53 protein-coding genes (2 of these 53 running past the window's edge) are annotated in these 57,671 nt (G+C 59.6%); 29 read left to right on the top strand and 24 right to left on the bottom strand.

Annotated features, from left to right (window positions below; genetic code table 11):
• The 5 genes from rocF to LAO20_12145 all read left to right on the top strand — a co-directional run.
• Nucleotides 1-270, top strand: the end of a protein-coding gene (gene rocF / locus LAO20_12125; protein MBZ5532170.1) for an arginase. It extends 702 nt beyond the left edge of the window; the window shows 270 of its 972 coding nt (coding positions 703-972); its start codon lies off the left edge, out of view; its stop codon occupies nucleotides 268-270.
• A 155-nt stretch (nucleotides 271-425) separates the two neighbouring features.
• Nucleotides 426-980 (top strand): hypothetical protein, encoded by a 555-nt coding sequence (locus LAO20_12130; protein MBZ5532171.1) that lies wholly within the window; start codon nucleotides 426-428, stop codon nucleotides 978-980.
• 91 nt (nucleotides 981-1,071) lie between these two features.
• Nucleotides 1,072-1,689 carry a hypothetical protein gene (locus tag LAO20_12135; GenBank protein MBZ5532172.1) on the top strand — a complete coding sequence of 206 codons (618 nt, stop codon included), beginning with the start codon at nucleotides 1,072-1,074 and terminating at the stop codon, nucleotides 1,687-1,689.
• Between the two features lie 15 nt (nucleotides 1,690-1,704).
• Nucleotides 1,705-2,286, top strand: a complete 582-nt coding sequence (locus LAO20_12140) for a DUF2569 family protein (protein MBZ5532173.1) — start codon at nucleotides 1,705-1,707, stop codon at nucleotides 2,284-2,286.
• A gap of 67 nt (nucleotides 2,287-2,353) precedes the next feature.
• Entirely contained in the window at nucleotides 2,354-3,586 is a 1,233-nt protein-coding gene (locus LAO20_12145) for a D-alanine--D-alanine ligase (protein ID MBZ5532174.1), read from the top strand.
• A gap of 24 nt (nucleotides 3,587-3,610) precedes the next feature.
• Here LAO20_12145 and LAO20_12150 read toward each other — a convergent pair whose 3' ends face one another.
• Nucleotides 3,611-4,105 (bottom strand): hypothetical protein, encoded by a 495-nt coding sequence (locus LAO20_12150; GenBank protein ID MBZ5532175.1) that lies wholly within the window; start codon nucleotides 4,103-4,105, stop codon nucleotides 3,611-3,613.
• A gap of 199 nt (nucleotides 4,106-4,304) precedes the next feature.
• On the opposite strand from LAO20_12150, the gene LAO20_12155 reads away from it, so the two are divergent.
• From LAO20_12155 to LAO20_12185, 7 genes are all read left to right on the top strand, one after another.
• Nucleotides 4,305-4,718 carry a hypothetical protein gene (locus LAO20_12155; protein ID MBZ5532176.1) on the top strand — a complete coding sequence of 138 codons (414 nt, stop codon included), beginning with the start codon at nucleotides 4,305-4,307 and terminating at the stop codon, nucleotides 4,716-4,718.
• Between the two features lie 30 nt (nucleotides 4,719-4,748).
• Nucleotides 4,749-4,985, top strand: coding sequence for a VOC family protein (locus LAO20_12160; protein MBZ5532177.1), 237 nt, complete (start codon nucleotides 4,749-4,751; stop codon nucleotides 4,983-4,985).
• A 331-nt stretch (nucleotides 4,986-5,316) separates the two neighbouring features.
• Nucleotides 5,317-5,877, top strand: a complete 561-nt coding sequence (efp, locus tag LAO20_12165) for an elongation factor P (GenBank protein MBZ5532178.1) — start codon at nucleotides 5,317-5,319, stop codon at nucleotides 5,875-5,877.
• A 6-nt stretch (nucleotides 5,878-5,883) separates the two neighbouring features.
• Nucleotides 5,884-6,162 (top strand): acylphosphatase, encoded by a 279-nt coding sequence (locus LAO20_12170; protein MBZ5532179.1) that lies wholly within the window; start codon nucleotides 5,884-5,886, stop codon nucleotides 6,160-6,162.
• Between the two features lie 2 nt (nucleotides 6,163-6,164).
• A complete protein-coding gene (locus LAO20_12175; GenBank protein MBZ5532180.1) occupies nucleotides 6,165-6,698 on the top strand; it encodes an adenine phosphoribosyltransferase in 534 nt (177 codons plus the stop codon).
• A 68-nt stretch (nucleotides 6,699-6,766) separates the two neighbouring features.
• Entirely contained in the window at nucleotides 6,767-7,720 is a 954-nt protein-coding gene (locus LAO20_12180; protein ID MBZ5532181.1) for an energy transducer TonB, read from the top strand.
• A 91-nt stretch (nucleotides 7,721-7,811) separates the two neighbouring features.
• On the top strand, nucleotides 7,812-8,831 hold the full coding sequence (locus LAO20_12185) for an energy transducer TonB (protein MBZ5532182.1): 1,020 nt from the start codon (nucleotides 7,812-7,814) through the stop codon (nucleotides 8,829-8,831).
• Nucleotides 8,832-8,892: 61 nt separating this feature from the next.
• Here the strand turns inward: LAO20_12185 and LAO20_12190 are convergent, their stop codons facing one another.
• The 6 genes from LAO20_12190 to LAO20_12215 form a co-directional block, all read right to left on the bottom strand.
• Entirely contained in the window at nucleotides 8,893-10,911 is a 2,019-nt protein-coding gene (locus tag LAO20_12190; protein ID MBZ5532183.1) for an amidohydrolase family protein, read from the bottom strand.
• Nucleotides 10,912-11,008: 97 nt separating this feature from the next.
• Nucleotides 11,009-12,319 carry an NCS2 family permease gene (locus LAO20_12195; GenBank protein MBZ5532184.1) on the bottom strand — a complete coding sequence of 437 codons (1,311 nt, stop codon included), beginning with the start codon at nucleotides 12,317-12,319 and terminating at the stop codon, nucleotides 11,009-11,011.
• On the bottom strand, nucleotides 12,316-13,134 hold the full coding sequence (locus LAO20_12200; protein MBZ5532185.1) for a M28 family peptidase: 819 nt from the start codon (nucleotides 13,132-13,134) through the stop codon (nucleotides 12,316-12,318). Before LAO20_12200 ends, LAO20_12195 begins: the two co-directional genes overlap by 4 nt.
• 12 nt (nucleotides 13,135-13,146) lie before the next feature.
• Nucleotides 13,147-13,887, bottom strand: coding sequence for an MBL fold metallo-hydrolase (locus LAO20_12205; GenBank protein MBZ5532186.1), 741 nt, complete (start codon nucleotides 13,885-13,887; stop codon nucleotides 13,147-13,149).
• Nucleotides 13,888-13,991: 104 nt separating this feature from the next.
• A complete protein-coding gene (locus tag LAO20_12210; GenBank protein MBZ5532187.1) occupies nucleotides 13,992-16,217 on the bottom strand; it encodes an alpha/beta fold hydrolase in 2,226 nt (741 codons plus the stop codon).
• A 150-nt stretch (nucleotides 16,218-16,367) separates the two neighbouring features.
• Nucleotides 16,368-17,486 carry a CBS domain-containing protein gene (locus tag LAO20_12215; GenBank protein ID MBZ5532188.1) on the bottom strand — a complete coding sequence of 373 codons (1,119 nt, stop codon included), beginning with the start codon at nucleotides 17,484-17,486 and terminating at the stop codon, nucleotides 16,368-16,370.
• 65 nt (nucleotides 17,487-17,551) lie between these two features.
• On the opposite strand from LAO20_12215, the gene rsmD reads away from it, so the two are divergent.
• A complete protein-coding gene (gene rsmD / locus LAO20_12220; protein MBZ5532189.1) occupies nucleotides 17,552-18,124 on the top strand; it encodes a 16S rRNA (guanine(966)-N(2))-methyltransferase RsmD in 573 nt (190 codons plus the stop codon).
• Nucleotides 18,125-18,306: 182 nt separating this feature from the next.
• Complete coding sequence (locus LAO20_12225; GenBank protein ID MBZ5532190.1) at nucleotides 18,307-18,600, top strand: HU family DNA-binding protein; 294 nt, start codon at nucleotides 18,307-18,309, stop codon at nucleotides 18,598-18,600.
• Nucleotides 18,601-18,651: 51 nt separating this feature from the next.
• On the opposite strand, the gene LAO20_12230 is transcribed toward LAO20_12225, so the two are convergent.
• The 8 genes from LAO20_12230 to LAO20_12265 all read right to left on the bottom strand — a co-directional run bounded on the left by LAO20_12230 (nucleotide 18,652) and on the right by LAO20_12265 (nucleotide 28,489).
• Entirely contained in the window at nucleotides 18,652-19,101 is a 450-nt protein-coding gene (locus tag LAO20_12230) for a ribonuclease HI family protein (GenBank protein ID MBZ5532191.1), read from the bottom strand.
• Between the two features lie 4 nt (nucleotides 19,102-19,105).
• Nucleotides 19,106-19,861 (bottom strand): metallophosphatase family protein, encoded by a 756-nt coding sequence (locus LAO20_12235; protein MBZ5532192.1) that lies wholly within the window; start codon nucleotides 19,859-19,861, stop codon nucleotides 19,106-19,108.
• 38 nt (nucleotides 19,862-19,899) lie between these two features.
• Nucleotides 19,900-20,832 (bottom strand): ABC transporter ATP-binding protein, encoded by a 933-nt coding sequence (locus LAO20_12240; GenBank protein MBZ5532193.1) that lies wholly within the window; start codon nucleotides 20,830-20,832, stop codon nucleotides 19,900-19,902.
• 47 nt (nucleotides 20,833-20,879) lie between these two features.
• Nucleotides 20,880-23,057 carry a M48 family metalloprotease gene (locus tag LAO20_12245; GenBank protein MBZ5532194.1) on the bottom strand — a complete coding sequence of 726 codons (2,178 nt, stop codon included), beginning with the start codon at nucleotides 23,055-23,057 and terminating at the stop codon, nucleotides 20,880-20,882.
• Nucleotides 23,054-26,113, bottom strand: coding sequence for a DUF2339 domain-containing protein (locus LAO20_12250; GenBank protein MBZ5532195.1), 3,060 nt, complete (start codon nucleotides 26,111-26,113; stop codon nucleotides 23,054-23,056). The genes LAO20_12245 and LAO20_12250 overlap by 4 nt, the downstream gene beginning before the upstream one ends.
• 221 nt (nucleotides 26,114-26,334) lie before the next feature.
• Nucleotides 26,335-26,991: a hypothetical protein gene (locus LAO20_12255; GenBank protein ID MBZ5532196.1), complete on the bottom strand. Its 657-nt coding sequence runs from the start codon at nucleotides 26,989-26,991 to the stop codon at nucleotides 26,335-26,337.
• Nucleotides 26,992-27,221: 230 nt separating this feature from the next.
• Nucleotides 27,222-27,770, bottom strand: coding sequence for a hypothetical protein (locus tag LAO20_12260; protein MBZ5532197.1), 549 nt, complete (start codon nucleotides 27,768-27,770; stop codon nucleotides 27,222-27,224).
• 263 nt (nucleotides 27,771-28,033) lie between these two features.
• Nucleotides 28,034-28,489, bottom strand: coding sequence for a GatB/YqeY domain-containing protein (locus tag LAO20_12265; GenBank protein ID MBZ5532198.1), 456 nt, complete (start codon nucleotides 28,487-28,489; stop codon nucleotides 28,034-28,036).
• 213 nt (nucleotides 28,490-28,702) lie between these two features.
• Here LAO20_12265 and LAO20_12270 point away from each other — a divergent pair, with 213 nt between their 5' ends.
• From LAO20_12270 to serA, 3 genes are all read left to right on the top strand, one after another.
• Nucleotides 28,703-29,917, top strand: coding sequence for a hypothetical protein (locus LAO20_12270; GenBank protein ID MBZ5532199.1), 1,215 nt, complete (start codon nucleotides 28,703-28,705; stop codon nucleotides 29,915-29,917).
• A 47-nt stretch (nucleotides 29,918-29,964) separates the two neighbouring features.
• Entirely contained in the window at nucleotides 29,965-31,146 is a 1,182-nt protein-coding gene (locus tag LAO20_12275; GenBank protein ID MBZ5532200.1) for an alanine--glyoxylate aminotransferase family protein, read from the top strand.
• 117 nt (nucleotides 31,147-31,263) lie between these two features.
• A complete protein-coding gene (gene serA / locus LAO20_12280) occupies nucleotides 31,264-32,844 on the top strand; it encodes a phosphoglycerate dehydrogenase (protein ID MBZ5532201.1) in 1,581 nt (526 codons plus the stop codon).
• A 119-nt stretch (nucleotides 32,845-32,963) separates the two neighbouring features.
• On the opposite strand, the gene LAO20_12285 is transcribed toward serA, so the two are convergent.
• From LAO20_12285 to LAO20_12300, 4 genes are all read right to left on the bottom strand, one after another.
• Nucleotides 32,964-33,524, bottom strand: a complete 561-nt coding sequence (locus tag LAO20_12285; GenBank protein MBZ5532202.1) for a disulfide bond formation protein DsbC — start codon at nucleotides 33,522-33,524, stop codon at nucleotides 32,964-32,966.
• A gap of 39 nt (nucleotides 33,525-33,563) precedes the next feature.
• Nucleotides 33,564-34,127 (bottom strand): TlpA family protein disulfide reductase, encoded by a 564-nt coding sequence (locus tag LAO20_12290; GenBank protein MBZ5532203.1) that lies wholly within the window; start codon nucleotides 34,125-34,127, stop codon nucleotides 33,564-33,566.
• A 10-nt stretch (nucleotides 34,128-34,137) separates the two neighbouring features.
• A complete protein-coding gene (locus LAO20_12295) occupies nucleotides 34,138-34,860 on the bottom strand; it encodes a cytochrome c biogenesis protein CcdA (protein ID MBZ5532204.1) in 723 nt (240 codons plus the stop codon).
• Between the two features lie 136 nt (nucleotides 34,861-34,996).
• On the bottom strand, nucleotides 34,997-36,004 hold the full coding sequence (locus tag LAO20_12300; protein ID MBZ5532205.1) for an NADP-dependent oxidoreductase: 1,008 nt from the start codon (nucleotides 36,002-36,004) through the stop codon (nucleotides 34,997-34,999).
• Nucleotides 36,005-36,176: 172 nt separating this feature from the next.
• On the opposite strand from LAO20_12300, the gene LAO20_12305 reads away from it, so the two are divergent.
• From LAO20_12305 to mnmG, 5 genes are all read left to right on the top strand, one after another.
• Nucleotides 36,177-36,701, top strand: coding sequence for a hypothetical protein (locus LAO20_12305; protein MBZ5532206.1), 525 nt, complete (start codon nucleotides 36,177-36,179; stop codon nucleotides 36,699-36,701).
• Between the two features lie 27 nt (nucleotides 36,702-36,728).
• Nucleotides 36,729-37,046, top strand: coding sequence for a peroxiredoxin family protein (locus LAO20_12310; GenBank protein MBZ5532207.1), 318 nt, complete (start codon nucleotides 36,729-36,731; stop codon nucleotides 37,044-37,046).
• A 393-nt stretch (nucleotides 37,047-37,439) separates the two neighbouring features.
• The gene (locus LAO20_12315) at nucleotides 37,440-38,759 is read left to right on the top strand and encodes an amidohydrolase family protein (GenBank protein ID MBZ5532208.1); all 1,320 of its coding nucleotides are present in this window, start codon (nucleotides 37,440-37,442) and stop codon (nucleotides 38,757-38,759) included.
• Nucleotides 38,760-38,802: 43 nt separating this feature from the next.
• Nucleotides 38,803-39,270, top strand: coding sequence for a DoxX family protein (locus LAO20_12320; protein MBZ5532209.1), 468 nt, complete (start codon nucleotides 38,803-38,805; stop codon nucleotides 39,268-39,270).
• Between the two features lie 370 nt (nucleotides 39,271-39,640).
• Nucleotides 39,641-41,914 (top strand): tRNA uridine-5-carboxymethylaminomethyl(34) synthesis enzyme MnmG, encoded by a 2,274-nt coding sequence (gene mnmG / locus LAO20_12325; protein MBZ5532210.1) that lies wholly within the window; start codon nucleotides 39,641-39,643, stop codon nucleotides 41,912-41,914.
• Nucleotides 41,915-42,085: 171 nt separating this feature from the next.
• On the opposite strand, the gene LAO20_12330 is transcribed toward mnmG, so the two are convergent.
• Together LAO20_12330 and LAO20_12335 are read right to left on the bottom strand one after the other, a co-directional pair.
• A complete protein-coding gene (locus LAO20_12330; GenBank protein ID MBZ5532211.1) occupies nucleotides 42,086-43,171 on the bottom strand; it encodes a hypothetical protein in 1,086 nt (361 codons plus the stop codon).
• Between the two features lie 403 nt (nucleotides 43,172-43,574).
• The gene (locus LAO20_12335; protein MBZ5532212.1) at nucleotides 43,575-45,164 is read right to left on the bottom strand and encodes an acyl-CoA carboxylase subunit beta; all 1,590 of its coding nucleotides are present in this window, start codon (nucleotides 45,162-45,164) and stop codon (nucleotides 43,575-43,577) included.
• Between the two features lie 108 nt (nucleotides 45,165-45,272).
• Between LAO20_12335 and LAO20_12340 the strand changes: the two genes are divergently transcribed.
• From LAO20_12340 to LAO20_12350, 3 genes are all read left to right on the top strand, one after another.
• Nucleotides 45,273-46,025 (top strand): hypothetical protein, encoded by a 753-nt coding sequence (locus LAO20_12340; GenBank protein ID MBZ5532213.1) that lies wholly within the window; start codon nucleotides 45,273-45,275, stop codon nucleotides 46,023-46,025.
• 579 nt (nucleotides 46,026-46,604) lie between these two features.
• Nucleotides 46,605-49,769, top strand: coding sequence for a hypothetical protein (locus LAO20_12345; protein ID MBZ5532214.1), 3,165 nt, complete (start codon nucleotides 46,605-46,607; stop codon nucleotides 49,767-49,769).
• A gap of 182 nt (nucleotides 49,770-49,951) precedes the next feature.
• The gene (locus LAO20_12350) at nucleotides 49,952-50,428 is read left to right on the top strand and encodes a hypothetical protein (protein MBZ5532215.1); all 477 of its coding nucleotides are present in this window, start codon (nucleotides 49,952-49,954) and stop codon (nucleotides 50,426-50,428) included.
• 9 nt (nucleotides 50,429-50,437) lie between these two features.
• Here LAO20_12350 and LAO20_12355 read toward each other — a convergent pair whose 3' ends face one another.
• The gene (locus LAO20_12355) at nucleotides 50,438-51,049 is read right to left on the bottom strand and encodes a hypothetical protein (protein ID MBZ5532216.1); all 612 of its coding nucleotides are present in this window, start codon (nucleotides 51,047-51,049) and stop codon (nucleotides 50,438-50,440) included.
• 178 nt (nucleotides 51,050-51,227) lie between these two features.
• On the opposite strand from LAO20_12355, the gene LAO20_12360 reads away from it, so the two are divergent.
• The gene (locus LAO20_12360) at nucleotides 51,228-52,175 is read left to right on the top strand and encodes an alkaline phosphatase family protein (GenBank protein MBZ5532217.1); all 948 of its coding nucleotides are present in this window, start codon (nucleotides 51,228-51,230) and stop codon (nucleotides 52,173-52,175) included.
• A 20-nt stretch (nucleotides 52,176-52,195) separates the two neighbouring features.
• Here the strand turns inward: LAO20_12360 and LAO20_12365 are convergent, their stop codons facing one another.
• Together LAO20_12365 and thrS are read right to left on the bottom strand one after the other, a co-directional pair.
• Nucleotides 52,196-52,909 (bottom strand): DUF2461 domain-containing protein, encoded by a 714-nt coding sequence (locus LAO20_12365; protein MBZ5532218.1) that lies wholly within the window; start codon nucleotides 52,907-52,909, stop codon nucleotides 52,196-52,198.
• 362 nt (nucleotides 52,910-53,271) lie between these two features.
• The gene (thrS, locus tag LAO20_12370) at nucleotides 53,272-55,344 is read right to left on the bottom strand and encodes a threonine--tRNA ligase (GenBank protein ID MBZ5532219.1); all 2,073 of its coding nucleotides are present in this window, start codon (nucleotides 55,342-55,344) and stop codon (nucleotides 53,272-53,274) included.
• Nucleotides 55,345-55,683: 339 nt separating this feature from the next.
• Here thrS and LAO20_12375 point away from each other — a divergent pair, with 339 nt between their 5' ends.
• From LAO20_12375 to LAO20_12385, 3 genes are all read left to right on the top strand, one after another.
• Nucleotides 55,684-56,136: a hypothetical protein gene (locus LAO20_12375; protein ID MBZ5532220.1), complete on the top strand. Its 453-nt coding sequence runs from the start codon at nucleotides 55,684-55,686 to the stop codon at nucleotides 56,134-56,136.
• Between the two features lie 86 nt (nucleotides 56,137-56,222).
• The gene (locus LAO20_12380; GenBank protein MBZ5532221.1) at nucleotides 56,223-56,627 is read left to right on the top strand and encodes a BlaI/MecI/CopY family transcriptional regulator; all 405 of its coding nucleotides are present in this window, start codon (nucleotides 56,223-56,225) and stop codon (nucleotides 56,625-56,627) included.
• 36 nt (nucleotides 56,628-56,663) lie between these two features.
• On the top strand, nucleotides 56,664-57,671 hold the 5' portion of the coding sequence (locus tag LAO20_12385; GenBank protein MBZ5532222.1) for a M56 family metallopeptidase. 525 nt of this gene lie beyond the right edge of the window; only the first 1,008 of its 1,533 coding nucleotides appear in the window; the start codon lies at nucleotides 56,664-56,666; the stop codon falls past the right edge of the window.

A 57,671-nucleotide genomic window follows, 5' to 3' on the forward strand; every position in this document is an offset into this window, starting at 1 on the left:
CTGCGCGTGGCCGGACGCGGCACCGCCGGATATCACGTGTCGCTGGACATGGACTGGATTGATCCGGAAGACGCGCCGGGCGTGGGCACTCCGGTGCGCGGCGGCGCCAGTTATCGCGAGGCCCACCTGGCCATGGAGATCATCGCCGACCACGGCCGCATGGTCAGCTTTGAAATCGTGGAGGTCAACCCGGTGATTGACGAACACAACCGTACCGCTGACCTGGCTGTGGAACTGGCGCTGTCAGCGTTTGGGAAGAAGATCCTGTAGCGGAAGTTTTTACCGCGGATTTACGCGGATGAACGCGGATAGCACGACAAAAACCTGGACGTAGAGACGTAGCACCGCTACGTCTCCCAGCGCCGCAAGAGGCTTGCGCGCCGCCTATGTTAAAGTCTTGATAGTTGAGCCTGGGGAGCAACACGATGCGCAAAACTTTGACCGCCGGTCTCTTGCTTCTGGTCGCGACCCTGGCTGGCTTTGCCCAAACGCAGGCCCCGCCCACGCGCGGTCCCTCCACCGCGGAAGAGCGCAAACGTTTCGTGGCCATCGCCCACAAGATGGAAGAGTCGCCATTGGATCCCGCACTGCGCAAAGAGCGCGACTGGGCGTTACGCTGGCTCATCGCCATCCCGGACATCACCGTGGACGCCTGCTACACCACTGAAATCCTCAAGGGCTTCGCCAACTCCCAGTACCGCTACATTGCGGAAGTCAACGGGCAGTATTCCTTCTCCATGGCGGTGTTCATGATCGAGCATCCCGACAAGGCGAAGGACGCAGCAGCCACCAACACCGCCGGGGCCGAAGGCGCGGTCAAGGCGTACCGGGCCATTCTGCGCAGCGACCCGGAGGCCCAGTCGCGGGTCCTTGAAGACCTCTCCGCCCGGCAGCGCGAAGGCAAGCTGGCCGACTTCGTGAAAGAAGCCACTAAACAACCCTGCAAGAACCCTGATTCCGGGGACGACAGCTCGTCGTAACGGCTCTTCCGTTTCACAAATTGAGCTGAAATCACTGCGCCTGCGCTGGTAGAATGCGGCGGTCTTGCACCATACGTCACTGAGGTAATCCATGTTCTGCGGGCGATGCGGACAACAGATTCCTGACGCTTCTGAACTTTGCCCGCTTTGCGGTCAGCCCGCGAGCATAAACCTCCCGCCTCCCAATCCGGACCAGCATGAGGCGATCGCGCCGGTCACGGCTCCGGTGAGCGCGCTGGTGGAGCAGCGGCCCATTGATCCTAAACTGAAGGGCGTTGGTGGATGGCTCTTGTTCTTCTGCGTAGTCATCACTATTCTGACCCCGCTGGGAGCGGTAAGAGAACTGGCCTTAGACGATTTGTTCTCCACGGAAAATCTTGTGGTGGTGGTGGTTGCGGTGTTTGGACTCGTCGTGGGACTCATTGTATGGAGCGCACAACGCCTGGCCATACCCCTGCTGAGGGCCTACTTTATCTTCATGGCGATCATTGCGGTCCTGGGCGTGGTTGGAGCGGTTGTTGAGATGCAAGGTGTGAAAGCCGAACCCGGCTCAACGGTGGATGGGAATTCTATGGTCGCGTTCGTCGCAAGTTTTCGGTCGTTGATATTCGTGCTGATCTGGGGCACTTACTTTCACAAGTCGGAGCGCGTGCGCGCCACCTTTGGGCGCAATTTGTGGGGCCGCACTGTGCCGCGCTTGGATCCATAGCTCCACGAGTTAATCATGTTCTGCGCGCGCTGCGGACAACAGATTCCGGACGCTTCTGAACTTTGCCCGCTTTGCGGACGTGAGGCGGTCCTGCATCTCCCGCCTTCCTCCCCCAGCGATCCGCTCGCAGCTCCGCACGCAAGCCCCCAGGTCCAACCCCGCGCCAGGGTTGCATTCGGCGGAGGCCCCATCGGCGTTGGCGGCTGGCTGCTGTTCTTCTGCATAACCATCACTATTCTCAGTCCCGTCGCAATCTTTAGCCAATCAGCCGCATTGATCCGGCGGCGCGGCCTGCAAACCAGCACAGGTACCCTAATTTACGTGGCCCGCGCGGCCTACGGCATCGTGGTGGGAATCTTTCTCTGGATGGGCCATCCTGTTGCGATGTTCCTGCTCCGCATCTACTTTGCCATTCTGAGCTTCTCAATCCTCATTGCGATTCTGTTTGTTGTGCTAGCGGGTTTACGTGGAGCAAACCCTGTAGCTATTTCTGAGTCCGCGGCGCCTGTTATGCAGCTGACGGCTTACGTGTTGATATGGGCTTCTTATTTCCTCAAATCCGTACGCGTGCGGAACACCTACGGCCGAAATCTCTAGCGCATATCGGGACAGGTTCCTTCGCCCTCTTTGCGTCCTTGGCGGTGAATATTTACATTAGTTCCTGATGAGCAAAACCAGGGTTGGTGTCCTTTTTGGCGGCCGCAGCGGCGAACATGAGGTTTCGTTGCTGTCTGCGGCCTCCGTTCTCAACGCAATCAATAAAGATAAATATGACGTGGTGCCGATCGGCATCACCAAGGAAGGCCGCTGGCTGGCTCCGGCACACGCGGAGCTGCTGTTGCGCGGAGAAACGTTGCGCGGAGAAGCGCCGCGTGGCGAGAAGCCCGGCGAGCATCCGGAAGCCTACTCACGCCACCTCCGCGCCGGCGACCCGGAAGCCACAACGTCCGCCGCTCTGCTGGCCAGAGGCGAAGCCGTGATCGTGCCGCCCTCGCCGCAAGCCCACGGGCTGTTTCCCTTCGAAAGCGCAGCCAAGGGCGGTGTCACAAGAGAAGAACAGGGCATCCAGGTGGATGTGATCTTCCCCGTGATGCACGGCACCTTCGGCGAAGACGGCACCATCCAGGGCCTGCTCGAACTGGCTGACATTCCCTACGTCGGCGCAGGGGTGCTCGGCTCTGCCGCCGGCATGGACAAGGACGTGATGAAGAAACTCTTCGCCGCCGCCGGACTGGCGATCGTCAAGCACGTCACGGTGCTGCGCGCGCAGTGGGAGAAAGAGCCGAAGAAAGTCATTAAAGAAATCGAAAAGAAGCTGAAGTATCCCGTGTTCGTCAAACCCGCTAACCTGGGGTCATCGGTGGGCATTTCCAAAGTACACGACCGCAAGGAGCTTGCGCCGGCCATGGACGAAGCGGCGCGCTACGATCGCAAGATCGTTATTGAAGAAGGCGTGGGCGGCAAGAAGCATAAAGCGCGCGAGCTGGAATGCTCAGTCCTGGGCAACGATGAGCCGCAGGCCTCCATCGTCGGTGAGATTGTGCCCGGAGCCGAGTTTTACAGCTATGACGCCAAGTATGTAGATGAAGGCTCCAAGCCGCTGATCCCGGCGCCCATCAGCAAGAAGCTCATGAAGCAGACGCAGGAGATGGCCATCCGTGCTTTTCAGGCAGTGGACTGCTCCGGCCTGGCCCGTGTGGACTTTCTGATGGACCCCAAATCAGGCCGAGTCTATTTGAATGAGATCAACACAATGCCCGGGTTTACCTCCATCAGCATGTATCCCAAGCTGTGGGCGGCGTCCGGCCTGGAGTACCCGGACCTGATTGACCGCCTGATCCAGCTGGCATTTGAGCGGTTTGAGGAAAAGAAGAAGAACCGGTACAGCAAGGCTTGACGTGAATTTCATTCTTATCCGTGGCTAGTCCCCAAGCACGGCTGACCAATGCCACTTCCCTGCGGAGTCCTTCTCAAACATCATCTCCAGCGGAAAAGGAGATTTCGCCGACGCGTGAAACCCAGGACGCCCCATGCAATAGGGTTTCTTGCACGGAGCTGCGTTAGCGACTGTAGCGTTTACCGCCGACTGCCAGAAATTCGGCCAGCCGATGATGGTGCTGATGTTTTTTAATGCCGTATCGCGGTCAATCAATCCGTCGAGCGCCCATTGAAATTTCGGGGACATCGTCTGCTTGAGCGCCGCCGGGTCGCGCTGTTTTACGACAGCGCGGAAGTGGGCGTAAAAGGCATCAAAATCGCTCTGGCCCGAGGGCTTGGTTTGCGGGATTGCTGAAACGGTTGCGATGCAGAGAATAGCCGCCAGACAAGCCGCCCGAGACATGATCCAGAGAGGGACCCTGGTTGTATTCAAGGGAGTTCTCCTGTTGTTGATAAGATGCAGACTTGCCTCATCCATTCCCTTGTCTCTCGGTGGACCCTCATGACTGGGGCATGGTTCAGGGCCAGTTGCGCTCTTAGCTTTTTACATGAAACTCACCTTTCTTCCTAGCTGTTTTGCCGCTGAGCTTCTGTCAAGCGCATTCTTAGACTGACTTTTTTCCAAGGTCCAAAACTCCATCTTCAGTCGAAGCCCCACATCTGCTATCCTCCTGCCCATGGCAAACCTTTCGTTGAATGGCCCAGGGAATGGCGCCGGCGGAACGTCCGGGGGGACCGGCGAATTTATCATCGGCTTCGTCATGGCATGCGTCGGCGGCTACCTGCTGTCCAACCAGGTGAGCATCGTGGGATCCTACTGGAACTTCTGGGGCACGAACTCTTTCGGCGTCACCCTGATCCCCATGCTGCTGGGCGTGGCCATTCTGTTTTTCAACGGCAAGAGCACCATTGGCTGGATTCTCACCGTGGGCGGAGCGCTGTTTATCCTGGCCGGCGTGATCGCCAACATGCATATCTACTTTCAGCAGACCAGCCTGTTCAATGTGATGGTGATGCTGATCCTGCTGGTCGGCGGGCTTGCGCTGATCGCCAAAGGCATCCGCCCGCACGAGAAGGCGCAGAGCGAGTAGCCGCCGTCGCAGATGAGCACGTCATGTTCAGTGAAGCGAATCAGCCCCATGCTGGCCGTGGCCAACATGGAGGAAACAATCGCCTTTTACCAGATGGTGCTTGGATTCACCATCACCCTGCAGTCGCCGAAGTATTCGATCGTGGAACGTGATGGCCAGACCATCCATTTCATGCAAGCCGCGTCAGAAGAAGTCATGCAGTGTGTCCGGGGACACGCGGAGATATACATTGAGTGCGTGGCATCCATTCTCTCTGGGAGCATGTGAAGACATTCCATGATCGCTACCGCATCAGGGACTTGTTTGACCGGGACTACGGGATGACGGAGTTCCACATTGACGATCCCAACCAGTGTCTGGTGTTTGTGGGTGAGAGAACCAGATAACGTGCCGGCCCGCTACCACCCCCCGTTTTCACTGGATTCGCAAGATTAGGGTAAAATCTAAGGTTCGCGTCAAAGAGGGCTCGCAGCAGCGGATTACCTTTGCTCAACGGGCCAATGTGAACGTTTTCTGGGCAGCGGGCGCGCTTGCGGCGCAGGCTTTGCCCGCAACGCTTCACCCTTCACAAAGATAACTTTCAGGAGAAGACTGACTCATGGCGATTCCAGCAACCCAGATGCGCCCGGGGATGATCATCAAGCACAACAATGACCTGCATTCGGTCTTCACCGTGGAGCATCGTACGCCGGGCAACTTGCGCGCGTTCATCCAGGCCAAGCTGCGCAACATCCGCACCGGCGCCATGTTTGAGCACCGCTTCCGCTCCGGCGACCCCATTGAAAAGGTCACGGTGGATGAAATCCCCATGGAGTACCTCTACCAGGACAACGACACCTACTGCTTCATGAACACCGAAAACTACGAGCAGACCCATTTGAATCGCGACGTTCTGGGCGACGCCGTGGATTACCTCACGCCCAACCTGCAGATCCGCGTGGAGTTCTATGACGGCAAAGCCGTGGGGATTGAGCTTCCGCAGACCGTGGTCCTCACCGTGGTGGAGACCGAGCCTGGACTCAAGGCGGCCACCGCGTCCAGCGTGACCAAGCCCGCCAAGACGGAAACCGGACTGATCGTCTATGTGCCGCCGTTCATCAATGAAGGCGAAAAGATCAAAGTGGACACCGCTGAAGGCGCGTATCTGTCGCGCGCATAGCCTGTGATGATTGCCCGCAGCTACATTGTTCGCGGCCGCGTACAGGGCGTAGGGTTCCGCTGGTTCGTGGACCATGAAGCCCGCCAGCTCGGCCTGGCCGGGTGGGTCCGCAACAATATTGACGGCACGGTGGAAGTGCTGGCGATGGGCAGCGCGGAGCAGCACGCGGCATTGCTTAGCAAATTGCAGCGCGGACCGCGGGCTGCGCGCGTGGACGAAGTCCAGCAGCTCCCGGCCGAACCCGTGGCCGGGCTCACAACTTTCCGCATTGAAGGAGCGTGGTAACCATGGCCCACAACTGTGAGCATCTCAAGAAACTTATTCGCGAGGTGCCGGACTTCCCCAAAAAGGGAATCCTTTTTTACGACATCACCACCCTGCTCAAAGACCGGGTCGGCTTTGCCACGCTCATTGACGCGCTCTCAGAGCACTACCTCAACGCCAAGATCGATACCGTCCTGGCCATCGAGGCCCGTGGATTTATTTTTGGCCCGGCGCTGGCTTATCGCCTGAACGCCGGCTTTGTGCCCATCCGCAAACCGGGCAAGCTGCCGGCGGAAACCGTGAAGTGGAGTTACGCCCTGGAATACGGCCAGGACACGCTGGAAATCCACAAAGACGCCATCCGGCCCGGACAGAAAGTCATTATCGTGGACGACTTGCTGGCTACCGGCGGCACCGCCAACGCCTGCGCGCAACTGGCCCGCTCCCTGGGCGCGGAGATCGCCGGCATGGGCTTTGTGGTGGAGCTGGACTTCCTCAACGGCCGCAGAAAGTTCGAAGGCACGGAAATTTTCTCGTTGCTGCATTATGACAAGTAACTGGGTGTTGGCCCCTCAACACTGATATGAACAGACGAACCCTTCTCGCTCACCGACATTGGTTTCTCTTGGCAACGCTCTTTTCCGTGGCCGCCTTCGGGGCTACGCAAGAATTGCCCAGCCCTCAGCAATTGGTCCAGGCGTCGAACAGCGCCACCGATCTCGCCGAGACTGGGCCCTATCGCCTGCAAGCCACGGTAGTGGTCTTTGAGTCGGGAAGAAAAGTAGGAACCGGCCACCTTACCCTTGACCGCGACGGCGACAACGTTCGCGAGGAAATGAGCTTTACCGATTACCAGGAAACCACGGTCATCACGGGCGGCAGGCTTTCTCTGGTGCGCAAGCCGGTGGTGCCTTTGCGCTTCGTGGAGCGGATACGCAAGCTTGACCGCCTTTGGATCATCACGCTGCCGGCTGCGGCCGTTGCCGGAGCAGCCAAGCAACAAACGGTGCACGACTCGCCCGCAATTTGCTTTGATCTGAAGCTGGACAAGCAATCGAGCATGCGCTCTTGCTTTGATCCAGCCAGCAAGTTGCTCATCAGCCATGAAACTAAAACCTTGGCAGACAGCCCTACGGTCCTGTTTTCCGACTACCAGCCGTTCGCCGGCAAGAAATATCCTGCAACAGTTCGCTCTCTCACTCATGCCGGGAAGCCGGTAGTTGAAGCACACGACATTACTTTGACGGCCATGCAGTTTGAGCCCGATCATTTCAAGCCCTTGCCCGGCGGCCTTGAGTACCGCACATGCCGTGATATGCAGCCACCCCGGGTGACCAGCACAGTGGAGCCACATTATCCTCCGTTGGCCCGCCAAGCTCACATCCAGGGTGTTGTCAGCATTCTGGCCATCATCGGGACTGACGGCAAACTAACGCCAACTGAGGTGCTGCGTGGGCATCCCATCCTGGCAAAGGCAAGTCTCGAAGCATTGCGGGAATGGAAATACGTCCCTGCCATGTGCCCTGACGGTCCGGTAGCAACGGAAACCGAGCTCCGGATCGAATTTCACATGATGTGACCGCCTGTGCAAAATCTGCTGGCTTGCGTCGCTCTAAAGATTTACACTCGTGCGCTGCTCCTGCGTATAGGGAAATCAGGGGCCACTGCCTATGAAAACCAAAATCTTCTTGTTCGCGATGGTGAGCGTCATCGTGTGCCTTTTCTTCGCGTCCATGAGCGCCGCCCAGGACGCCGACGCCCGCCAGTTGCTCCAGTCCGCCCATGATGTCTCCGGACTCGCCCCGCTGCTGCCCTATGAACTTCATGCCGTGGTGGTGATCAATCCTGGCGCGCCAAATCAGAAGAAAGGCCAGATCGTCATTTATCGCGACCAGGGCCGCTCGCGCACCGACCTGCAGGTGGAAGACTATCGCGAACTCAAGATCACCCTCGGCGGCAAGCTTTACGTCGCGCGCTCCACTCCCATGCCCATTCCCGGCCTGGGACACCTGGCGGAAACCGACCGCGCCTGGGACCGCATGGCCGAAGACGGCGACGCCAAGCTCAGCGACGTCTCCCACAAGAAGGTCCAGAACATCGCGGCCAATTGTTTTGAAGTGAAAGCCCTGGACAAGCACCGGTTATGTTTTGATCCGGCCCGAAAAGTCCTGCTGCAAAAGCTTGACCAGCACTTTGCCTGGGAGTTCTCTGACTACTCTGCGGTGAGCGGCAGCCAAAATTTGTTCCCGCACAAGATCACCGTACTGGTGGAGCTGGAGAAGTCTGAAAAACCGGTCGTGATCGTGCAGGAAATTGAAGTCCGTCATGTGCGATATCCCGACAACGCCTTTGCCGTGCCCGAGCACTCCCTGGAATTTGAGACCTGCGAAAACCTGCAACCCGCCAAGCCGCTGCAATCGCCGCACCCGGATTTTGGTCAGAGCGTGATCCGCAGAAATTTTGCCGCCGGTCAGGTGAATGTGTACGGCATTGTTGACAAGGAAGGAAAAGTCCAGAAGGTACAAGTGCTCTCTTCCGATGCGGACGTGCAGCAGGCCGTGCGCGAGGCCCTGAAGCAATGGCGCTACTCGCCCGCCATGTGCGGTCCAACTCCGGTGGCTACGGAACGCGAGATTCAGATTCCGTTCTTCGAGTTCGAAGGCCAGGCCAGCGGCCGACGTTCGCGATAAAGACCCGCCCATCGGCGGACAGAGTTCTTTCGGCGCATTGAAATCTGAGACGGCCCTCGGCCTAGAGCGGCTTCACTCCCAGAGCCCGGTCCAGATCGGCCACCTGGTACACTACGCCGTCTTTCACCACGGTTTTCACTTTGTAAATATCGCTGACGTGGGCTGCCGGATCGCCGTCCACCAGAATCACGTCGGCCAGTTTGCCGGGCGCGATGCTGCCCAGCTCTTTGTCGAGCTTCATGACCCGCGCCGCGCCCAGCGTGGCCAGTTGCAGGACTTTGGGAGCGGGAATGCCCGCCGCTTCGTACAGCACCAGTTCGCGATGCAACGAAAACCCGGCGAGCGAATCCGTGCCGGCGACAATGGGAATTCCGGCATCGTAAAACGCCTTGGCCATCTTCAGCATCTGCTGGAAGGAATCTTTGTAGCGCTGGTCCTGGCCCTCAGGAGCAGCTAGGCCGCCGTACAGGAATCCGCGGCGAATCTGCGCCGGCATGCGGTCCGCCACCGTGGCATAACTTGCGGATATAACACCCGGCCGGCTCGTGAGCATGTTTTCGAAAACCATCAGCGTGGGATCCACCACCGTCTTGTGTTCCTGCAGCAGGCGAATGAAAGCCTTGACCTGCGCGGACGCCGGATCAATCTCCGCGCCGTGCGCCGCCACCTCCGTAAAGCGCGCGGGCGTGCGCGTATCTTTCACCTGCGGCATAAAGTTGAGGAAGACAAAATTCATGTGCTGCATTTCGTCAGCGCCGGCGCGGACGAACTGCTCCGCAATCATGCCCGAAGGAACATGGCCGCTGAGCTGCATCCCATGGTCGTGCGCCATCTGGGCGATCTTCGGCACCAACTCCGGCTTGAGCGAGCTATAGACCTTGATCTGCACGTAGCCCAGGCGCGCGTAGTTGTCCACGGCCTTTTTGGCTTCTTCTTCGTTGTCGGCAAAAACTTTGGTGGGGCCCTGGTACGGGCCGCGGCCGTCAATAAAACCGGCCATCACCACGCGCGGACCAATCTCCGTGCCCTGGCTGAAGCGTTCGCGCAGCTTGAGCGGCGCATCAGTGTCATTGGCCAGATCGCGGACGGAGGTGACTCCGGCGGCCATGTGCAGCAGCCCGTCATTGGGCTGGATGTGCACGTGCATGTCCCACAGCCCCGGCATCAGGGTCTTGCCGGCGGCGTCAATCACTTCAGCATTTTTCGGGATGGCCACTTTGCCGTCAGCGCCCGCGGCGGCGATCCTGTTGCCGGTAATCACCACCGTGCTGTTGAGGCGTGACTGCGCGGTTTCCGAGTCAAAGAGCCTGGCGTGCGTGAAGACCAGCGCTCCCTCAGGTTTGTGCGACAGAGTGCGGGCCAGCTCTCCGGAGCGGTCTTCCTGCAGCTTGTCCTGGGCTTTGAGCAGCGGCTCCACCACAGACTCAAAACCTTCCGGAACAAGTGACGACCAGGAGGCGATGCTGGCGTAGAGCTTGCCGTCATCAATCAGCCAGAAGGGATAGGGCGTAAAATCCAGGCCGCTGATTTCGTACAGCGTGAAGGTGTGCGGCTTGCCGCCGGCTTCCAGCTTCATCTCGCTGCGCTTCTGCAGTGTTGCCTGGCCCGAAGGCAGCAGTGGCAGCGACTGTCCCGGAGCGCGCAGCAGGGCACGCACCATCTGCGCGCCGTCCTCCGGCGTGCCGGAGAGCGAAACATAGTAGGCCCCGCCGGCGGCCTGCTTCTCACCCTGCTCTGAGCGGTTCTTCCACGCGGCTTTGCCCTGGGCCACAGAAAAATGCTCTTCCACCTGGGCCTTCATGTAGTCGTTGCCGGTATTGTCCATGGCCGCCAACACGCCGCTCTTGTCCAGGACGATATGCGAGTTGATGCTGGGGCCGCGGCCGCGATCGTTGAACTCAAAGTGGACCTGCAGGCTGCCGTCGGCGTTGACGGTGGTGGTCTGGAACCCGGCGTTGGTGCCCTGCAGTATCAGCACGTAGCGATAGGTCTTCGCGGCATCATCAGCATGCATTGCACCACATTGCGCGTGGGTATGGCAGAAAGGCATCAGCAAGAACAGAATGGCAAGCTTTTTCATGAGGGACATCAACTCCTGGGCCTTCATTTCCAAGGCGCTCAATTTCAAGTATTTTAGACCGCCGCTTCCGGCGAAGGTCATCGCCCAAACACGCGGGTCATCCGTAGGGGTACATGATGAAGAACATCAGTGACAAGGCGGTCAGTATCCACATCCCCGGTTTGATCTGGCGGACCTCGCCTTTCACCAGCTTGAGCAGCGGATAGAGCACAAACCCCGCGGTGATGCCCACGCCAATGTTGAAGGTGAAGCACATCAGCGTGACCACGGCAAACGCCGGGATGGACTCCGAATAATCTTTGAAATCAATGCGGGTGATGGGCTCCAGCATGAACAGGCCGACGATGATCATGGCCGGCCCGTAGGCCTGCGCCGGGATCGCGCTGACAAACGGCGCAAAGAACAACGTCAAGGCAAAGCACAGCGCCGTGACCAGCGAAGTCAGGCCGGTGCGTCCGCCGGCCTCAATCCCCGTGGCTGACTCCACATACGCGCCGGAGGTGGTGGTCCCAATGAGCGGGGCCAGGGTGGTGGTCACGGCATCCACCAGCATGGGACGCTCGATCTGCGGCAGCCGGCCTTCCTTATCGAGAAACCCGGCGCGTGCGGAAAGCCCAATCAACGTTCCCATGGTGTCCACAAAGGCCATGATAAAGACTGTAAGCACCACGGGAAACGCCGCCCAAGTCAGCGCGCCGCGCAGGTCCACCTGGAACAAGATCGGCTTCAAGCTGGGCGGAAGGCTGAGCAGATGCACGGGCGTGGGCGCAGTTTTTGCAACGAAGGCAACAATGGCCGTGACCACAATCCCCAGTAGGATCGCGCCCGGAACCTTTCTCACCACCAGCGCGGCCACCAGCAGAAACCCGAAGATGGCCACCAGCACCGGCGCCGAAGTAAGATGCCCGGACCGCACGGGAGCTCCGGCAACGCCCAACGCCACAATGCCCGTCTGGTTCAGCCCGATGAAAGTCAGGAACAGTCCAATCCCCACGGCAAAGCTGTAGCGCAGAGATAAGGGCACCGCATCCACGATCCACTGGCGCAGGCCCAGCAGAGTGAGCACAACAAAGAGCACACCTGCGATCAGGATTGCGCCCAGCGCGGTCTGCCACTTGAAGCCCAGTTGCAGGCACACGGTGAAGGCGATGAACGCGTTCTCGCCCATGTACGGGGCAATCGCGAACGGACGGTTAGCGTACAGAGCCATGAACGTGCATCCGAACACTGCGGCGGCGATGGTCGCCACAAAGCTCGCGTCCACGGGGATTCCCGCATTGCCCAGAATCTTGGGGTTGACCACCACGATGTAAGACATCGTGGTAAACGTGGTCAGCCCAGCTATCACTTCACACGGAATGCTGGTGCCGTACTTCTCCAGTTGGAAGAACGACTTCACGGCGTTCATTCTCGGTGGGCCCTCGGTTTCAAAGTTCCATCCAGAAAAGCGACATAGCCGCAGATCAGGCGATAGGTGTCATAAAAATTGTCGGGTCGGAACTGCCTGGCGATTTCGCCTTCCAGATGGGCGTGGGTCATGGAATGGATGGTAATCTGCGGCACGTTGCGCGCAGCGAACGGCTGGGAGTCGGTGGCGCCTGCAGCTTCGATATCAATCTGGCTGCCCGCCAGCTTGAGCGCGTACATGGTGACCACCAGCGCGTGGACCAGGTCTTTGTCAGAATGCGACGTCCAGACCTTGGTGGGCGAAAAGCCGAGCGCGTCCAGGTTGACCATGGCGTCCACGCGGTCCAGTTCAGCGCGGTCCAGGTGCGCGGCAAAAAACTCGGCTCCGGCCGGTTCGTTTCCATGATCGGCAAACGCCACAAACACGATGGTGTGATGGCGCGGCCTGGCGCGCAAAGATTCAAACAGGCTGGGAAGCAACGTGGCAGCTCTCCAGTTGTCCGCGGGCCGTTGGACTGATGACGCGCTTTCATAGTGAGCGCCCACAATAATGGTCCGGCCGGTCTCGCCCGGCAGCCGGCAGATGATGTTGGGGGCGTCCGCGTCCGCTAATTTCTGCTCGCTGAGCCAGTCGTTTCTGCATCCGGAAGCAGCAAACATGGCTTTAAGCCGGGCGGTGCGCTGCTGGTTGCCGGAGGGCGCTCCGTCCGCCTGCCGCAGCACTTCCGCCTTGGGTGCTGGAGTAAAAGCAATCTTCTGCGCCAGGCACCGCGCACCCGCAGCGAAAATGAATATTGAGAGGACCACCCCGCGCATGGTCTGGCTATCTTACACGGGTTCGACGGCAATCTTGCCGTCCTGCCGCGTCAGATGGGCCCAGGGAACTTCCGGGTCATGTGTGAACATGGTGAGCCACTGTTCGGGGATGGCCCGCGCGTAGTATTTCTTGCGATTTTCAATGGCCTCAAGCGGATAAAGGTCATAGGCCATCACCCACGTGGGCTCCAGGTGCCAGGTGGTGGGAATCAAGTCCGAGATGTAACAAGCCGTCTTGCCGCCGCTGCGCAGGAAGACCGCCCACATGTTGCGCGTGTGTCCGGGCCAGATCTCCACGGAAATCCCGGGGACAATCTCCTGCTCTTTCTCCGCGCTGAGCAGCGTCATCTGGCCGCTGCGAATCAGGGGATCGTAATTGTCACTGATGTAGCTAATGCGGTCGCGCTCCAATTGCAGCGATCCGTGCTCCCACTCGCCTTTGGGCGCGTAGTATTTGGCGTTAGGAAAGTTGGCGACGGCCACGCCGTCTTTGTACACCGTGTTCCATCCGCAATGATCAAAGTGCAGATGCGAGTTGATGACCACGTCAATTTCTTCCGGCCTGGCGCCTGAAGCCTGCAAGCTCTCCATCAGCTTCAGCTCCGGCAGGAAGATGCCTTTCAACTTGTCCGATAGTTTGCTGCCGATGCCGGTTTCAATAAGAACCGTCTGCTTGCCGGTGCGCACTAGGACGGAATTGCAGTTCACCTTGATGCGGTTGAGGTCGTCAGGCTTTACCTTGCGCTGCCACATGGTCTTGGGGACCACGCCGAAGAAAGCGCCGCCATCGCCAACGTACGTTCCGTCAGACAGCGCGGTCAGCTCAAACTCACCCAGCTTGAAAGTCGCGGGCTTCACTACTGCGTTGCCCCCAGCAGCTCACGGCGGAAATGATCACGAATCCGGGTGAACAGGTGCACGCGCGCCTCGCGCCCGCCAATGCCGTGGGTCTTGCGCGGGTAGAGTTGCAGATCAAACTGTTTTCCGGCGTTGATGAACGCGTTGATCATCTGCATGGTGTTCTGCATGTGTACGTTGTCGTCACTGGTGCCGTGCACCTCCAGCAGATGGCCATGGAGTTTGGCGGCGTGGTTGATGGGCGAACTTTTCTTGTAGGCGTCAGCGTTCGCCGGAACCAGGCCGCCGTAACGCTCCGTGTAGATGGAATCGTAGTCGGTCCAGTCGGTCACCGGGGCCACGGAGACGCCGGCTTTGAAGCGGTCAGAGTGGGTCATGGCATTGAGCGTCATGTAGCCGCCGTAACTCCATCCCCACCAGCCCAGGCGGGAGCCGTCAAGCTGCGGAAACTTGGCCAGCGCCTGGTCAATGGCCGCGAGCTGGTCTTTCAATTCAATTTCGCCGAAGTTGTGCCGCAGCACGGTGGCGAACTTGCGTCCGCGCGAGCCCATGCCGCGATTGTCCACCACCAGCACGGCAATGCCGTCGCGCATGAGGATTTCATTGAAAAACATACCGGGCCCGCCCCAGGCATTGCGCACGCTTTGGCCGTGCGGACCGCCGTAAGGATTGTTGAGCAGCGGAATTTTCTTGCCCGCGCTATTGGCGGGCAGATAGATCATCCCGCGCAGCACGGTGCCGTCGTCGGCCTTGAAGTCCACAAACTGCGGCGACGTCAAATGGAGCCCGTCAATGCTCTTGGATTTCCAGATGGAGTCGCAGGCGCCGCCCATCTTGCAATAAGAAAGCTGCGGCGGGGTCATGACTGCCGAGAACGAATCCACGTAATTCTTCGCGTCCGGCGACACGTTGACGCCGTGCGTCCCGGGCTGCGCTTTGGTGATAATCGCAAACCCGGAGCCATCCATCTTGACGCTGCACAGGTGGCGCTCGCGATCGTCACCCGCGTTGGTGTTCAGGTAGAGCGTGCCAGTGCTTTCCTCCATGCCGTCAATGCCAAAGACTTCAAAGTCGCCCTTGGTGATCTGGTTGACCAGTTTGGCGTCCGCCCCCAGGGGATTGGCCTTGTCGAAGGAGTAAAGATAAAGATGCGTGTGGCCATCACGCCAGCTCGACCAGATGAAGCGTCCGCTAGGGCCCAGCATCTTGAAGTTTGCGTCAATTTCAATCCAGGCGTCGTCTTTCTCGCTCAGCACCAGGCGCGACTTGCCGCTGGCCGCGTCAATGAAGTACAGCTCAAGCTGGTCCTGCGCGCGATTGAGCAGCATGGCCCAGATCACGCCGTCACGCACCCAGCCAAAACGCGGAATGTAGCTGTCTTGGTTGTCGGTGAGATGGATCCACTTTACATCACCACCCGCGGCGCTCACCACGCCCAATTGGACTTCAGGATTGGGATCGCCGACTTTCGGATATTTTTCCTGATAGACCGAAGGGTGTTGCGGGATGAAATCGGTAATCGGATACGTTGGCACCTTGGTTTCATTCATCTGCAGAAAAACGATCTTACTGGAGTCAGGCGACCAGAAGTAATTGCTACGGACTTCAAGCTCTTCCTTGTATACCCAGTCCACTTCGCCGTTGAGGACGTTTTCGTCGGAATCGTTGGTGAGAACCTTTTCTGCCGCTCCATCCACCGGCCGGACGACCAGATTGTGCTTGCGGATGTAGGCCAGCTGCTTGCCGTCTGACGAGAACTTGGGATCGCCCACGGAATCACCCTGCGCGCTCAGCGCCGTGGCCGTACCCGCAGCCAGGTTGTAATACCAGAGTTGGCCGTTGGAATCGAAGAGGATGTGCTGCGAATCCGGCGCCCAGTGATATCCAGCGACGCCATAGCGGGCGCGGTTGTCACGCGCGCGATCGTCTTTCGTGGTGCTGGCAGCAGGAGTGAGCGACGCAATTTTCTCCGCCGGCACCAACACTGCGGCTTTGCCCGTGGCCGCGTCAATCGCGAAGAGGTCGGCCTTGTCCACACCGCCTTCACCGCCCTGCTGGTGGACCATGTAGGAGACGCGCCTGCTGTCCGGGCTCCAGCGGACGGTGTCCGGACTGCGGCCGGTAAAGCCGTTGGAGGAATAAATGGATTCAATGGTCAGCTCTTGCGCGCGCCCCGCCGTCAGGGCGAAGGTCAACAGGAACGCGGAAAAGACAAGCCTCTTCACAGGGAATCTCCGGGTGTGGGATGAACCGAAAAGTGTACAACAAGCAGGATTGCGTAATTTAGTAATTTGGTAATTGAGGAATTGGAGATTGTTGACTGGGCTTTTTGACTATTCAATTACCCGATTACCAAATTACTCAATTACCAATCTTCACATCTGTTCTTCCATCTGCCTTCGCAACCGTCGCGATTCGGCCAGCAGGCCCATGCTGTGCATCAGGTTTTGCAAGGTGACAATGCCCACAAGGCGTTCTTCGTCCACCACCGGGATCAGCGTCAGCCCGCGCGAGGTCAGCTTGCGGAAGGCAGAGCCCAGCGACTCGCCGCGCGAAGCAATCTCAAAGGCCTTGCTCATGGCGCCCTGCACGTAACCGTTGCCTTCGCGCCGCAGACGCTCCACGATGGTCTGGCGGGTGATCACGCCCACCAAGCCGCTGCCGCCAACCACCGGAAAATCGTCCTGCAGGCAATGGACGGCCAAGTTCAGCGCGTCTTCCAGCGTGTCCGCGGGGGACAAGGTGGAAAACTGCGTGAGCATGATGTCTTCCATGTGCACGGCTTCCACCACCGACTGGAACATCACCGTGCGTTCTTCCAGTTGTCCGGCCATGAACATCACCAGCCCCACCAACATCAGCCATTGCGAGAACACCAGTCCAGCCATCATCAAAGCGGCGGCAAACAGATTGCCCAGGTTTACGGCTTGCCGCGTGGCCTGGCGAAGCTCGAGTTTTTGCGCGCGCCAAGCGCGGAAGACCCGGCCGGCGTCGAGGGGAAAAGCGGGCAGCAGATTGAAGGCGCACAGAGCCGCGTTGATCCAGAAGAAGCTGCGGACCAGATCGTCAATGGTGACCAGCGGCAGCGTCCACATTCGCGACACAGGCCCTACCGCAAGCCCAACACCGCCGGCGATGATTGCAATCAACGCGCTCACCAGCGGCCCGGCTGCGGCGATCTTGGCCTCCCGCGCGATGTTACGGGCGTTCTCGTCCAGGGCATGCGGGTCGGCCATGGCGATGCCGCCGGTGGGCAGCAGCATGGTTCCGCGAATCGTCCGGCCGTTGCGCGATTCGATCCAGATGTGTCCCAGTTCATGCGCCATCACTGACGCCAGGACGATCGCCGCGAGCGCCAGCCCGCGGACCACTCCCCAGACTCCACTCCGGCTGGATTCATACAACAGAACAAAAGCCAGCAGAAACAGGAAAGACATGTGGATGCGGAACTCCACACCGAAAAACTTGCCCGCGAATAGGCTCCAGGATTTCATGAATGCATCGTCCTACTTGCGATTCTATACGTTAGATTAGATGCCGGACAGCAAGGTTGGGTGCCATGCGCGTGATCGCGGGAAAATACCGCAGCCGAAAGCTCATCGCTCCTGAAGGCGTGGCCACCCGTCCGACCACCGACCGCCTGCGCGAAACGCTCTTCAACGTGGTGGCGGCGCAGGTGGAAGGGTCGGTGTGGCTGGACCTGTTTGCCGGAAGCGGGGCCATTGGCATTGAGGCGCTGAGCCGCGGCGCCGCCCGTGTTTACTTTGTGGAGCAGGCCAGCCGCGCCGCGCGCGTCATCGCAAGAAATCTGGAGTCCCTGGGGCTTGGCGGCCAAGCTCCGGGCGAGAGCTTCGAAATACTGGAGCGCGACTGCCTGGCCGCCCTGCGCCTGCTTGAGGCCCGCGGCGTCACCTGCGATTTCTGCTTCCTCGATCCGCCGTACCGCAAGTCGGGTGATTACGAGCAAGTGCTTAGTCTGCTTGCGCGATCATCACTGCTGCAAGCCACGAGCGTGGTAATCGCCGAGCATGACAAGCATTTTGATCCCGGGGAAGCCTTCGGCGGGCTGCGCCGCGACCGCACGCTCAAGCAGGGCGACGCGGTCCTGAGTTTTTACCGGCTAGGCCAGTGATTTCACCCGCTCCGGCTGCGGGGCCGCACGGGGGGTGTGACGAATCGCCACATTCCATGCCTGTTTTCCACAGACACCTTAAAAAAACCCGCATAAAATGCGGCGAAAACGCTTGCGCGAAGGCCTCTGTCATGTAATATACGAAATGAGTGCCTGAAGAGCACCAATTTCAAGGAGGAAAGATGGCATCTGGCATGACCAAGACCCAGCTCGTCCGCCACATGGCTGAGCACGCTGAAATGAACAACAAGGCAGCCGCAGCATTCCTGGAACACCTGGCGGATACGGCAATCAAGGAAACCAAAAAGAACGGTATCTTCGTTATTCCTGGCCTGGGCCGCTTGGTGAAATCCAACCGGAAGGCCCGCATGGGACGCAACCCGCAAACCGGCGAACCGATCAAAATTGCGGCCAAGACCGTGGTGAAATTCCGCGTCGCCAAAGCCGCCAAAGACGCAATCGCTCCGAAGAAATAACTCCGGAACATCATCAACGCAAGATCAGAAGGCCGGCTGCCAAGCCGGCCTTTAACGCATCCGGCTGTCCAGTACTTTGTTCACCAGCCGGTCGGCTTCTTTGTTCTTTTCGCGCAGGACGTGTTCGATGGAAAACACATGGAATTTCTGGGCCAGCAGTTGCGCCTTATCGAACAGAGGTTTCAAACCTGGACTGTTGACCTTGTAGCGGCCTTGCATCTGGCGCACCAGCAATTCGGAATCGCTGTAAATCTTGATGGATTGATACATGGCGCGAGCGGCATAGTCCAAAGCGGCGATCAGGCCGGAATATTCGGCGACGTTGTTGGTCTGCAGGCCCAGGTAGTCGCTGAGTTCGGCCACCACGTTGCCCTGCGCATCGCGGACTACTACGCCGTAAGCCGCCGGGCCGGGATTGCCGCGCGCACCGCCGTCAATGTTGGCGACGATGTCAAAGTTCGTTCGGGTTGCGCTGCCGGAAAACAGAGACGTCTGCTTCATGATCTCACCGGCCTTCTTCCAGCCGAATCGCCAGCCGTTCGGGGAGTCCGGCGGCGAAGATTTTTTCCTGTGCCTGCGTAATGTCATACGGAACGCGATGGAAGGTAACCGAGCCGTCGCTAGTGTCATACAGCGCAAACGCGGCGCGCGGGTCGCCGTCACGCGGCTGGCCGATGGAGCCGGGGTTGATCAGGTACTTTGCCGCAGGCGAAAGTTGCAGCCGAAAAGTCTGAGCGGAGTTGGCCGTGGGATATTGCGGCTGGATCACGGCTTCTGCATCGCGCTCGTCGTCAATCCAATAGCCGCCTTGCACGTGTGTGTGGCCGAAAAAAGTAAGCGGGACAGCAGCGTGGGCCAGAATGGAGTAAGCATCGCGCGGAAACAGAACATACTCGTCTTCGTCGCGGGGAGAACCGTGCACGCATTGCAACCCTTCCAAGGGAGCGAGCGGGCCTTGCGGCATGGCCCGCAGAAATTCCAGATGTTCCGGTTTCAGCCGTTCGCGCGTCCACAGCGCCGCCAGCCCGGCAATGGGATTGAAATCATCCAGGCTACTCACGCCGGAACAGGCTTTGTCATGGTTGCCGCGCACAAAAACCTCGCCCAGCGCGCGCGCGCGCTCAGTCACCTCATTGGGATTGGCGCCGTAGCCAACAATATCGCCCAGATTGAAGACGCGGTCGTGCGCCGGCGCGGCGTCCAGGCAGGCTTCCAGGGCCTCAAGGTTGGCGTGAATGTCAGAGATAATAAGAATTCGCACGGCTGTTTTATCTTGCCAGTGTAAATCACAGGCCGCGATTATGGCGCTACGCGCGCCCAGTGTCCGGGTTCAATTTCCCGCAACGGGACTAGCCCGGCTGGCCGGGCGCTCTGCTCCACGGTCTCCAGGGGACGTGTGCGGTCGGTCTTGAGAGTTGGGATCGCAGCGATCAAGCCGCGCGTGTAGGGATGCGTGGCAGCCGAGAAAATCCTGGCCACCGGGCCCATTTCCACGATTTCTCCTCCGTACATGACTGCCACACGGTCGGCGACGCGGGAGATTACTCCAAGGTCGTGGGAGATGAACAACACCGCCAGGCGGTGCTTTTCGCGCAGGGCGCTGAGCAGCTCGAGGATTTGCGCCTGGATGGTGACGTCGAGCGCGGTGGTGGGTTCATCGGCAATCAGCAGTTGCGGATTGTTCACCAGGGCCATGGCGATCATCACCCGCTGGCGCTGCCCGCCGGATAGCTGGTGAGGATAATCCCGCGCGCGACGATCGGCCTCGGGGATGGCCACTTCGCGCAAGGCTTCCACGGCGCGGGGCCATGCTTCCGACTTGCTGACGCGGGCTTCTGGCTGGCTGACGCGAGTCTTAGAGCTGCTGTCGCCGGCGTGGGCCAGCACGGCTTCCGCCACCTGATCGCCCACGCGCATGACCGGGTTCAGCGCCGTCATGGGTTCCTGAAAGATCATGCTGATACGCGCCCCGCGGACGCGACGCATGGCGTCTTCCGGCAGGGTCAAAAGGTCCTCGCCGGCGAATGATATCTCTCCGCTGACGCGGGCCTGTGGGGGCAACAAGCGCATGATGGCCAGCGACGTAGCGGATTTGCCGGATCCCGATTCGCCAACCAGCCCCAGCGTACCCGACTCAGGAATGCTGAAGCTAACGTCGCGCACCGCGGCCACGTCGCCGGTTTGGGTGGCGAAGGTCACGTTGAGATGGGCGACTTGGAGCAACCAGGGCATGGCAGAACGCAAGCATGCATTTTAGCGGAAGGACGCCATAGACGCCGTTAACGCCTGGCCCGTGCAGCGGCAAGCCGCCGTTCTTTTTCCGCATGCATCTCCAGCAGGCTCTGCGCTGCGACCGGCCCATAGAGAGCGCGGACCCAAGCGGGATTGGTCCATTGCGGGCCGAGCGCGCTCAGTTCATCCAACTGCGACATGGCGAAATCATTCTGGTGCAGCCGCCAATTGGCAATGGCCCGCCCGGCGATGGCAACATTCGCAGGCGAGCTATCGTCAGAAATATTTTTGAACAGGCGCAGGGCGTCGGCAGGCGCATTCTTTTCCAGGTCTACCCATCCCAGTACGCTCTGCAGGCCGGGATCACCAGGGCGAAGAGTGAGGAAGCGGTGGAGCAATGCGTCCGCAGCGTCAAACTTGCCCGCGCGGTAATACCACCAACCCAGGCGCGCCAGGAATTCCGGAGCAAACGATTGTGCGCTGGCGGTAAAGGGGCGGTCAGCCAGCTCACGAGCTTGCGATTCGTCGCCGGCCATGACCAGCAGTCCGGCGGCTTCGATCCTGGCTTGTACTGTGAGACTGTCGGTTGCTTTATCCACGTTCAGCAGCTTAAGCAGGCGCTGGAATTCCTGCGCGGCCTCAGCATGGCCGGGAAGCGATCCCAGCGCCTCCGCGTAGTTACGAACGTTGACCGGGTCCACCGTGGTTTTTTCGCGGATTTCGTATTCAATCAGCATCCGGTGGGATCCCGCCGCGGCGGAAAAATGGCCGAGCGCAAATTCACTTCTCGCCAGCCGTGCGCGTATCCCCGGCTGAGGATTCGGCTCCAACTGCAGCGCAAACGACGCGAAACGGACAGCGCGCTCGTAGTCGTGCGCCTGGAAGGCCTGGTCGCTGACGGTGTTGGCGTAATCGTTAAGATCAACTTCCGTCTGCGGATAGAGCTTCAAGAGTTTGCGCCCGGCCTCCAACGCAGCGTCCATCTGGGCGAGCTCCAGCTTTACCTGCGCCAGTGATTTCAGCGCATTGGGATTGTTGGGCTGCAGTTCCAGCGAGAACGCTGCGAACTGTTCCGCCTGGGTAAATTTTTTGGCAACCATGGCCTTGGCGCCCAGGTCGCCAGCGAAGGCGCGGACCGAGTCGGCAGCCGCGGGATCGGCGGGAAGCAATTCCCTGTATGCAGCCGAGGCGGCGGTGAAATCATGCTGCGCGCACCGGGCCTTGGCCAGCGCCGCGAGGGCCGGCGGATAACCGGCATGCAGCTTCAGGGCTGATGTGGCGGCTGCGACCGCCTGGTCATATTTCTGCGCGACCACATGCGCGTTTGCCTGGTGGCCCAAGAAGATGTAGCGAACCTCGAGCGGCTTGGTTTCGCCGGTTGTCCACTTCTTTTCGGCAATCAGGTCGCGGATCTTGGCGATCCGGTCAGCCGAGGGCGGATGCGAGCGGAAATATCCCGTCAGAATCTGGATGGTGGCGCTGGAGATTTCACCCTCCGGCGTGGTTTTCTTCCCGGCGCCGCGGTGCATTTCTTCCTCCAGTTTCTGGAATTCAGCAAACACCTGAATCGCACCCTCCGGAGAATAGCCCGCAAGCACCGCCAGATTCACCCCTTCGCGGTCCGCTTCCAACTCCTGGTCCTTGGTATAGCCGGCTTCAAAGATTTCGACGGGCAAGGAGGCAAGCTGCAGCAAAGGAATTTTCCTCATGGCCCGTTCCCATTGCAGACGCTCGGCACAGTGATAACGGTCAATGTGTTCGATTTCGTGGCCCAGCACGCCGGCCAGCTCGTCTTCATTTTCCATCAGATCCAGCAAGCCCGCGCCCATGTACACATGGCCGCCGGGAAGGGCAAAGGCATTGATAAACCCGCGATCAGGAATGTAGTGAAACTTGTAGGGCAGTTTGCGGAAAGCATGGGCCGCTACGCGGTTCCCCACCGACTGGATGTATCTTTCAATCAACCTGTTTTCTTCGTCGGGATGGGACTCATCTATGAACTTGGCGATGCCGTCGCCGATTTTGATCTCTTCCGCATCCGGTATGCGCGTGTAATGCATGGGAAGCCGGGTAAGCTCGCGCTCGGTATCGGCCACCAGGTAAAGCAACGCAGTAGGCGCGACGGGAGCTTCCACCGGGCGCGTCTGAGTGAGGACCATCCCGCCGACCAGCAGCGCGAGGGAGGCAATGAGACCGATCCATCGCATCATTGTTCCGGGCATCATAGGAATTGCCTCACTTTCTCCCGGTTCCTGCTGTAGAGAATGGAAACTCCCAACAGCATGGCCCCCAGCACAATGAAAGTGATGGCGCGGTCGCGGATGCCCAGCCGCCAGATGTCAACCACAATGATCTTTCCTACACACAGCATGAGAAGCCCAACCGCCGACAAGCGGTAACTGCGTTCGCCAATCCACAACGCGAACAGGAAGACCACCACGGCTTCCAGGGCCCAGGCCATGGTCACCAGGCCGCTGCGCAGTTCAACCGCGAGATAAGCAGTGATCAGCCCGAGCGGGACAAAGAACAGCAATTGCTCGGGCCGCGCAGCCAGCAGTTGAAGCGCTCGTCGCATACGCGACTTGCCTTCCTGTAACGACGTCTGGCGCAACTTGAAGGCGAAGACCAGCGCGGCAAACAGAAATCCCGCGGCGGAGATCACGTTCAGGCCGGAAAGCAGCTTTGAAGGCGGAGTGAAATAGCTGCGCTCGTAGAGGTTGTGCATGACACCACGGAAGAGCACTCCCAGGCTCAGAAACAGCGCCTGGTGCAGGAATACGGGTCTATTTGTTTTCCAAGCCAGGGCCATGAGGACCAACACCGCGGCGGCCCAGGCGGTGGCAATCCAATCCAGAGCGACTTCAAAGCGCAGCAGCAGAATAACGCTCAAAGTCCCCAGCCAGGCAAATGTCTGGGCGGCTTTGAACTTTCTGTCCAAATCATGAAGCGCGGCCGCGCTTTCGTCCAGGCGGCGGTACACGTAATAGAAAAACAGAACAAGGGGGACCACGGTGTACAGCCGCGGGCTCCAGCGGGCGCCGGCAACGGGGGAAACAGCGTTGAGATTGACGAAGAGCAAGCGCAAAAAGACAGAGATGCCGGCCACGTAGGCCTGCAGGCGCAGGTTGGCGCTTTGCCGCCAGAAACCGGCTTCCAGGATCAGCAGAGCGAACACGGCCCAGCCCAGGGCCACGCTGGCGGTCTTCAGCTCATACCACATGAGCAGAGTGAGTATGGTGGATGCCACCCAGGTAAAGCCGGGCTCCAGCCAGCGCAGCCAAGCCGTGTCTGTGCTGCGGTGCCAATGCGATGCCACATAGCAAAGTGCCACGGCCAGGGCCGTGGTGAGCAGGCGCGCGGACCAGGTGCGTCCGGCAAAATGGTATGCGGTGGTGTCAGGCAGGTTGACGACCAACACGCGAATGAACACGAACGCCGCCATCGCGATGGATTGCACGCGCATCGGCTGGAACTCAAAGCGACTGGCAAGCCAGGCCAGCGTGCAAGAGAGCGCCATCCAGGCTACTGCCGTGCCGAACCAGGGAAAGGCCATCCAGGCCGCGGCCAAGGCGACGGCCCCAGCGGCATACGAAAGATCGCGCGTGGCGAGCTGTTCGACCACGGGCGTGAATTGCTCGGCCCAGCGGCGGGGCGCCCGGTGGACATTCCAATAAAGGACCAGGGCGGCCAGGATGCATATCAACGCGGGAAAGAATTCGCCTTTGAAGTCTGCGCCATCCATGCGGCGGCCATAAATGCTGGCCGTTTCAACGCCGATCAACTGCACCATCAGCGGCACAAAGGCGCCCAAACCAACACGGCGGAATACCTGTTCGCGCGTGAGCACGCCCACCAGGAAAAACGCCTCCGCTTCCGCGAGCCACGCCAAAGCGATGTATTCCTGCGCGTGCAAATCGGCCGGCCCAAAGTGGAAGGGAATGGCGGCCACCAGCATGCAAGCGCCAATCACCGTGAGAACAATGTGCGGCAGAGTGCGAGCGCGCGCCCGCGAAAGTTGTCCCAAGCCCAGTTCAACCGAGCCCAGCACCAGGAGCCCCCAAAAAGCCATCTTGGGATCCACTGACTGGTATTTCAAAACAGCAAGCAGCAGGCCGGTGTTTACAAGGGCGGCCAGGGTGGAAATTCTCTCCTGGTCACCGCCTCGCCGCCAGAGATAAGAGAAGCGGAACACAGCCCAGTAACTGGCCAGGATCGCCGCGCTGGAATAGAACTCAGGAAAATGGTGGTGGTGTTTCCCCATGGGCGCGATGATGGGGCGCAGCCAGAGAAAGTGGTTGAGGAAAGTAGCGATGATCGCGCAGATCTCCAGGACAAACCACTCCATGCGCAGGACAACCCAGACAACACCCACGGCCAGGACCACGGCCGCGGTGAGGCTGCCGACATCGGCGCGATTGAAGGCGATGGCCAAATACGCGCAGAGAAACGCCAGCCCGGTAAGCACCTGGGAGCGATAGTGCAAAGTGTGCAGCACCATGCCTGCGGCCACCAGGAACATCAGTGCCAGGTCCGCAAGCGTGGAGTCGAGGACGTGCGCCGCCGCAACGTGGTTCATGGCATAGGAGGTAAAGAACCACATGGCCCAGCCCGCACCCACGCCGGCGCGAGCCACCATGCGGTAGCGCTCTTTGCGTTCGACGAAGATGCCTGCCCCCAGCATGACTGCGCCGACGAGCCAGCCCACGGTGACTTTGCCCATGGGCCCGACTTCACGCAACTGCCAGGCGAGGAAAAACGCAATTCCCAGAACCAGGATGCCTGCCCCTAATTTTGCGAACCAGTTGCTCCCCAGCATTTCTTCAAAATTCAGCAACGAGCGCAGGCGCTCGAAAATAGTCGGCGAGGGTTCGCGAGTCTGTCCAATAGCGAAGTTGGCTTCGACGGGACGCTCGGCCTGCGGAGGCGGCGGCGCGGACACGAATTCTTCAGGAGTAGCAACACCCTTGGGCACGCTGGGGGCGGAGAGGGGCGCCGTCATCGCAGGAGACACCACACCCGCTTCAAGACGACTAACAGGCGCAGGTTGAGCAGTTGTTCCCACTTGCGCCGGGATAGCTTTTGCACGGAGCTCCTTGACCTCAGCAGCAAGCTCGTCAATGTTCTTGAGCAGGGCCTGGCGCGTGGCCGCAAGTTCGGCCGAGAGCTCGTCTACTTCGCCACCGAGTCTCTTGTATTTGCCGACACCGCTCCGCCAAATGATCAGCAGCAAGATGGCGAGGACGACGGTCACAAAGACGATGGAGGCAGATGCGTCGAACACCCCAAGAAGCGCAAGGGTGAGTATGATCGCCGCAAAGTATGCGACTAGAGGTCCCACCCCCGACTTTCGCTTTTGAGCCATGAGGCTTTGGCCGGGCCGAATTGTACTATGGGAACACGTGAGGAATAACAACTACCAACTAGCGCCGAAAGATATGGGCGCTTGTGCGGTTCGATAGTTGCCAACCATGACCTGGCTTGTTGTCCAGTGAAGGCTTGGCTTTACGCCGTGACCTTGGTTGCCGCTTTGCCCGCTTCCACAGCTTTCTGCATGGCGGCCAGCATCGCGGGCTCTTCCTGCATCAGCCAATCGGACGCCGACGCCCGGTCGCCTTCCAGCTTGATGAGTCCCTGGCCGGAGAGCTGTTTGGCCAGTTCCAGCATCTGTTCCGAGGAGTAATTGACGTACTGGCAATCGTAAGGATGGGCGATCTCCACCGGCGCGCGCTGCCCCAGCTTGCCGCTCAGCCAGAAGACGCGGCGCTTGATCAGCTCGCGCACGGCGTCATCGGACTGCCGGGGAAACTGGATTTTCTTGGCGACGAAGCTATAGAACCTGCTGGTCACGTGCACCGGCTGCAGCTTGCCGGATTTGACCAGCGCGATTTGTCCGTTGTCCAGGATCTTGCGGATGGCGTTCACCACCAGGCCTTCAGCGTGCTCTTCCGCCAGTGAGCCCAGAGCATCTTTCATGGTTTGGGTCATGCCCACGGCAACGTCGGCGTGCAGGCCTTCTTCGGCGCCGCCCAGCAAGTTCACCCGGCCGTGCAGCACCAGCCAGTCCGAGCCTGACGTGGACGCATGAAAAGGCCACTTCAAATCAGTGATGGCCACGGGGATTCCAGTCAACGTAACAAAATTCAATGGACGGCTCGGCATAATCGGCACTCAGCTTCAGGTTTGGAGTTCGCCCAAAGATTTTAATACGGCAGGCGTGAAGAAACATCTTTGAAACGCGGAGGAAGGGAGGGAACAGAGGAGAAGGTCAGGGGGAATTTCAGCAAGCCCCTCACAATCCTCCCTCCGGTTACTCCGTTCCTCCGTGTTTCAAGGTTTGGTAGCTTCCGATAGTCTCTATGTTTGTGTTGTCCGCCCTCTTCTTGGACGAGTTACATCAAGAATTCCCGCGCTTGGCGCGCGATGGGATGCTGCAACTCCTGCAGCTCATTCTTCACCTGGTTCAGGCCGTAGACCAGACTTTCAAACTCCTCTGACATCTCGCGGAACAGCGGCGCGACCTTGGCGTATTCAAAGTGCTCAAATTTCGACACGATGAAATAACTTTCCTTGCCGGCGCGCACAAAGTCCACCAGGCTATCCATGCGGGCCCGGCGCAGGCGGCGAGCGTTGAGGCTCTCGGGAAGCATCCCGGAGAAGAACAAGGAGTAGTCGCCAATGTGCTTGCGCACCTGGCGCTCGCGATCAAAGGACGAAGCCGGCCCGTAGACAGGGTCGGACTCCAGCAGCATCTCGCCGACGTCGCTGAGCGGGCGGCCGTCCGCAGTTCTGATCTTGTAGAGGTTTTCCGTTTCGCAGAATTCCGTCAGCACGTTGGCGACGTAGGCGTGCACTTCACTGTGACGCAGGCCGACTTCCTCGTAATGCCGCTCTACCATCTCCGTGAAAAACTGTTGCAATACATTCGATTCAGGAATCATGGGTTACTTCCCCTTGTCCCACCAACACTGCTTCCGCCGGGAGTCGTACGCGTCACCTGCCCGTTGGTCGCTACAGCTTTGGGGTGTGTCTGTATATTTGAACGTAGTATTGGCAGGATAGTTTCCGGAAATCAAGGGCTTTTGCAAGCGAAGCGCACTTTGGCAGCAAGGCAGGGAGAGTGCTAAGCGTTAGCTTAGTGGTTAGACCTTAGAGGGTTGAAGGATGCGAAGTTTGGTTGATGATTCGTTGCTCAAGAGATTTGTCATCCACCCAGTTGCTTTTTGACGATGTCGCTCACCATCTTGCCGTCCACGCGAGCGCCGCTGGCCTGGAGTTTGGCCATGGAGTTCTTCATCACTGTGCCCATGTCCTTCATCGTCGGCGAGCCCATCTCGGCGATGGCGGCCTTCACCGCGGCGGTGACTTCCTCTTCCCCCAGGGCCTTGGGCAGGTAGGCTTCAATCACTTTGATCTCCGCGGCTTCTTTGTCGGCCAGTTCCTGACGGCCACCCTTGGTGAACTGTTCGATGGAATCTTTGCGCTGCTTGATCAGCGTGGCCAGCACCTGCTGGGCCTCTTTTTCGTCGAGTGGCGCGCGCTTGTCAATTTCCTTGTTCTTGATGGCCGCTTTGACCATGCGCAAAGTGGAAAGGCGCAGCTCTTCCTTGCTGCGCATGGCGGCGATCATGTCGTTGTGTACTTGTTCGCTGATTCCCATCGCGTAAGCCTCGTAGGAAGATTATAGAAGGCGACCGCCCCCACGGGGCTCGACTTCTTTCCAACTCTTAACAGCACAGCCGAGGGCGACTGTGCCACACGGCCTCAGCTAGCCCTTTCCTACCCGGCTGGCTGGTATCCTGATACGTCACCGTGCCGTGAAGATTTCTTCCATGGCAGCAAAGCTTCCTCCGGGAGAACAAGAGCGAACCCAATGTCACCGCTGGCCGTGGTCCTGAACATCGCCATTATTGTGGGGATTCTGGGGATCATTGTGTATTGGGTGCGGCGCTTCGCGGTTTTTCGCGGCTACAAGGCCATTGAATCGGACGTTCTGCGGGTGGGCGAGCTGCTCAGAGGCCAGCCCGTACGCGACGGCAATGACGTGGTGGTGGCCGGATACTACGGCGGGCTGCCAACCTTCGTCCGCTTTTCCCACAGCGTGGACACGCCGGGCCTGGACATCCGCATGAACGTTCCGGCCACGTTCAACGTGAGCATCACGCCGAAGAGCGCAACGTTCGTGGGCGAAGGCCGTGTGCTCATGCGCACCGGCAGCGCAGCGCTGGACAGCAAGTTCAACGCCCGCTCTGACCAGCCCGTTGATGTTGGCATGTGGCTGGGCACCAAGGACGCGCGGGCGCGCCTGGAGCAGCTCTGTTGCTCGTCGCAAACCGGGTTTTCCGTCAACGACCATGTTATGGAGCTGAGCGAGCTGATCATCCCGTCGTATACCGCCAACCATGTTGCCGATCACCTGGAATCGCTCGCCGCGCTGGCCAAGCGCGCGCAGGACATGCCGGGCGCCAGCGGCATCAAAATTGCTCCACTGCCCCCGGCGGGGAGCAGTTGGACGATCCGCGTGGCACTGGCCGTCGCCCTGGTCTGTTTGTTGACGTTGCTCTTTACCCAGCCCTATCAACGGCTGGCGGAGACATTGACTCCCAAGACGCCCGCGCAAACTTCAGGCGTGGCCGCGGTGGATGCTGTCCGCATGTCGCAACTGACAGGCTGGCACGTGGCCGAGCGCGACGATTTTCCCGGCGCGGCAGCGCGTTTTCTCTACAGCCACAACCTTGCTCTCTCCGGCCATGTGACCGCGGACTTTAGCGGCCAGGGCGGTGAGAGCGAGTCGGCATATCTGCTGGTGAACTCCCAGGGCCAGAAGCGGGTATGCCTGCTGACACGCGGCACGGTGGCCTATGACGTGGTGTTTCCGCGCGCGGATTTTGTCGCGCGGATTCCCAAGAGCAGTCTGGCGACGATACAATGGAGTGTTGCTCCGCAGTTCAAATCTGATGGCGATGCCTTGCTGGTTGTCCAAAACGCTGAAGACCCGTCCGCAAGCCTGGTGCTGTTGAGGCACGGCGCCCAAACCTACTCTGCCCGTCCTGTAGATTTCACCCGGATTGAACTGGCATCGGATTAAAAAGTTCTCAGCCGAACGGGCTGAGCCGTTAGGAGAAACGCCCCATGATGATTCGCAAAGGCCGCTTGCTGACGCCCGGTCCCACACAGCTTCTTCCCTCCGCCCAACTGGCCATGGCCGGCGCCACCATGCACCACCGCACCGCGGAATTCCGCGCTTTGTATAGCAAGGTGCTGGCCGACTTGAAGGTCTTCGTCGGCACCAGGAATGACGTGGTGCTGATGACGTGTTCCGGCACCGGGGTGATGGAGGCATCGGTCTCCAACCTGACTTCGCCGGGAGAAAAAGTCCTGGTGGTCTCGGCCGGCAAATTCGGCGAACGCTGGGAAGGTCTGGCCAAAGCTTACGGCCTGGACGTGGAAACAATCCGCGCGCCCTACGGCGAAACGGTAACCGCGCAACAGGTGCGCGACAAGTTGAAGCCGGAGCACAAGGCGCTGTTCATGCAGGCCACCGAGAGCTCCACCGGAGCGCGGCATGATGTGGAAGGCGTGGCTCGGGCGCTGAAAGGCTCCAACACGCTGCTGGTGGTGGACGCCATCACCGGGCTAGGGACCACACACTTTGACGTGGATGGCTGGGGCGTGGACGTGATCATAGGCGGATCGCAGAAGGCGGTGATGATTCCTCCCGGACTGGCTTACTGCGCGGTGAGCGAGCGCGCGTGGCAGCGCATGGAAACCTCCAAGAACCCGCGTTATTACTTTGATCTGCGCAAGGAACGCAAGAACGGCGCCAAGGGCGAATCCTCTTATACTCCGGCTACGGCGCTGGTGGCAGCGCTTTCTTCGGCCTTCGACTATTTACGTGATCAAGGTGGCGGTGACCTGGCGGCGGGACGCGAACTGCTCATCAACAACGCCGAAACCGCCGCGGCCATGACCAGGGCAGCGGCCAAAGCCATGGGCTTGAAACTGTTTTCGGCCGGCTCACCGGGCGCGGCCCTGACGGCGATTGCGTCGCCGGCGGGCATTGATTCCGGCAACATTGTGAAGGACTTCCGCAACGACTTTGGCTCGGTCATCGCCAACGGGCAGGGCGAGATGAAAGGCCAGCTGTTCCGCATCGCGCATTTGGGTTATTACGACTACGCGGACACCATTGCCGCCATCGGCGCCCTGGAACATGTGCTGGCCGGGCTGGGAGTAAAGATTGAACTGGGCTCGGGATTGCGCGCGGCGCAGGAAGCATACGCGCGGTCAGCGCAAGCGATGGCCGTGGCGCATTGAAGACGGATTTACGATCCGCCGCGAAGCCGACTTGCGCGCTGAGCGGCGCTGTGTCAGGAGCAACGAAATGATCGCAAGAACGATACTCCGCGGCGGTTTGGAGCGAAGCGACAGCCAATGAAAATCATCGTCGCTGAAAAAATCGCCGCCAACGCCATCCAGCTCCTGAAAGACGAGCCCGGATGGACGGTGATCACCGCGGACCAGATCACCGGAGGCCTAGCCAGCGTGCTTCCCGACGCCGACGCGCTGATCGTGCGGTCGGCGGTGGACGTGAATGCCGAAGTCCTCAAGAGCGCGGGGAACCTGCGGGTGATTGGCCGCGCGGGAGTGGGCGTGGACAACATTGATCTAGACGCCGCCACCAAAGCCGGCATCGCGGTGATGAACACGCCGGGCGCCAACGCCGTGGCCGTGGCCGAACACACCCTGGGCCTGATGCTGGCGCTGGCTCGCCACATTCCCCGCGCGGATGCCACCACGCGGGCCGGGAAATGGGAAAAGAAATCACTGCAAGGGACCGAACTGCGCGGCAAGACGCTGGGGATCATCGGGCTGGGGCGAGTCGGCATGGAAGTGGCCAGGCGCGCCAAGGCGTTTGAGATGAAACTGATCGCGCATGATCCGTTCGTGACCGCGTCCGTGGCGCGCGAGCTGGACATACAACTGGCCACGCTGGACGAGGTCTACGCCGCGGCCGACTACCTCAGCCTGCACGTGGGCCTGACGCCGCAGACCGCGGGCATGATCAACGAGGCGGCCATCAAGAAGATGAAGAAAGGCGTGCGCATTGTGAACTGCGCGCGCGGCGAGCTGCTGAATGAACCCGCGCTGGCCGCGGCCCTCGCGGCCAAGCAGATCGGCGGGCTGGCGCTGGACGTTTTTGCGGAAGAGCCGCCCAAGAATTCCCCGCTGCTGGCGCTGGAGAACGTGATTGCCACGCCGCACATCGCCGGCTCCACCAATGAAGCGCAGGACGCCGTGGGCGTGCAGATCGCCAGCCAGGTGCGGGAATACCTGAAGCGCGGCGTGATCCAGAATGCGGTGAACATGCCGTCCATTGATTACGCGCAGTACACGCAGATGAAGCCGTACATTGTGCTGGCGGAAAAGCTGGGCGCGTTTCTGGCCAACGTGGTTGCCGGCGCCGGCTCCATCCAGGAGATTTCCCTGCGTTACAGCGGACGCCTGGCGGAATGGAAGACGGAGCTGATTCGCAACGCGGCCATCCAGGGAATCCTGAACCAGCGCGTGGCCGAGCACGCCAACGTGGTCAACGCAGCGGCCATCGCGCAGGAGCGCGGCATTCACGTCCGCGAAACCAGCAAAGACAAAGCTTCCAGCGGCGGCCGGGACATGCTGGCGGTGACGCTCAAGACCACCACCGACGAAGTGGAGGTGCGCGGAGCGGTGATGCACGGCGAATCGCTGCGCCTGCTGGGCGTGGACAACTTCCACATTGAGATTCCGCTGGAAGGCAACCTGATCTACAGCCGCAATCGCGACGTGCCCGGCGTGGTGGGCAAGATCGGTACGATTCTGGGCAAGCACAAAGTGAACATCGGCAACTTTGCTTTGGGCCGGGCAGGCGAAGAGGCCCTGGCCGTGGTCCAGGTGGACACGCCCGCGCCGGAAGCCGTGCTGGAAGAGATCCGCTCCGTGACCGACATCAAGGACGTGTACGGAATGGAGTTGTGAGAAGAAGCAACTAGCAGCTAGCAAATGGCAACTAGCAATTAGCCTTGGAATGGTAGTTCCGCGACCAGCCTGTCACCTGCAAAGGCCAGGCCAATTGCTAGTTGCCAATTGCTAGCTGCTTAGTGGATATGCGGGCTCTGGGCGTTGGGACGCGCCTTCTTCCCGCTGCGGGCCTTGGCCCCCACCTTCACGTTAAACGTAAACGGCAGTTTCTTGGGCGGATAGCAGGCATTGTTGTCGCACGCCTGGTATTTCAGTTCCGCGTGGACGGTGTACGTGCCCGTGGACCCGCTGGCCGTCGCCACCACCAGCCCTCTTACCACGACGTCGCCTGAATACACGCTGAGCTTGGCGGTGGGATCAAAGGGGAAGCTCTTCAGAACGCCGGCAGGATATTGGATCTTGCCGATCACGATGTCGCTGCCCGGAAGCGAGAAATGCACCTGTGTTGGGATCAATTCCTCCGCCAGGGGTTTGTTGGAGTTGATGTGGTAAGGCGGCAAGACGTGAAAGGTGAAGCTTATGGGTGTGGAATGTCCGGGCGCGACCACCACGGCGCTTACCGGGTCCGCGGAAACAAACGAGCGGCTCTTGACGGAAAGATCGTCTTGCTGGGCAAACAGGGAAACTCCGGAAAGAAGCAGGCAAAATCCGAAGATAGGAAGAAGATTTTTTTTCATGTTTCCAGGGTGATACTCGCTTGGATTCGCTGCCAGTCCTTACTTGCCGCCTTGGGCCAGGGATTTCTTGATGGCGTCTTCCATCACCGATTCGCTCACCAAGCCCACTACCTTGTAGACAACTTTGCCGGAGCGGTCAATGTAAAACGAGAGTGGCAATCCATCGCCAGGATATTGGTCGGCGACGCTGTTGGTGCCACGCACAACGGGGTAATTCAATTTCATTTTGTGGGCAAAGTCCACAATGGCTTCATCGCCAGCCTCATCTTCGGCTACGCCCACGATCTGGAAACCTTGCGGGCCATATTTGTTCTGCAACTCGATCAGCCAGGGCATTTCCACTTTGCAGGGGCCGCAATAGGTGGCCCAGAAGTTGATCAGCACGGCTTTGCCGCGCAGGGAAGAGAGCTGGAGATTTTTGCTGCCCTCTTCGCCCAGGACTTTCAGGGTGAAGTCCGGGGCAACGGCGCCGACGGCCGGGCCTTCCTGGGCCGGCTTGAAGATGGCGGAGACGGTGCCCTTGCCGTCACGATGGCTGGCAAAAAACAGAGCTGCGCTGACCACGACAATTACGGCAATCACGACAAGAACGCTGCGTTTCACGATCAGGACCTCACCAGGTAAAACGGTTCAGGAATCCAAGATAACTTGAGAGCACGGTAAAGTGCTGGGTAAAGATCAACACGCCGAAAACAATCAACAAAACTCCGCTGATCACCTCGACGGTATGCAGGTGGCGGCGAAACCATCCGTAAAAGCCCATGAAGCGGTCCATGGCGATGGATGTCAGCAGGAAAGGCACGGCCAGTCCAAGGGAATAGATGGACAGAAGAAGGATCCCCTTGGTCACCGTGTCCTCGCTTCCGGCGGCCGCCAGGATGAGGCTGAGAATCGGGCCGATGCAGGGCGTCCACCCAAAGGCAAACGCGAAACCCACCACAAAGGCGCCAAAAGGCGATTTGCCGCTGCCCGCCGAGTGCAGGCGCTTGTCGGCATACAGGGCCTTGATTTTGAGGATGCCGGTCAGGTGCAAGCCGAATATGACGATGATGATTCCGGCAACCCAGGAGAGCTGTTTCTTGTACATCCTGAACGCGTGTCCCAGGCCGGTGGCTGCCGCCCCCAGAATCACAAACACCAGGGTGAAGCCCAGGATGAACATGATGGAGTGAAACAGCACTGTTTTCAACACCTTACTGTCTTTGGACTCAAGCTGTTCGGCGGTAACGCCAGAAATCAGAGACACGTATCCGGGCACCAGCGGGAGGACGCACGGTGAGAGAAAAGACGCGATGCCGGCAAAAAAAACGGCAATAGGCAGAGGCAGTGATGACATTCAACCTTCTTCTGGCTTCTGGCTTTTGATAGTTCCTATTGTAATCTGGTTACATCTTTTCCGCGAAGGAAGAAGTGCGGCCCAAGTCCTGTGTTTTCAGACGTAAAGAAAGCAAGTTGGTGAGCCGATTGGCCCCTCAATCCGCCACTTTGATCATCAGCTTGCCCAGGTTCTCTCCGCGAAACAGTTTGAGCAACGTTTCCGGAAAGGTGGCAAAGCCTTCGACGATGTCTTCCCGCGACTTGAGCTTGCCGGCGGCCATCCAGCCGGCCATTTCTTTTATGCCTTCGCCGTAACGAGCCGCATAGTTGAAGACGACAAAGCCTTCCATGCGCGCGCTGTTGACCAGCAGAGAAAGATAGTTGGCGGGACCTTGGATCCCGGTGGTGGAGTTGTACTGCGAAATGGCGCCGCAGATCACCACGCGCGCGCCGCGGGCCAGGTGGCCGAGGACGGCGTCCAGAATTTCGCCGCCCACATTGTCAAAGTACACGTTCACGCCCTTGGGACAGTGCTGGCGCAGCGCGGCCTTCACGTCCTCATTCTTGTAGTCAATGCAGGCGTCAAAGCCAATGTCCTGCACCGCGAAGCGGCACTTGTCCGGCCCGCCAGCGATGCCCACGGCGCGGCAGCCTTTGATCTTGGCGATCTGTCCGGCGGCCAGGCCCACGGCCCCGGCGGCTCCGGAGATGACTACCGTATCGCCGGCCTTCATCTGGCCGACGTCGAGCAGACCGAAGTAGGCGGTGAGTCCGGTCACGCCCAAGACCGAAAGATACACGGGCAGCGGCGCCAGTTTGGGATCAATCTTGTTCACGCCCTTGCCGTCCGAGATGGCATACTCCTGCACGCCCAGCAGGCCGGCTAGGTGGTCGCCCACGGCAAAGCCGGAGTTCTGCGAGGCGATCACGCGTCCCACGCCACTGGCGCGCATCACCGCGCCGATCTGCACCGGTTCGATATAGGAGCGGCCTTCATTCATCCAGCCGCGCATGGCGGGGTCGAGCGAGATGTAAAGAGATTTGATCAGGACTTCGCCGGGGCCGGGATCGCGCACCGGCTCTTCCGTGTAATTCCAGTCCGTGCGTTTGGGCAATCCGACGGGCCGGGCGGCAAGGCGAAATTGGTGATTGATGAGGGGCATGAGGCGTCTCCATGTGCGGGATGGTGAAGCGTGCGCAGACAGTATATGACGTGGGTGGTTTCGATGCGTAGCGGTGGGCTTTTCCATCAACGCCCTCCCAGCGAGTGAGGCGCCGGCAAATGCTGCGCCTCTGCGTTGACGTTCTCGTGCCCCGAAGCTAGACTTCTCGCCTATGGCTGATATCACCGCACCGTCGCGCAATTGGAAGCCACTGCTGGCGCTTCTGCTGGCTTTGGCGGCTTTCCTGAGCAACCTGGCTATCTTCATGCGACCGCCGGGCGAACGCGCTATTCCGCTGTTGAGCCTTGCGCTGGCCGGCGTCGCCCTGATTTTGCTGGCCGCAGGAATCCGCAAAGCGTTCACACAAAACCGTGGCAAGGTCCTGAGCTCGGTGGTGGGCGCGCTGGCGTTGCTGGTGTGCGGATTCACAGTGTTTGCCTACGTCGAGGCGCGGAAGATCCCCAAGGCAGAGGGAGCACCAAAAGTCGGACAGAAAGCGCCGGACTTTACGCTGACCGACAGCACCGGCAAACAGGTTTCTTTGGCGCAACTGCTGGCGCCCACAGCGGCGCAGGCGACGCCAGTGACGCCGGGCGCTGGAGAAAATGCGGCAAATCCGCAAACGGCAATGCCAACGGCAGACGGTGGCGTGAAGCCCAAGGCTGTGTTGTTGATTTTCTATCGCGGATACTGGTGACCGTTCTGCAACCTCGAGTTACGAGGCATTGAAAAAGACCTGAAAGAATATGCGGCGGCGGGCGTACGTCCGGTGGCCATTTCCGTGGACCCACCATCGGTTTCCGCCGATCTCTGCAAGAAAGCCGGCTACACATTTACTTTTCTCTCCGATCCCAGCGCAGAGGTCATCGGGCGCTATGACCTGCTGCACAAAGGCGCAGGGCCTGAGGGCCATGACATCGCGCGTCCTGCGGAATTTCTGCTGGATTCCAGCGGCACCGTGCGCTGGACAAACTTTACCGAGGACATACGGATTCGCGCGCGCGCCGATGAAATGCTGGCGGTAGCGAAAGCATTGCGGTAAGAAAGCAATTGGCATTCAGCAATCAGCCAAACGCGAGTTTGAGGTGTCGCCACCTACGGGGCTTTTGTCGATTGTTCTGACCATTTTTCCCCCGGCCGTAAAGGCCGGGGCTTACTACCGAGTTCCATTTTTCCTGGCTTCAGGATGGCGTGTTTTGTGAGAACGCCCTGGAGCGGCATGGTGATCGGAAACATTCTCGGGGTCCTTCGACTGCGCGACGCCACGCTACGCAGCGTCGCTGCGCTCAGGATGACAACGCTTTAAGGAACGTCGCGAATACACAGAGCTTTTCCCCGCGTTTGCGGAATTGAGCTGCAGAGTGAGTTTGCTGTCCTCTTGCGTAATCCTTGCGCCTGGCGTATTCATATCTGGTTTGTTTGAGGAGGCCGGAACGTGCAACGCCACTTGTCCCTTCTTGCGGTGATCTTGTTGTGTCTGGGTGCAGCCCTTGCGGAGAAGCCCGCTCCGGGGGAAGAGTCTGCGGCGGAGAAAGTCGTCGCCATCAAGGCCGCCACGCTGATTGACGGCGTATCGGCGAAGCCGCGGCACGATGTGCTGATCGTCATCCGCGGCAACAGGATTGAGAGCGTCACTGAAGGCGGCGCGCCGCCGGCGGGCGCCACGGTGATTGACTTTCCTGTTTCAGCCACGGTTCTGCCGGGACTGATTGACACCCACACGCACATCTTTCTGCAAGGCGAAGACCCGGCTGAAGGCGGCTATGACATTCAGCTGCTGAAGCATCCTTCTTCGTACCGGGCAGCGCGGGCCACGGTCTCCGTGCGGCGCGCCCTGGAGCAAGGCTTCACCACGCTGCGCGACGTGGAAACCGAAGGCGCGGGCTATGGCGACGTGGGCATCAAAGAGGCCATTAACGCCGGATACATTCCCGGGCCGCGCTTGTTTGTAGTGACGCGCGCCATCTCGGTGACCGGCGGTTATCCTCTGGAAGGCTACAACCCGGACGTGCCGCTGCCCAAGGGCGCGCAACTGGGCGATGGGCCGGTGCAACTGCGCAAGATCACGCGCGAGCAGATTGAAAACGGCGCGGACTGGATCAAGGTGTACATGACGCACCGCTCGTGGGTGGACAAGCAAGGGCGGCTGGTGGCGCAGCCCACGCTCACGCTGGATGAGATCAAAGCAGTGGTGGATGAGGCCCACGGGCAGGAGAAACACGTGGCCTGCCACGCGTACAGCGGGATCGGACTGCATCGCGCGCTGGATGGCGGGTGCGATTCGATTGAGCACGGCTTGTCGCTGGACGATGCGGCCATCGCCCAGATGCTGAAGCAGGGCACGTGGTACGTGCCGACGCTGGGCGTCTACTACACCGACTGGGCGCCGTCCGACACGCAAGACGGGAAGCGCGACCGCGCGCGCGCCAACGAACATGAAGTCTCATTCAAGAAAGCGCTGAAGGCCGGGGTGAAGATCGCTTTCGGCACGGACATGGGCGGGCTTCCGTGGACCGCGTCCATCGTCGACGAGTTCGATTACATGGTGAAGTTCGGCATGAGTCCGATGCAGGCCATCCAATCAGCGACGTCGCGGGCGGCGGAACTGCTGGAGATGAAGGGTGAGCTGGGCGTAATAGCGCCCGGCGCTTACGCGGACATCATCGCCGTACCGGGCGATCCGCTGGCCAACATTGACGCACTCAAGCATCCAACTTTTGTAATGAAAGACGGCAGCGTGTTCAAGCAACCGTAACGGGGACAGATCTCAGGCGGAAATACATTCCTAAGGGAGAAACATGGCAGGCAAGAATGAGGGCTCGTCTTCGACGGCGATGGCTGTAGCAAGGATTGTTGTGGGGATCATGTTTCTCTTCTTTGCCCAGTACAAGCTGATGGGCCGGGATTTTGCCCACGGCGGCTATGAGAAATATGTCACCGGCTATGAGCAGGTGACGGCGCTCAGCGCGTACAAGCCATTCTTGCGGGCCACGCTGCGTTATCCGGTGGCGTCAGGCTACGCGGTGGGCGTAGCCGAGTTGCTGATCGGACTTTCCATGCTGCTGGGGTTCATGGTGCGACCGTTCGCGATTATGGGCGCGCTTTTCATGTTCAACCTGCTGCTCAGCACTTGCGTCCTGCCCGCTGGGTCGGCGCCGTGGAAATATTTTGGCAACGAACTCGACAATATCGGGCTTATGCTGCTGTTCATTTTGTTTTTCGCGCACAATGCGGGAAAGACCTTGGGGTTGGATGGGAGAAAATAGCACTTAGCAATTAGCACTTAGCCGTTAGCTAAACCCTCAAACCCCAGACTGACCGCAAAGGACGCTAAGGACGCAAAGGACCAACGGGTGGGCCGATTGAAGAAAGATCGGGCAGTGTGGTCAATGCGGTGATTCAGTTCAGGACATCGGATCAGGCATAAGGCGTGCCTTTCGCACTGCTCGCGGCGGCGCCACACGCACACAGAAGACCCACGAGCCCGATCGTCGAAGAGGGCTTCGAGTAGTCCGAACAGTGCCTCTCATCCAGAACACTCAGAAGTCATCCCTGCACATTGAAGAAACAAAAGAGTCTCTGGCATCCGGGGTTGCCGCCTGAAGCCGTCGACAGGCACAATAGAAAAGATACCCCATGGCGAAGTTTACCGAACAATATGACGTAGTAGTAGTAGGCGCCGGTCACGCCGGCTGCGAAGCCGCCATGGCTGCGGCCCGCATGGGCCTGAAGACCGCTTTGTTCACGCTGAACGCGGACTTGATCGCGCAGATGTCCTGCAATCCGGCGGTGGGGGGGATCGCCAAGGGCCACCTGGTGCGCGAAGTGGACGCCCTGGGCGGCATCATGGCGGAAGTCACAGACGCCGTGGGAATCCAGTTCCGGCTGCTGAATACTTCGCGCGGACCGGCGGTGTGGTCGCCGCGGGCGCAGTGCGACAAGCAGCAATATCGCGTGAAAATGCGCGAAGTGCTGGAGAGCCAGGCAAACCTTATCGTCAAGCAGGCGGAAGTGGCCGAGCTGATCATTGAAGAGGATCCATCGCGGAGACGCGGAGACGCAGAGGGCGAGAATCAAATCTCACCACGGAGACACGGAGGCACGGAGAAAAATTGGGCTGGCGAAGTATCGTCGGGGCCGAGTCTGTCGGCTAGCGACGGAGCGTCGCTGGCAGCGGGCGCTGAAGACACTATCTCGGCCGAAATTGGCGGGCGGTTGGGAGCGGAGCGACAGATAAGAAGAATTGCGACAGGAATAAAGTTGCACGATGGCAGGACCGTGGGCGCACAGGCCGTAATCGTCACCACAGGAACTTTTCTCAATGGACTTATTCACTGCGGCGAGCAGACTTATCCGGCGGGGCGCAGCGGAGAACCGCCGTCACAACTGCTGGGCGAGTCGCTCAAGCTGATGGGCTTGCGCGGATGCCGGCTGAAGACCGGGACGCCGCCGCGTCTGGATGGCCGCAGCATTGACTGGACGCGCTTTGAAACGCAGCCGGGCGACGCCGACCCCACACCGTTCAGCTTCCGCACCAAAAAAATCACGCAGCGCCAGGTGCCGTGCCACATCGCATTCACCACCGCGGAGACGCACCGCATCATCCGCGAGAACGTGCACCGGTCGCCCATGTATTCCGGGCAGATCCAGAGCATTGGCCCGCGATATTGTCCCAGCATCGAGGATAAGATCGTCAAGTTTCCCGACAAGCTAACGCACCAACTCTTTCTCGAGCCGGAAGGCCTGAACACGCATGAGATCTACGTGAACGGCATGAGCACGTCCATGCCGATTGACGTGCAGCTGGCGGTGATCAAGTCCATCCCCGGCCTGGAGACGGCGGAGATGCTGCGCCCAGGCTATGCCATTGAATACGATTCGATTGACCCCACGGAGCTGGAGCGCACGCTCGAAGTGAAGAAGATCAGCCGGCTGTATCTGGCTGGGCAGATCAACGGGACGTCAGGATACGAAGAAGCCGCGTGCCAGGGCTTGATGGCGGGCGTGAACGCGGCGTTGAAGATCAAGAATGAAGCGCCGCTGGTGCTGGACCGCACGGAAGCTTACACGGCGATCCTGATTGACGACCTGATCAGCAAAGGGACGAACGAGCCGTATCGCATGTTCACCTCGCGCGCGGAGTTTCGCCTGCACTTGCGGATTGACAATGCCGACCGGCGACTGACGCCGCATGGACGGCGCATTGGGTTGATCGGCAACGCGGCGTGGGCGGATTTTCAGTCCAAGCAGGAACGCGCACAGAAACTGGCGGCATTGCTGGAGAAGACGCGCGTGTCAGGCGAGCTGCTGGAGAAGATTGAGCGCGCGCAGAGGGAGCGGCTGGCGATGGCTTCGAGTGCCCGTTCGGAAGATGCAGACGGTGCGGATTCGGGGGCAGAGGTTGCGGCTTCGGCGAACGGGAATGGTCTGGCGAACGCGGTAGGTTCGTCGCTGGCGCAGTTGTTGAAGCGTCCGGAGATCGTGATTGAAGACCTGGCGGCGGTGGTGCGGGAGAGTTATCCGGAGTTTTTTGCGGCAATAGAAACTCAAAATCCACCACGGAGGCACGGAGACACGGAGGAAAGTCGGTTGAGGCTCTCGGCCGCGGCACGCAACGAAATGAAGACCGTGGAAACGGAAATCAAGTACGCCGGCTACCTGGACCAGCAGCGCAAGTCCATTGAGCGTCTGAAGAAAGCCGAGCAGCGCGTGATCCCTGACTGGTTCGACTACCTCAAGGTCAGCGGCCTTTCGCGTGAGATGAACGAAAAGCTGCAGCGCGTCCGCCCGCGGACGCTGGGGCATGCCTCGCGCATTCCCGGCGTGACCCCGGCTGCGGTGTCGCTGATCAATGTGTATATCGAGATTCAGGGCAAGAGAAACGCACAAGCCGCAGATTTGCGCGGATAAACGCAGATCAAGAATCGCAAAACCTTGAAACGCGGAGGAACGGAGTAAGAGAGAATTACATTTCTTGTGGTCTGATCTGTCTTCATGTGTACAGGGATCCCTCCCCTTCGACTACGCTCAGGGTTTCGGGCCTTACGGCCCTCAAGCACGTACGCTCGGGATTTCACAGAGCTACGGCATGGGATAAATCCCGGCGGAGCGCGCTTCCGGGATTGTGACCCGCGTGACAGCGGCGGCGTTCTGTTTGGCCATACCGGCTTCGGCGGAGGCCACAGCCTGTTCAAAGGTCTTCCCGCCGGTCAAGGCAACGTCAATCAGCAGGAACTTTCGCGAGCCCGAGGCCACGCGTACTCCCGCGTAGGCATGTCCGGGAACAATGACCACGGCGGCGTCCATTCCCAGGTTCTCAAAAAGCGCGGCATACATCACGGCGGCGTCAATGCAGTTAGCGCTGCTCTGGCTCAGACTCACTCTCGGCATACGGACTCGTTCGCTCAGGGTTTTATGGTCGCCTAAAGTGCCGGAGCTGTTCACATAAGACAGCCCCTGGTGTTTCAACGCGATGAAGATGGCCCGGGCTTCGCGATACGTTTCCTGCTCCTGCGGGCCGGGGTTTTTCCAGGGCTCATATCCAGGCAGGCGGCGGTCCGGAGTGTATTCCTTGGCTTGGGCCAGTATGGCTTCCACGCGCGAATCGTGCGGTGTGACCCAGGATGCTATGAAGCGCGCGTACTTGAACCCGCTGCCCCAGTACATGTCCTGGGAAGAGCGCAGGCGCACTGGCACGGTGGCCTCATAGCCGCTGTGTCCGGCCATGTCACTGACGGAAACCTGCGCGGTGGCGGCGATAATTTCATGGTTCTGGTAGAAACGCGGCAGGAACGCTGGAGCGAAGACAAAAGTCTGAGAGGCCCCGGCGCCTACGTCGGCAATCTGTATTTCCTGGTCACTCCAGCCCACAATCTTCACCGCCACGCGCTGGCGCAAAGGCGCGGCGCCAGGGTTGGAGACCGTCACCGAGACTACGCCCAGGCTGCGCTCGTCGCGCTTTTGCAAAGACGCGTAATTGGCAAAGACCGGATAGATCTCTCCGTCCAAGCCTGCCTGAATCTTGTAAGTGGGTTCGAGACGCTGGCGCAGTTCGCGTTTTGTGGTGTCAGCGCGATCAGACGGGTCTTCCGCATAGGCGGACGCCACCGGCCCGAGCAGCAGCGCAGTCAGCAGCACCGATTGAAGTGTTGAGAAAAGTATGTTCAAGGAGCAATCCAAGGACAGAAGTAAATACCGTTTGTGGGAGGGTATCGCAGGCTGGGCGGAAATTCATCCGCACCCGCATTACAAAAGGTGTTGTACCCGACTCAGTGCGCGTGACCGCTTGAAACAGAAGGCTTTGGCGGCCGATTAACGCCGATAGACGCGCGGCATCCCTGGGTTCGGCCTTGTCGTAACCTTAGGAACTCTAATTATTTTGCCCATGCTCCGGCCGCTTTTTATCGGGTTAGAAGCTCAACGCCGGCGACGGTGAGCCTGATCAATTTGTATTTCGCGATGCAGGGAAGAGAAACGCGCAAATCTTCAACCACTGATTTTCACAGATTCACACTGATCAGACAATTTCTTGCGTCCATCAGTGTCATTAGTGCAGATCAGTGGTAAAGATTCACAGCGGTATATTCCCGTGCTTCTTGGGCGGGTTTTTGTCGCGCTTGGTCTGCAGCATTTCCAGAGCGTCAATGAGCTTCTTGCGGGTTTCGCGCGGCTGGATGACGGCGTCCACGTAGCCGTGTTCGGCGGCGACGTACGGGTTGGCAAAGCGCGCGCGGAATTCCTCAATCTTTTCATTGCGGGCCTTGGCCAGAATCTCAGCTTTCTCTTTGTCTGACTTGCCGGCGCCGGACACGCTTTCCAGCTCGCGCTTGTAGACGATGTTCACCGCGCCTTCCGGGCCCATGACGGCAATTTCCGCCGTCGGCCAGGCGTAGTTGACGTCGGTGCGAATGTGTTTGGACGACATAACGCAGTACGCGCCGCCATAGGCCTTGCGGGTGATCACCGTAATCTTGGGCACGGTGGCCTCCGCAAAAGCGAACAGCAGCTTGGCTCCGTGACGGATGATGCCGCCGTATTCCTGCTTGGTCCCGGGCAGGAAGCCGGGCACGTCTTCAAAGGTGATGAGCGGGATGTTGAAGGCGTCACAGAAGCGGACAAAGCGCGCGCCTTTGGTGGAAGCGTTGATGTCCAGCACGCCGGCCAGAAATGCCGGCTGGTTGGCGATGATGCCCACGGGACGTCCGTTGAGCCGGGCAAAGCCGATGACGATGTTTTTTGCGTAGTGTTCGTGCACCTCGAAGAAGTAGGCGTCGTCAACCACCTTGGTGATTACATCCTTGATGTCATACGGCTGGTTGGATTCCGCAGGGACGGTGGTATCCAGCGCGGCGTCAGCGCGGTCAATGGGATCAGTGCATTCGCGGCGCGGCGGGTCGTCAAGGTTGTTGGACGGGATGAAGCTGAGCAGTTCGCGCACCATGGACAGGCATTCAGCGTCATTGCGCGCGAGAAAATGCGCCACGCCGGAAGTTTCGTTGTGGGTCATGGCGCCACCCAGCTCGTCTTTGGTGACTTCTTCGTGGGTCACGGTCTTGATCACGTCCGGTCCGGTAACGAACATGTAAGAAGTCTGGTCCACCATGAGGATGAAGTCAGTGATGGCGGGCGAGTACACGGCTCCGCCGGCGCAGGGGCCCATGATGGCGGAGATCTGCGGGATCACGCCGCTGGACAACGTGTTGCGCAGAAAAATGTCAGCGTAGCCGGCCAGCGACATCACGCCTTCCTGGATGCGCGCGCCGCCGGAATCATTCAGGCCGATCACCGGCGCGCCCACTTTCATGGCCGTGTCCATGATCTTGACGATCTTGCCGGCGTTGGCTTCCGAGAGCGACCCGCCGAACACGGTGAAATCCTGGGCGAAGACGAAGACCAGCCGGCCCTCGATGCGGCCGTAGCCGGTGACAAAGCCGTCGCCGTAGATCTTGTTCTCGGCGTCACCCATGCCGAAGTCGGTGCAGCGATGGGTGACCATCTTGTCGAATTCTTCGAAGGTGCCTTCGTCGAGGAGGAATTCGATGCGCTCGCGCGCGGACATCTTGCCTTCTTTGTGCTGGCGCTCCTGGCGTTCCTTGCCGCCTCCGGCTTCCGCCAGTCCGTCACGGCGCTTGAGTTCTGCGAGCTTTTGTTCCAGGTTCATGGGAAGAATTATAGACGCCTTGCGCGAAAGCGCTTAAGTGATGACGATCACCTTCGCGATGGCGCGAGCGGGTTCGCGAAAAATTCCCGCAATGAGATACTGAAAGCCATGGACTCGTTCATTGTGCCGGCCCGTTTTTGCGGTCCGCCGGATTCCGGCAACGGAGGCTATACCTGCGGGCTGCTGGCCCAGGAGCTGGGCGGAGGGGTGGAATGCACGCTGCGCGCGCCGGTGCCACTGGAAGTGCCGTTGTTGTTCGAGCGCACACAGGCAGGCGGAGTCTTGCGTAACGGCGAAAAGACCATTGTTGAAGGCCGCCCGATGACGATTGCCGTTGCGCCGCCCGCGCCCGTCAGCGTGCAAGCGGCCATGGAAGCGATGGCCAAATCGCCCGCGCTGGATCCGGGACATCCGTTTCCAACGTGTTTCGTTTGTGGTCCAAAGCGTGGAATACATGACGGCCTGAGAATCTTTCCGGCTGTTTTTCTTTCTAAAACCGCCGGGGCTTCTTCACAGGCCCAGGGCCGTTCAGCGCCCGGAGCGGCGCTGGATCTGTTCGTCGCTGCCTGGGTCCCGGACGATGAGTTCGGCGATGGCAATCAGCTTCTGCGTCCGGAGTTTCTGTGGGCGGCCATGGATTGTCCAACCGGCTTTGCCGCCGGCTTTCCGACGGCAGGCAAGCTGGTGACGGGACGCCTGGCGGTACAGCAACTCAAAAACATACGCACGGGAGCAGGCTGCTTGTTGATGTCATGGCCGCTGGGAGTGGAAGGACGGAAGCATTTCAGCGCCGCGTGCCTTTACCAGGACGAAGGGCTGTGCGCTGTGGCACGGGCGACGTGGATCAGAATAGATGGGTGAGAGGGGGCTACGGAAACTCTTGCTCCTGAAGTTGCAGGCAAGGTACATGGAAAAGAATTGCAGGCGCGAGTGAGGGTCGGCGTGCATGGTGAGAATTCCCTGAAGCGGCATGGACAGGGACGAATTCTCGGGATCTTTCGACTGCGCGACGCCACGCTGCGCAGCGTCGCTCCGCTCAAGATGACAAGTCCAATGGGGCACCGTTCGACCCGGGTTTGCGGGCTCTGATACTCGTCCCATATTCGAAACACACAAGAAGCCCTGGTGAGAACTCCCTGACGCAGCATGTACGATGAAAGCATTCTCGGGGTCCTTCGACTCGCCCTCGCGTACGCTCGGACTCGCTCAGGATGACATTCCTAAAGGTGCGTGTGAGACGTCAGAGTGTGTCGTGGATGCGTATAGAACAAAGGCGAGCTTCACGGTCACTGCTATCACACATTCGGCCAACTGGTAGGAGTGCGCGGAACCACTATATAATCCCGCCGCGCCACAACTTCTTGTCTTCTGTGAGGTCTCTTTATGCGCCGAATTTGTCTAGGTCTTGCCTTGTGTTTTTGTTTGTTCGTTGCAAGCAGTTTGGGCCAAGCGTCCGCGCCCTGCACCGTGACCGACCACGCGGAGTACTCGAAGAAGATCAAAGAGTTCACCACCGAGCCGTTCTTTTCGACCGAACTGGTGGACCACTTGCCGCTCAGTTCCTGCGTGCCTCCGCCGGACGCATTCTTGCACCACATTGTCGGCGCGCCGGACGTGCTGGACTACACCAAGGACATCAACGATTACATGCGGCTGCTGGCGTCGAAGAGCCCGCGCGTAAAGCTGTGGAGCATCGGCATGTCGGAGGAAGGGCGCGAGATGCTGGTGGTGGCCGTGAGCGACGAGGCCAACCTGGCGAAACTCGACCGCTACAAGGAGATCACGCGGCGTTTGGGCGATCCGCGCGGATTGAGCGAAGCTGACGCGCAGAAGCTCATCGCTGAAGGCAAACCCATCTACTGGGCCGATGGCAGCATCCACTCGCCTGAAACCGGCGCGCCGGAAATGCTGATGGAGCTGGCGTACCGGCTGGCCGTCGAGGAGACGCCGTTCATCGAAAAGATCCGCAAGGACGCCATTGTGCTGATCACGCCTATCGTGGAAGTGGACGGCCACGACCGCATGGTGGACATCTATTTGCAGCACAAGAAGCATCCCGATCAGCCGCCGTATCCGCTGGTGTGGTGGGGACACTACGTTGCGCACGACAACAATCGCGACAACCTGGGCGTAAGCCTGGCGCTCTCGCGCAACATGCTCAAGACGTTTCTCGACTGGCACCCCACGGTGATGCATGACCTGCACGAGTCGGTGCCGTATCTCTACATCATGACCGGCACCGGGCCGTACAACGCCTGGTTGGACCCGATTGTGATCAGCGAGTGGCAGGAGATGGCGTACCACGAGATTGAAGAGATGACCAAGCGCGGGGTGATCGGCGTGTGGACGCACGGGTTCTATGACGGCTGGGCGCCGAACTACCTGCTGTCCATCGCCAACAACCACAATTCGATTGGCCGCTTCTATGAGACGTTCGGCAACGGCGGCGCGGACACGCGGGTGCGCACGCTGCGTCCGCCGGACACCAGCCGCGAATGGTACCGGCCGAACCCGCCGCTGGCGAAAGTGAAATGGTCAGCGCGCAACAACATCAACATGCAGCAGAGCGCAATCTTGTTCGGCATGAACAACGTGGCCGCGAACGGCGCCAAGTTCCTGAACAACTTCTACCTCAAGAGCAAGCGCGCGGTGGACAAAGCCCGCATGGAAGGCCCGGCGGCGTGGGCGTTCCCGGCGGACGATGCGCGTCCCGCCGAGCAAGCCAGCTTTCTGAGCATGCTGCAGGTGCAGGGCGTGGAGGTGCATCGCACGGAAAAAGAGATCCGCGTGCCTGCAGGAGAGGGCGGACATGAGGCGGCTGCTCGAGAGAGCGCGGGCAAAGCCGGCGAAGCGCGTGGCGAAAAAGCTGCGCCGGCTGGTTCTAAAGACGCGGCCAAAGCTCCGGAGAAAACTGCTACTGCGGCCAAGGCGTCGCCGAAGGGAGCCGGTGCGAAAAACGGCACTGCGAAAGAAGCGGCCAAGGATTCGGCGAAGGATGCTGCGAAACCCGATTCTACAAAAGAAGAAAAGAAGCCGGCGGAAACCGTGATTCCAGCAGGCAGCTACATCATCCGCATGGACCAGCCCTACAGCCGGCTGGCGGACATGGTGCTGGACACGCAGTATTACAGCGCGCGCGATCCGCGCTCGTATGACGACACCGGCTGGACGCTGGGCGCGCTGCGCAACGTGAAGACCGTACGCATCACCGATACGGCGGTGCTCGATGCGGCAATGCAGAAAGTCAGCAAGGTGGAAGCACGCAGCGGCCTGGACGGCCAGGGCACAACGTGCCTGGTGAATCACAATACGGACAACACGCTGGCCACGCTGCGCTACCGCATTCCCAAGGTCAACGTGGACGTGGCCGAGGAACCGTTTGAGGTGGATGGTTTGAAGTTCCGCGCGGGAAGCTTTGTAGTCCGCAACTCCAAGTGCAGCGTGCTGGCGGAGGCCAGCGCGGACCTGGGTCTGAAAGTCCACGCGACCAGCGCTGAAATCAAAGTTGCCACGCATCTGCTGGCCACGCCGCGGGTGGGGATCGTCCACAACTGGCAGAACACGCAGAATGACGGCTGGTACCGCATTGCGTTCGAGGAGTTGAAGGTCCCGTACACTTACGTCGCCGATACATGGCTGCGCGAAAACCAAAATCTACGTGAGAAGTTCGATGTGCTGATCCTGCCTCCTATGGGCGGTGGCGGCCCGGCAGGCTTGAGCGCCTTGCTGCGTGGCCTGCCTAAGCGCGAGGGCGTGGCGCCGCTGCCGTGGAAAAACACGGCGGACACGCCCAACTTTACCGCCCCTGGTTTGGATTCCACCGACGACATTCGTGGCGGCCTGGGCTACCAGGGGCTGGCCAACCTGGAGAAGTTCGTCAGCGACGGCGGGTTGTTGATCGCGGTGCAGACCAGCGCCGCGCTGCCGGTGGCCGGCGGCATGACGGAGATGGTCAACGTGGCCGACGCGCGCACCATGCAGGCGCCGGGCAGCGTGGTGCTCTCCACCGTGGACGACAAGAAGAGTCCCATCGCTTACGGTTACGACGACAAGCTCTACATATACTTCCGCGCCGGGCCGGTGATCACCGTGGGTGGAATCGGCGGAGGGCCCGGCGGCGGCGGCGGTGACGACGCGGCCGGAGGCGGGGCGCGTTCCAGCGGCCGCGGTTCGGCGATGGATCCGGACATTCTGCAAGGCCGCAGATACGTGGCGCCGGAGAAGCCGGTGAAGCGCGCGCCGCGTGAGCAGGAGCTCTACGTCCCTGAGGACATTGCGGAGTTTGCGCGATTCGCGCTTCCTCCCAAAGACCAGCAACCGCGCGTGGTGCTGCGCTTTGCCGCGGAAAAAGAACTGCTGCTGAGCGGCATGATCACCGGCGGCAATGAGATCGCGGAGAAGCCCGCCGTGGTGGACGTCCCGCACGGCAAGGGGCACGTGGTGCTGTTCGCCAATAATCCTATGTGGCGCAATGAAACCATGGGCAGCTTCTTTCTGGTGTTCAACGCCATGCTGAATTATGACCATCTGAATGTGGGAAGAAGCGCAGTGCCGGCAGCCGGTGCGGCGACAACGGCGAGCGGCGAGGGAGACGAGGAGGAGTAACTATTCGGCGATTGCATTCAGGTCATTGATACTCGCGGGGCGTCTCGGACACGCATGCCATCAAGGCGTGCTGCGAACCTTACAGCGATGAGCCATGGGCGAACAAATCCCCACAAATCTTTACTGGTTTGCAAATCCTTTTGGGTTATTTTCAACACGGCAGTACTAAAAAAGGCGGCACCATGAAAACCAGGGTTCTGGCTGTATTACTTTCACTGTCCACATTCACGGGGTGCCTTTCCGTTCTCAACGCACGACTGTATCCGGTCAAGGGGCCCCTGGCTGCGCAGGTTCCAACGCCCGTCTTCGCCGCGCAGATCGCAATCAGGGAGAACGGTGACATTTCGCTCACTCTGGCTGACGGAGAAACTGCCAGAGGGCACTGGGCGGAGGTAACTTCTAATCCATCGTTGAACCGAGAAATGGCCCCTATTTGGGACGCAATTTACGGACAGGGCTTTTATATGTCGAACGTGCGGGGCAGCCAACTGTATGCCCGGGCCACGGTAAATGGAAGTAAAGGCACGGTCCTAAACGTCGAGTTCTTTCGCAACATAGAGCAGCATTACAGAACCACCTGTTTCGTTCTCTCCGGTGTGGCGAAAGACAACAACGGCAACACCTACAAGCTGATGATCGGCAACACGAAGCGCGCTTAAAGCTGGACTCTACTCCAGCGTGTCGCCCGGCTGCCACTTCCACTTTTTCTTTTTCGCGTCATAGTAGACGACGGAATCCATCAATTGCGACTCCTGCGCGCGAATGGTGAAGATCGGCGGTTTGTTCTTCTTCGCCAGCATGCGTCCGATGGCAATGGTATCAAAGGGCACGTTGATGAGCACGAATTTGGCTTTGGGCGTGGCGGAGCGCCAGGCTTCCGGGCCGGCGCCGAAAATCACCAGCAGGTCATGGTTGTGGCCGGGATCGGCGGCGCCAAGACCGGCGGTGTGGCGCGGATCACCGAAGCCGAAGAACGAGTGGTATGGATCAGAGACCGTGTACTTGAACTGGTAAGAGTCCGGGAGCGGGTCTTTGCTGTCCGCGATGAAAACCACGTCTTCCACGCCGTCGCCGTCAAAGTCCGCGGTGTAGGCCCCCACGGTCGGCATGGGCGCCAGGGTGAACGTGGGACCAAACTGCTGGGTCACCAGCGGGGCCAGCGAACCCATCTTGGGGACGTCAGTTTTCACATTGGCGGGGGTGGGAGAGTTGGCGGCTTGCGGCGTTTGCGCGGCGGCAAGACACGCTACAAGTAATACGAGTCTGCTCAGGTACTTCATGAGCTGAGTGTAACGCGTCTGGTGATGGATTTCCCGCCGAAATAGTTGCTTGCATCCTGAAGGATACTAGCGCTTCCAAACTCTTGGCATCCAGCCTTTCTACGCAATTTTCAGCCCGAGGTACATTTCAAGAGCTGCAGCGGCATCTAATCGCTGTGCCAGACAGAAGGAAGGTCCCTTGGGCTCTCAGATCAGGTATCTCACATTGTCATGTTTTCTTCTCGCGTTGACCGGTTGCGGAAGCGTCAGCCAGGTCACGGGTCCTGGCCCAAGTCCAACGCCAACGCAGGCGGGCCCGTCGGTCACGGTGGACCACGTCTTCCTGGTGCTGCTGGAGAACCACGGTTATAGCCAGGTGATTGGCAGCGCGTCCATGCCGTATCTGAATTCCCTGGCCAACCAACACGCTCTGGCGACGAACTATTTTGCCGACACGCATCCTTCCCTGGGCAACTACTTCATGCTGACGGTGGGCAACATGGAGACGAACCCGATCGTGGGGGATTCGTTCATCGGCCCGGTGCCCGACAACAATATTGCGCGCGCCTTGACCGGCGCGGGCAAGAGCTGGAAGGCCTACATGGAAAGCCTGCCTTCCGCAGGCTACACCGGTGGCGACGTCTACCCATATTTCAAGCACCACAATCCCTTTGCTTACATGACGGACGTTCTGGGCTCAAGCTCACAGGCGGCGAACATAGTGCCGTTCACGCAGCTCGCCGCGGATGCGGCATCGGGATCGCTGCCCAGCTTCGGGTTCATTGCACCGAATGCCGAAAATGATTCGCACGACTGTCCCGCCGGCGGCTCGGCCTGCACTGATGCGGACAAATTGCTGGCCGCCGATACCTGGCTGAGAAACAATATTGATCCCCTCATCAACTCGGCAGCCGTCACCAACAGCGTTGTCATCATCGTCTTTGACGAGTCGCTGGATATTGACATCGTCAACGGCGGCGGCAAGGTGGCTATGGTGATGGCGGGCGCGCACGTAAAAACCGGGTTCCGCTCCATCACGTTTTACCAGCACCAGAGCACGTTGCGGCTGATCCTGGACCTGTTGCGGGTTGCCGATCATCCGGGCATCTCCGGCAACGCCGCAAGCATGCAGGAATTTTTTCAGTAGCTGATTATTTCACTAGATGACTAAAAGCCCGTGAACAACATCTTCCTGGGTTTTTGTTTGTGGACGAACGGCCGGTTCAGAAATTCCACGAACGGCGCCATCAGCTCAAAGTGCCGCGCCAACTCGGGCACAAGCTTCCGCGTGGTGAGCAGCTTGATGTCCAGGTCGGCCACCAGATGCCATTGGCGATGGCGCAACAGCGCTTCCGCGGGATGGTCCACGGGGAAGCCTTTGGGCATGCGGGTGAGCTGGCCGCCTTGCAGGCCGCCAAGAGCGCGCTTTAGCTTTTTGTCACGCAGGATTTGGTTGAATTCTTCATAGTGGTCGCGAAGAAGTGCGCGATAGGCCAGAAGTTCGTCGCGCTCCGGCGCCCACACGCCGCCGAAGACCAGCACTTCTTTGTCGGTGAAGTGGAAATAAAACACTGCGCCCTCACGCTTGACGGCCGTGTGCCGGGGGAAGATGGCCGAGATGTGCGTCTTGTACGGCGTCTTGTCCTTGGAAAAACGGGTGTCGCGATAGATGCGATAGACGGCTTTCTGCGGGGGCGTGACGTACTGCGGCGCAAAGCGCGCAAACTCCTCGTTCAATGCGCTGACCAACTCCAGCATGGGCTCTTTGATCAGAGCTTCGTATTTCTCTTTGCGCGGCTGGAACCACTCGCGCCGGTTGTTGCGCTTGAGCGCGCGCAGGAAAGCGAGAGCGTCGGGGGAGAAACCGGGGAAGGTCTTCATAGAAAAATCTTACCGCTGATGACACTGATGAACACTGATCAGCGCTGATTTCTGCAGGCAAGTCACGTCTTTATCTGTGTCATCCGTGTGAATCAGTGAATGTGCCGCCCCGCTGGGGCTCGTTAGTCTTTTCTCGTCTACCCAGGCCTTCGCACCCCATCACGCGCAAAACCGGCGCGCGCTGGGGACCCGCTTCGGCCTGGGCTAACTCATTTCGCGCCTACGGCGCTGGATGTTTTGAGCCAACAACTGTTGTTCGTCGTTAGCCACCATATTTGTGTGTGGCCAGCAGCTAGTGCCAGCTGCCAGTTGCTCTATTCCAATCCGCGTCATCCGCGTTCATCAGCGGTAAGATTTGTTGGTCAGGTTAACGAAACCGCCTTCTCCGCAATCAGTTTCTTCACCCGTTCCACGAACTGCGCCGCAGGTACCGTGCCTTCCGGCTGTTGCTGGCCGCGGACGCGCACGTTCACCGTGCCGGCTTCAGCTTCTTTTTCGCCGACCACGAGTAAGAACGGCACCTTCTGCATGGTCTGTTCGCGGACTTTGGCGTTCATCTTCTCGTTGCGGTCGTCCAGGTGAACGCGCACGCCGGCGTCTTTGAGCTGCTGGGTGACCTTCTGGGCATAGGCGGTGTGTTTTTCGCTGATGGGAATCACGGCCACCTGGACAGGCGATAGCCACACCGGAAATGCGCCAGCATAGTGTTCAATCAGCACGCCGAAGAACCGCTCAACCGACCCGAACAGGGCGCGGTGCACCATAAGCGGCTGTTTGCGCGATCCGTCTTCGGCCACGTACTCCAGGCCAAAGCGCTCCGGCAGATTGAAATCGAATTGCACGGTGGAGAGCTGCCACAGGCGGCCGATGGCGTCCACCAGCTTCACGTCAATCTTCGGTCCGTAGAACGCTGCTTCGCCAGGGATGGTCTTGTAGGGGATCTTCAAGTCCTTCAAGACTTTTTCCAGCGAATTGGTGGCCAGATTCCAGTTGTCGTCGCCCCCGACGAAGCTCTTCTTGTCCTTGGGGTCCCAGGTGCTCAGTTCCACGTGGAACTCGGTAAAACCAAACGTTTTCAACACGGCCAGAGCGAACTCAATGCAGCCAACGATTTCGCCTTCAATCTGCTCCGGGGTGCAGAAGATGTGGGCGTCATCCTGGGTGAAGCCGCGGACGCGCAGCAGACCGTGCATCACGCCCGACCGCTCGTAGCGATAGACGGTTCCGAGTTCGCCATAGCGCTGCGGCAGGTCGCGATACGAGCGCAACGTGTCTTTGTAGATCAGAATGTGCCCAGGGCAGTTCATCGGCTTCATGCGGTAATCGGCATCGTCCAATTTCATGGGCGTGAACATATTTTGGGCGTAGTAGCCCTCATGCCCGCTGGTCTGCCACAGATTGACCCGGAAGACATGCGGCGTATAGACCAGGTGGTAGCCGCGGGCCAGGTACTCATTCCGCATCCAGTCTTCCATCTCCTTGCGGATGAGGCCGCCCTTGGGATGCCAGAAGATCAGCCCTGGACCGGCGAGCTCCTGGATGCTGAACAGGTCCAGTTGCTGGCCGAGCAGGCGATGGTCGCGCTTTTTGGCTTCCTCAATGGCAGTGAGGTGTTGCTCGAGATCTTTCTTGTTGAAAAATGACGTGCCGTAGATGCGCTGGAGCTGGGGATTTTTCTCGTCGCCCAGCCAGTAGGCGCCGGCGATGCTGGTCAGCTTGAAGGCCTTGATGCGTCCGGTGGAAGGCACATGCGGGCCGCGGCAGAAGTCCACGAATTTGCCGTTGCGATAGGTGGATATCGGCTCGCCCGGCTTGGTGAACTGCTCAATGAAGTGGACCTTCATGAAGTCGCCTTCCGCGCGGAAGCGGTCCAGGCCTTCTTCGCGCGGGATGTACTCGCGTTCGAACTTTTCGTCGCGCTGGACGACCTGGGCCATGCGCTGCTCAATCTTCTCCAGGTCCTCAGGCGTGAACGGCGTGGGCCGATAAAAGTCGTAGAAGAAGCCGCTTTCGGTAGGCGGGCCGTGGCCGAGCTTGGTTTCCGGGAACAGCTCGAGCACCGCCGTCGCCAGGACGTGCGCGGAGGAATGGCGGAAGACTTCCAGGGCTTCAGGATCGCGATCGGTCAGCAAGCGGAGTTCAACGTCTTCTTCCAGCGGCTTGGTGAGATCGGCGAACTGCCATCCGTCTTTAGAGGTTTGGGCATGCATGCTGGCGGGAGATTTTGCGTCATCCGGTGATGGCGGCCCGCTCGCGCCGGCCTGGTCCGGGGCTGAGTGCTGATGGCTGACTGCTGACGGCTTTATTTTGGAGACGAGCGCGGCGTCGGCCAGGCGCGTGCCGATGGATTTGGCGATGTCCAGCGGCGTGGTGCCTTTGGGGACTTCTTTTTTGCTGCCGTCGGGCAGCGTGACTTGGATCATGGTTTGTGACATAGAAGATTGTGCGAATGCGGCCGGTTAGAGCTGCAAGGCTTAAACGTTCAAGTTTAACATTTGACGCGGGCACTCTGCGGGCAGGGAGACGTAGCGGTGCTACGTCTCTACGTTTAGGTTCTCGAGCCGTTCCGCGTATAGGTTTTTTAGCTGCGGAATGCAGAGATCGTTCAACTGCGCGACGCGACGCTACGCTACGCAGCGCGGCTTCGCTCACGATGACAATTCCGGAGGCATGCCGGGAGTCCACGAATTCCATGATTCCACTCCCTTGAGGGCCTAATCTGCGGTTAGAATCGTGTTTTCCCTAAGTCAGTCATGAAGGAGCCGTCGCCCACCGTGAGAAGAAACTGGATTCTGGTAGTGCTGGGGTTTGCCATCTTTGCCGCGGCGTTCTATCTGCCGGCCATCAAAGAAGTCTCGGCTTCGGCCAGCGACAAAGGCATTGTCGGCTACAAGTGCGCGATTCTCGCGCTGGAGCTGCCCTGGGGCAATGACGGGGCCAAGATTTTGCATGACTCGCCGGGGATGTACTTTTCCATCCTGATCAGCGGGTGGATCAATCCGGTATTTCTGATTGTCCTGGGCCTGGTGCTGATCAAACCTGGGTCGCGGGTCTTCTGGGCGTTGCGAGTCGTGGTGCTCCTGATGTTCATTGCTTGCTGGGTGGTTTTCATCCAGATGCACTTCCGCCCGCAGCTGGGCTATTACCTGTGGATGGCGGGCATCCTGCTGGCCCTGTTTTCTCCTATGAGCGGTAGTAAACAGGATGGAAAGTTAAGAGCAGTGTAAGAACTGATTGACAATTCAGCCGATATTCCATAGTTTTGCAAGACGCAAGCATAACGCCAAGATTGGTCAGGTTGGGAAGGGTTTAAATGGCTGTGGAACAGAACGTAGTGCTACCGACCCGCGCGGAAATGCGCATTCTTCAGGTCCTTTGGGACCTGGAACAGGCCACCGTGGAAGAAGTGATCAACCATGCCAGCCTGGCGCCCCGTCCGAATTACAAGACAACGCAGACCATTTTGCGCATCATGGAAGAAAAGAGCCTGGTGCGGCATGTGAGCCGCGGGCGGGTCTTTGTGTTTGAACCCTGCGTCACCCGGGACCAAGTGGGCAGACTCTCCGTGCAGACGCTGCTGGAACAGAATTTTGGCGGATCGCCGGCCCAGTTGCTGGTGAACCTGCTGGAAGCCGGCCCGGTGAAGGAGCCCGAGCTGGAGGAACTGGAAGCCCTCATCCGGAACTATCGCAAACAAAAGGGAGACGGTTCCAAATAGCCCGGACGACGGAATCCGGGGGCGCCGTTGACGTATATGGCTGCAAACCATTATCTGCAGTTCGCGGGAATCATCCTTAGCTACATCCTCAAGGTGGCGGCTGGATTTCTGGTGTGCCTGTGCCTTTCCCGTATTTTGCGCCGGCCCGATCTGCGCTTCCGCGTTTGGCTGGGATTTTTGCTGGCATCAGGATTGTGCTGGCTGGCGCTGCTGGGTTCCGCCGTGGGCAGCTTGTTCCCGCGTGTGGTCACCGAAGCCGGCTCCGCGTCTTTGCTGAACACATCGTTGTTCAGCGCTTCGTTCAGCACATCGGGACTGGGCAGGTCCGTACTCAACGCCGTGGCGGCTCCCGAGCATTGGCTGGTGCCCATCCGCTGGAGCCAGGACGTGATGATCGCTGGGCGGACTCTGCTGGGCGCTTACTTGTGCGTTGTCCTTCTTCTGGCTTGCCGCAAAACCTGGGTGCATGTGCGCCTGCGCCGGCTGCTCAAGCTGGGCATGCCGCCCGCGGCTGATGTTACCGCACTGTTTGAGAGCATGCGGCGCGAGCATGGCGTGCGGCGCTGCGAGCTGGCCATCTTGCCTGGCCTGAGTTCGCCGGCGACGGCCTACTGGTGGCGGCCGCGCGTGGTTCTGCCGGAAACCGTTCTTCCTGAGCGCGCCATTTCCGAGGAAGCAGCGGGCCTGGGCGCGAATCCGCAGTTGGCCAGCATTTTCTGCCACGAGCTGGCCCACATCCGCCGCCGCGATTACTTCTGGGCCAACGTCGCCGACGTGATTTGCGGTGTTCTGTTCTTTCATCCCGCGGTGTGGCAGGCGAGAAAACAAATGCGGCTGGAACGCGAACTGGCGAGTGATCTGGCGGTGGTCAACGCCCGGCCTGAGGTCCGCGCCGACTACGCCGACAATCTGGCGCGCTTCGTGCGCATGCGCATCATTCAGGGCGGCATTTCCTGCGGCGTGGATTTCGCGGCGTCCGCTTCAATCCTGGGCGCGCGCATCAGAAACATTCTGGCCGAACCGGTCCGCGTGCCTTGGTGGAAA

This window comes from Terriglobia bacterium (assembly GCA_020072815.1).
Taxonomy (GTDB): domain Bacteria; phylum Acidobacteriota; class Terriglobia; order Terriglobales; family Acidobacteriaceae; genus Angelobacter.

Bases quoted from the DNA above. Each gene is read 5' to 3' on its own strand.
- LAO20_12350 (MBZ5532215.1), top strand. From the start codon at position 49,952: ATGAAAACCAGGGTTCTGGCTGTATTACTTTCACTGTCCACATTCACG.
- LAO20_12380 (MBZ5532221.1), top strand. From the start codon at position 56,223: ATGGCTGTGGAACAGAACGTAGTGCTACCGACCCGCGCGGAAATGCGC.
- LAO20_12255 (MBZ5532196.1), bottom strand. From the start codon at position 26,991: ATGCCGAGCCGTCCATTGAATTTTGTTACGTTGACTGGAATCCCCGTG.
- LAO20_12270 (MBZ5532199.1), top strand. From the start codon at position 28,703: ATGTCACCGCTGGCCGTGGTCCTGAACATCGCCATTATTGTGGGGATT.
- LAO20_12335 (MBZ5532212.1), bottom strand. From the start codon at position 45,164: ATGAACCTGGAACAAAAGCTCGCAGAACTCAAGCGCCGTGACGGACTG.
- LAO20_12225 (MBZ5532190.1), top strand. From the start codon at position 18,307: ATGGCATCTGGCATGACCAAGACCCAGCTCGTCCGCCACATGGCTGAG.
- LAO20_12205 (MBZ5532186.1), bottom strand. From the start codon at position 13,887: ATGTGGCAGCGCAAGGTAAAGCCTGACGACCTCAACCGCATCAAGGTG.
- LAO20_12260 (MBZ5532197.1), bottom strand. From the start codon at position 27,770: ATGATTCCTGAATCGAATGTATTGCAACAGTTTTTCACGGAGATGGTA.
- LAO20_12230 (MBZ5532191.1), bottom strand. From the start codon at position 19,101: ATGAAGCAGACGTCTCTGTTTTCCGGCAGCGCAACCCGAACGAACTTT.
- LAO20_12320 (MBZ5532209.1), top strand. From the start codon at position 38,803: ATGGCAGGCAAGAATGAGGGCTCGTCTTCGACGGCGATGGCTGTAGCA.
- LAO20_12285 (MBZ5532202.1), bottom strand. From the start codon at position 33,524: ATGAAAAAAAATCTTCTTCCTATCTTCGGATTTTGCCTGCTTCTTTCC.
- LAO20_12185 (MBZ5532182.1), top strand. From the start codon at position 7,812: ATGAAAACCAAAATCTTCTTGTTCGCGATGGTGAGCGTCATCGTGTGC.
- LAO20_12190 (MBZ5532183.1), bottom strand. From the start codon at position 10,911: ATGAAAAAGCTTGCCATTCTGTTCTTGCTGATGCCTTTCTGCCATACC.
- LAO20_12340 (MBZ5532213.1), top strand. From the start codon at position 45,273: ATGGACTCGTTCATTGTGCCGGCCCGTTTTTGCGGTCCGCCGGATTCC.
- LAO20_12195 (MBZ5532184.1), bottom strand. From the start codon at position 12,319: ATGAACGCCGTGAAGTCGTTCTTCCAACTGGAGAAGTACGGCACCAGC.
- LAO20_12275 (MBZ5532200.1), top strand. From the start codon at position 29,965: ATGATTCGCAAAGGCCGCTTGCTGACGCCCGGTCCCACACAGCTTCTT.
- LAO20_12145 (MBZ5532174.1), top strand. From the start codon at position 2,354: ATGAGCAAAACCAGGGTTGGTGTCCTTTTTGGCGGCCGCAGCGGCGAA.
- LAO20_12240 (MBZ5532193.1), bottom strand. From the start codon at position 20,832: ATGCCCTGGTTGCTCCAAGTCGCCCATCTCAACGTGACCTTCGCCACC.
- LAO20_12245 (MBZ5532194.1), bottom strand. From the start codon at position 23,057: ATGATGCCCGGAACAATGATGCGATGGATCGGTCTCATTGCCTCCCTC.
- LAO20_12295 (MBZ5532204.1), bottom strand. From the start codon at position 34,860: ATGTCATCACTGCCTCTGCCTATTGCCGTTTTTTTTGCCGGCATCGCG.
- LAO20_12365 (MBZ5532218.1), bottom strand. From the start codon at position 52,909: ATGAAGACCTTCCCCGGTTTCTCCCCCGACGCTCTCGCTTTCCTGCGC.
- LAO20_12265 (MBZ5532198.1), bottom strand. From the start codon at position 28,489: ATGGGAATCAGCGAACAAGTACACAACGACATGATCGCCGCCATGCGC.
- efp (MBZ5532178.1), top strand. From the start codon at position 5,317: ATGGCGATTCCAGCAACCCAGATGCGCCCGGGGATGATCATCAAGCAC.
- LAO20_12175 (MBZ5532180.1), top strand. From the start codon at position 6,165: ATGGCCCACAACTGTGAGCATCTCAAGAAACTTATTCGCGAGGTGCCG.
- LAO20_12135 (MBZ5532172.1), top strand. From the start codon at position 1,072: ATGTTCTGCGGGCGATGCGGACAACAGATTCCTGACGCTTCTGAACTT.
- LAO20_12155 (MBZ5532176.1), top strand. From the start codon at position 4,305: ATGGCAAACCTTTCGTTGAATGGCCCAGGGAATGGCGCCGGCGGAACG.
- LAO20_12150 (MBZ5532175.1), bottom strand. From the start codon at position 4,105: ATGGATGAGGCAAGTCTGCATCTTATCAACAACAGGAGAACTCCCTTG.
- serA (MBZ5532201.1), top strand. From the start codon at position 31,264: ATGAAAATCATCGTCGCTGAAAAAATCGCCGCCAACGCCATCCAGCTC.
- rsmD (MBZ5532189.1), top strand. From the start codon at position 17,552: ATGCGCGTGATCGCGGGAAAATACCGCAGCCGAAAGCTCATCGCTCCT.
- LAO20_12170 (MBZ5532179.1), top strand. From the start codon at position 5,884: ATGATTGCCCGCAGCTACATTGTTCGCGGCCGCGTACAGGGCGTAGGG.
- LAO20_12200 (MBZ5532185.1), bottom strand. From the start codon at position 13,134: ATGCGCGGGGTGGTCCTCTCAATATTCATTTTCGCTGCGGGTGCGCGG.
- LAO20_12305 (MBZ5532206.1), top strand. From the start codon at position 36,177: ATGGCTGATATCACCGCACCGTCGCGCAATTGGAAGCCACTGCTGGCG.
- LAO20_12215 (MBZ5532188.1), bottom strand. From the start codon at position 17,486: ATGAAATCCTGGAGCCTATTCGCGGGCAAGTTTTTCGGTGTGGAGTTC.
- LAO20_12130 (MBZ5532171.1), top strand. From the start codon at position 426: ATGCGCAAAACTTTGACCGCCGGTCTCTTGCTTCTGGTCGCGACCCTG.
- thrS (MBZ5532219.1), bottom strand. From the start codon at position 55,344: ATGTCACAAACCATGATCCAAGTCACGCTGCCCGACGGCAGCAAAAAA.
- LAO20_12140 (MBZ5532173.1), top strand. From the start codon at position 1,705: ATGTTCTGCGCGCGCTGCGGACAACAGATTCCGGACGCTTCTGAACTT.
- LAO20_12300 (MBZ5532205.1), bottom strand. From the start codon at position 36,004: ATGCCCCTCATCAATCACCAATTTCGCCTTGCCGCCCGGCCCGTCGGA.
- mnmG (MBZ5532210.1), top strand. From the start codon at position 39,641: ATGGCGAAGTTTACCGAACAATATGACGTAGTAGTAGTAGGCGCCGGT.
- LAO20_12355 (MBZ5532216.1), bottom strand. From the start codon at position 51,049: ATGAAGTACCTGAGCAGACTCGTATTACTTGTAGCGTGTCTTGCCGCC.